The 42,268-nt window shown below is 69.7% G+C and carries 26 protein-coding genes, 1 tRNA gene and 1 pseudogene; 11 read left to right on the top strand and 17 right to left on the bottom strand.

Features of this window, described 5'->3' with window-relative positions; genetic code table 11:
- Window positions 1–163: 163 nt before the first annotated feature.
- The 6 genes and pseudogenes from ACFC09_RS26030 to ACFC09_RS26005 all read right to left on the bottom strand — a co-directional run.
- The gene (locus tag ACFC09_RS26030) at window positions 164–982 is read right to left on the bottom strand and encodes an HpcH/HpaI aldolase/citrate lyase family protein (protein WP_376532535.1); all 819 of its coding nucleotides are present in this window, start codon (window positions 980–982) and stop codon (window positions 164–166) included.
- Window positions 979–2,172: a CaiB/BaiF CoA transferase family protein gene (locus tag ACFC09_RS26025; protein ID WP_376532534.1), complete on the bottom strand. Its 1,194-nt coding sequence runs from the start codon at window positions 2,170–2,172 to the stop codon at window positions 979–981. The genes ACFC09_RS26030 and ACFC09_RS26025 overlap by 4 nt, the downstream gene beginning before the upstream one ends.
- Before the next feature lie 61 nt (window positions 2,173–2,233).
- Window positions 2,234–3,919: an ADP-ribosylglycohydrolase family protein gene (locus tag ACFC09_RS26020; RefSeq protein ID WP_376532532.1), complete on the bottom strand. Its 1,686-nt coding sequence runs from the start codon at window positions 3,917–3,919 to the stop codon at window positions 2,234–2,236.
- A complete protein-coding gene (locus ACFC09_RS26015) occupies window positions 3,907–5,085 on the bottom strand; it encodes an ADP-ribosylglycohydrolase family protein (RefSeq protein WP_376532530.1) in 1,179 nt (392 codons plus the stop codon). Before ACFC09_RS26015 ends, ACFC09_RS26020 begins: the two co-directional genes overlap by 13 nt.
- 13 nt (window positions 5,086–5,098) lie before the next feature.
- Window positions 5,099–6,244: an ADP-ribosylglycohydrolase family protein gene (locus tag ACFC09_RS26010; RefSeq protein WP_376532547.1), complete on the bottom strand. Its 1,146-nt coding sequence runs from the start codon at window positions 6,242–6,244 to the stop codon at window positions 5,099–5,101.
- A gap of 656 nt (window positions 6,245–6,900) precedes the next feature.
- Window positions 6,901–7,887, bottom strand: a pseudogene (locus ACFC09_RS26005) (ADP-ribosylglycohydrolase family protein); the annotation flags it as partial.
- 239 nt (window positions 7,888–8,126) lie between these two features.
- Here ACFC09_RS26005 and ACFC09_RS26000 point away from each other — a divergent pair.
- From ACFC09_RS26000 to ACFC09_RS25990, 3 genes are all read left to right on the top strand, one after another.
- Complete coding sequence (locus tag ACFC09_RS26000) at window positions 8,127–8,858, top strand: VIT1/CCC1 transporter family protein (protein ID WP_376532528.1); 732 nt, start codon at window positions 8,127–8,129, stop codon at window positions 8,856–8,858.
- 378 nt (window positions 8,859–9,236) lie between these two features.
- Window positions 9,237–13,856: a glutamate synthase large subunit gene (gltB, locus tag ACFC09_RS25995; protein ID WP_376532526.1), complete on the top strand. Its 4,620-nt coding sequence runs from the start codon at window positions 9,237–9,239 to the stop codon at window positions 13,854–13,856.
- The gene (locus ACFC09_RS25990) at window positions 13,849–15,309 is read left to right on the top strand and encodes a glutamate synthase subunit beta (protein WP_376532524.1); all 1,461 of its coding nucleotides are present in this window, start codon (window positions 13,849–13,851) and stop codon (window positions 15,307–15,309) included. Before gltB ends, ACFC09_RS25990 begins: the two co-directional genes overlap by 8 nt.
- Window positions 15,310–15,406: 97 nt before the next feature.
- Here ACFC09_RS25990 and ACFC09_RS25985 read toward each other — a convergent pair whose 3' ends face one another.
- On the bottom strand, window positions 15,407–16,288 hold the full coding sequence (locus tag ACFC09_RS25985) for a hypothetical protein (RefSeq protein ID WP_376532522.1): 882 nt from the start codon (window positions 16,286–16,288) through the stop codon (window positions 15,407–15,409).
- A 153-nt stretch (window positions 16,289–16,441) separates the two neighbouring features.
- Here ACFC09_RS25985 and ACFC09_RS25980 point away from each other — a divergent pair, with 153 nt between their 5' ends.
- From ACFC09_RS25980 to ACFC09_RS25965, 4 genes are all read left to right on the top strand, one after another.
- The gene (locus tag ACFC09_RS25980; protein WP_376532520.1) at window positions 16,442–16,831 is read left to right on the top strand and encodes a chorismate mutase; all 390 of its coding nucleotides are present in this window, start codon (window positions 16,442–16,444) and stop codon (window positions 16,829–16,831) included.
- Between the two features lie 250 nt (window positions 16,832–17,081).
- Window positions 17,082–19,586 carry an aminopeptidase N gene (gene pepN, locus ACFC09_RS25975; protein WP_376532518.1) on the top strand — a complete coding sequence of 835 codons (2,505 nt, stop codon included), beginning with the start codon at window positions 17,082–17,084 and terminating at the stop codon, window positions 19,584–19,586.
- A 736-nt stretch (window positions 19,587–20,322) separates the two neighbouring features.
- A complete protein-coding gene (locus ACFC09_RS25970; protein WP_376532516.1) occupies window positions 20,323–21,681 on the top strand; it encodes a pyridoxal phosphate-dependent decarboxylase family protein in 1,359 nt (452 codons plus the stop codon).
- Window positions 21,678–23,090 (top strand): lysine N(6)-hydroxylase/L-ornithine N(5)-oxygenase family protein, encoded by a 1,413-nt coding sequence (locus ACFC09_RS25965; protein ID WP_376532514.1) that lies wholly within the window; start codon window positions 21,678–21,680, stop codon window positions 23,088–23,090. Before ACFC09_RS25970 ends, ACFC09_RS25965 begins: the two co-directional genes overlap by 4 nt.
- 31 nt (window positions 23,091–23,121) lie before the next feature.
- Here the strand turns inward: ACFC09_RS25965 and ACFC09_RS25960 are convergent, their stop codons facing one another.
- Window positions 23,122–24,957 (bottom strand): bifunctional metallophosphatase/5'-nucleotidase, encoded by a 1,836-nt coding sequence (locus ACFC09_RS25960; protein WP_376532512.1) that lies wholly within the window; start codon window positions 24,955–24,957, stop codon window positions 23,122–23,124.
- A gap of 149 nt (window positions 24,958–25,106) precedes the next feature.
- On the opposite strand from ACFC09_RS25960, the gene ACFC09_RS25955 reads away from it, so the two are divergent.
- Window positions 25,107–25,787, top strand: coding sequence for an SIMPL domain-containing protein (locus ACFC09_RS25955; protein WP_376532510.1), 681 nt, complete (start codon window positions 25,107–25,109; stop codon window positions 25,785–25,787).
- A gap of 241 nt (window positions 25,788–26,028) precedes the next feature.
- A complete protein-coding gene (gene pyk, locus ACFC09_RS25950) occupies window positions 26,029–27,465 on the top strand; it encodes a pyruvate kinase (RefSeq protein WP_376532508.1) in 1,437 nt (478 codons plus the stop codon).
- A 15-nt stretch (window positions 27,466–27,480) separates the two neighbouring features.
- Here pyk and ACFC09_RS25945 read toward each other — a convergent pair whose 3' ends face one another.
- Both ACFC09_RS25945 and ACFC09_RS25940 read right to left on the bottom strand, forming a co-directional pair.
- Window positions 27,481–28,260 (bottom strand): helix-turn-helix domain-containing protein, encoded by a 780-nt coding sequence (locus ACFC09_RS25945; RefSeq protein ID WP_376532506.1) that lies wholly within the window; start codon window positions 28,258–28,260, stop codon window positions 27,481–27,483.
- Window positions 28,261–28,363: 103 nt separating this feature from the next.
- Window positions 28,364–28,436, bottom strand: a tRNA-Leu gene (locus ACFC09_RS25940).
- Between the two features lie 101 nt (window positions 28,437–28,537).
- On the opposite strand from ACFC09_RS25940, the gene ACFC09_RS25935 reads away from it, so the two are divergent.
- Window positions 28,538–29,200: an ANTAR domain-containing response regulator gene (locus tag ACFC09_RS25935; protein WP_376532504.1), complete on the top strand. Its 663-nt coding sequence runs from the start codon at window positions 28,538–28,540 to the stop codon at window positions 29,198–29,200.
- Window positions 29,201–29,276: 76 nt separating this feature from the next.
- Here ACFC09_RS25935 and ACFC09_RS25930 read toward each other — a convergent pair whose 3' ends face one another.
- The 7 genes from ACFC09_RS25930 to ACFC09_RS25900 form a co-directional block, all read right to left on the bottom strand.
- Window positions 29,277–29,993 carry an ABC transporter ATP-binding protein gene (locus ACFC09_RS25930; protein WP_376532502.1) on the bottom strand — a complete coding sequence of 239 codons (717 nt, stop codon included), beginning with the start codon at window positions 29,991–29,993 and terminating at the stop codon, window positions 29,277–29,279.
- A complete protein-coding gene (locus tag ACFC09_RS25925; protein ID WP_376532545.1) occupies window positions 29,990–30,838 on the bottom strand; it encodes an ABC transporter ATP-binding protein in 849 nt (282 codons plus the stop codon). The genes ACFC09_RS25930 and ACFC09_RS25925 overlap by 4 nt, the downstream gene beginning before the upstream one ends.
- An 8-nt stretch (window positions 30,839–30,846) precedes the next feature.
- Window positions 30,847–32,619 (bottom strand): branched-chain amino acid ABC transporter permease, encoded by a 1,773-nt coding sequence (locus ACFC09_RS25920; RefSeq protein WP_376532543.1) that lies wholly within the window; start codon window positions 32,617–32,619, stop codon window positions 30,847–30,849.
- Between the two features lie 5 nt (window positions 32,620–32,624).
- Window positions 32,625–33,554: a branched-chain amino acid ABC transporter permease gene (locus ACFC09_RS25915; protein ID WP_376532500.1), complete on the bottom strand. Its 930-nt coding sequence runs from the start codon at window positions 33,552–33,554 to the stop codon at window positions 32,625–32,627.
- Between the two features lie 105 nt (window positions 33,555–33,659).
- Window positions 33,660–34,892: a branched-chain amino acid ABC transporter substrate-binding protein gene (locus tag ACFC09_RS25910; protein ID WP_376532498.1), complete on the bottom strand. Its 1,233-nt coding sequence runs from the start codon at window positions 34,890–34,892 to the stop codon at window positions 33,660–33,662.
- Between the two features lie 1,039 nt (window positions 34,893–35,931).
- Window positions 35,932–36,423 carry a PaaI family thioesterase gene (locus ACFC09_RS25905; RefSeq protein WP_376532496.1) on the bottom strand — a complete coding sequence of 164 codons (492 nt, stop codon included), beginning with the start codon at window positions 36,421–36,423 and terminating at the stop codon, window positions 35,932–35,934.
- A gap of 55 nt (window positions 36,424–36,478) precedes the next feature.
- The gene (locus tag ACFC09_RS25900; RefSeq protein WP_376532494.1) at window positions 36,479–38,758 is read right to left on the bottom strand and encodes an FdhF/YdeP family oxidoreductase; all 2,280 of its coding nucleotides are present in this window, start codon (window positions 38,756–38,758) and stop codon (window positions 36,479–36,481) included.
- A 435-nt stretch (window positions 38,759–39,193) separates the two neighbouring features.
- Between ACFC09_RS25900 and polA the strand changes: the two genes are divergently transcribed.
- Window positions 39,194–41,920 carry a DNA polymerase I gene (gene polA / locus ACFC09_RS25895; RefSeq protein ID WP_376532492.1) on the top strand — a complete coding sequence of 909 codons (2,727 nt, stop codon included), beginning with the start codon at window positions 39,194–39,196 and terminating at the stop codon, window positions 41,918–41,920.
- Window positions 41,921–42,268: the final 348 nt, after the last annotated feature.

Raw genomic sequence — 42,268 nt, 5'->3', positions numbered from 1 at the left:
CTGCCGTGCGGGGGGCGCCCTCGTCGTCGTACCGCGGGCCATGAGGCGGGGCCGGGCGGCGTTGCTGTCCGGCCCGCCGCCCGACCCACCTGACGCGCCCGACCCACCTGACGCGCCCGACTCGCTCGACGCGCCCGGCGCGGCCGATCCGGCCGTCTCGGGTTCACGGCGTGCGGGTCACCAGGGACAGCGTCCGCCGGGCCGCCGCCACCACCGCCGCGTCGATGAACCGGCCGTCCGGCAGCGCCTGGGCGCCGCGCTCCGCCGTCGCCGCCTTCACGATCGTCTCGGCCTGCTCCAGTTCCGCCTCCGTCGGCAGATAGGCCCGCTCGATGATCGGCAGCTGACGGGGGTGGATGGCGGCCCGGCCGAGGAAGCCGAGGGCACGGCCGTGCGCGCAGGAGGCCGCCAGGCCGTCCAGGTCCCGGATGTCGGGGTGGACCGACTGGGGCGGCGGGGCGAGACCGGCCGCCCGTGCGGCGACCACGACCCGGGACCGGCACCAGTCGAGCCCCGCGTCGGCCTGGACGCCCAGGTCGGCCCGTAGATCCGCCTCGCCCAGGGAGATGCCCCGCAGGGCCGGGTGGGCGGTGGCGATGGCGTAGGCACGCTCGATGCCCAGGGCCGTTTCGAGCAGGGCGTACAGCCGGTCGTGCCCGGCGTCGTGGGCGGCGCGGACCACCTCGGCGGCGGACGTCACCTTCGGCAGCCGCACCCCGGACACGCCCGGCAGCCCGGCCATCGCCCGCAGGTCGGCCGCCGCCCACGGCCCCTCCGCGCCGTTCACCCGGACGTCGACCCGCACCGGCTGCGGCTCGGACAGCAGGTCGGCGGTGGCCACGCGGGCGTACTCCTTGCGGTCCGGGGCGACCGCGTCCTCCAGGTCGATCACCACCACGTCCGCGCCGCAGGCCAGCGCCTTCGCCACCACACGTGGGCGGTCACCGGGGACGTACAGCCAGGTGAGCGGGGTCGGGATCACAGGGCGCCCTCCGCGCGCAGGGCGTCGAGATCCGCCGGGGTCAGACCCAGCTCGGTCAGGACGGCCACGGTGTCCGCGCCGTGCGGGCGGCCCGCCCAGCGGATCGAGCCGGGCGTGGCGGAGAGCCGGAACAGGACGTTCTGCATGCGCAGCGGGCCCAGCTCCGGGTCGTCGACGGTGGTGATGGTGTCCAGGGCCGCGTACTGCGGGTCGGTCATCACGTCCCGCACGTCCTGCACCGGTGCCACCGCGGCCTCCGCCTTCTCGAAGGCCGCCACCACCTCGTCGCGGGTGCGGGCGGCGATCCAGCGGCCGACCACCTCGTCCAGCACGTCGGCGTGCGCCGCCCGTCCGGCGCCGGTCGCGAACCACGGCTGCGTGCTCAGATCCGGGCGGCCGACCAGGTCCAGCACGCGTTCGGCGACCGACTGGGCCGAGGTGGACACCGCCACCCAGGACCCGTCCGCCGTGCGGTAGGTGTTGCGCGGGGCGTTGTTCTGCGAGCGGTTCCCGGTACGCGGCTGGACGTGGCCCAGTTGGTCGTACCAGATCGGCTGTGGGCCGAGGACGGTCAGGATCGGCTCGATGATGGCCATGTCGACGACCTGGCCCTCGCCGGTCCGCTCCCGGGCGGCCAGCGCCGTCATCACCGCGTACGCCGTGGCCAGGGCGGCGATGGAGTCGGCGAGCCCGAAGGGCGGGAGTGTCGGGGGCGCGTCCGGCTCGCCGGTGATCGCGGCGAAGCCGCTCATCGCCTCCGCGAGGGTGCCGAAGCCGGGGCGGCGGGCGTACGGCCCGAACTGGCCGAAGGCGGTGACCCGGGTGAGCACCAGCCGCGGGTTGGCGGCGGACAGCTCCGGCCAGCCCAGGTCCCACTTCTCCAGCGTGCCGGGCCGGAAGTTCTCGACGACCACGTCGGCGGTGGCGGCGAGCCGCAGCAGGGTGGCGCGGCCGCCGGGCTTGGACAGGTCCAGGGTGAGGGTGCGTTTGTTGCGGCCGAGCAGCTTCCACCACAGGCCGACGCCGTCCTTCGCGGGTCCGTGCCCCCGGGACGGGTCGGGCTTCCTCGGGTGCTCGATCTTGATGACCTCGGCGCCGAAGTCACCGAGCAGGGTGGCGGCGAGGGGACCGGCGAAGAGGGTGGCGAGGTCGAGGACGCGCAGGCCGTGCAGGGGCTGGCCGGGGTTCATGCGGTGCACTGCGGGTCGCGCGCGGCGGGGCCGGCGGGTGGGCCTGCGGGTGGGGCGGGGGTCATGGGCGGGTCGCCTCCAGGTGGGTGAGGTGGGCGAGGGTGTCGAAGCCGATGCCGTCGAAGCCGGTGACGGAGGTGGCGAGCCGGTTCTTGAGGGGAGCCGTCCAGCGGTCGGGCAGGGCGGCGGGCGTTCCGGCGAGGAGGCCGGCGATGCTGCCGGCGGTGGCGCCGGCCGAGTCGGTGTCCCAGCCGCCGGAGACGGCACGGCAGATGGAGCCGCTGAAGTCGCCGTCGGCGTGAGTGAGGGCGGCGGCGATCAGGGCGGTGTTGGGGATGGCGTGGACCCAGTGGTAGGTGGCGGAGTGCCGGGCGTGGAGCGCGTCCACGACCTGGTCGAAGTCCGGGTGCGCGGCGGCCGTCCCGACGGCGTGGTCGAGGGCGTCGGCCAGCCGGGAGCGGGGCGGCACCACTGAGCGGCCGACGCGCAGACAGGCGTGCACGTCGAGGGATCCGGTGGCCGCGGCGGCGATGGTGGCCGCGGTGAACATGGCCGCGTAGACGCCGTTGGCGGTGTGGCTGAGGACGGCGTCGCGGTGGGCCTGTTCCGCGGCGGCGGCCGGGTCGCCCGGGTTGGTCCAGCCGTGCACGTCGGCGCGGATCAGGGCACCGATCCACTCGCGGAAGGGGTTGCGGTGGCGGGCCGTGTGCGGGGGTTCGAGGCCGGCGAGGAGGTTGCGGTAGGCGATGCGTTCGGCGGTGAAGGTGCGGCCGGCGGGCAGTTCGTCGAGCCAGAGCCGGGCCAGGTCGGCGGTGCCGAACGCCTTGCCGTGCCGGCCGAGCAACAGCAGGCTGAGCAGGGGGTGGTTGAGGTCGTCGTCCTCGGGCATGCCGTCGATGTTCTCGGCGAGGGAGGTGGCGGCCGAGCGCCGGTTGAAGGGATGGGCCGCCATGAGGTCCGCCGGGACCCCGCGGGCCGTGAAGCAGGCGGCGAGCGGCCAGTTGCCGGTGGACCGCGCCAGTTGCCGGATGCCGTCGAGGGGAAGCTTCTCCACCGGCTTCCCCAGCAGACAGCCGACGGCCCGGCCCAGCCAGGCGGCTTCGAGGGCGAGCGGGGCGAGGGCCGCCGCGCCGCCGCCTGCCGGCCTGTCACCTACCGGCCCGTCATCTGTCGGCCCGTCATTTATCGGGCGGTCACTTGTCGGGCCGTCATTTGTCGGGCCGTCACTTGTCGGTCCACCTGCGGGGCTGTCACCTGCCGGCCTGCTGCCTGTCCGTGTCGCGTCTGCTGGTGCCGCGCCTGTCGGTGCCGCGGCTTCCGGAACCGCCCCTGCCGGCGGGTCACCTGCCGTCGTGCCGCGTACCGGCCCGGGAGCCGACGGTCTCCGGTCCGGCCGCCGCCGCGCCGTGGAGTCGCGGTCGGTCGGCACGGGGCCCGGCCGGAGTGGGCCGATGGGCCAGTCGGGGCACAGGGCCTTGATCCGGGGCAGTGCGGTCGGTTCCCGTTCGGCGGCCGGGCCCGGCAGCTCCGCCAGTTCGTCCAGCAGGTCCTCCGCCAGCAACCGCAGATACCGCGAGGCCCGCTGCGCGGACGCGCCCGCACGGACCGGCGCGGCACCGCCGCCCGCCGCTTTCCAGCGGGCCTCGATCGCCGACGGCTCGCGTCCGTCCTGCCGTGCCTGGCGGAGTTCGTGGCGGAGTTCGTGGCCCACCAGGTCCTCCGGCTGGACCCAGGTCAGCCGGAGCATTCCGCGCCCCCGAGTGCGCTGAACGCCCGCTCATGGGCCCGGCGGCGCCGGACGTCCCGTTCGAAGACCTCCCGGGACACCTCGGTGAGCGTCCGGGCCGGCGCCCACAGGTCCAGCCGGCTCGCCTCCGCCACCGCCTTCGACCACTCCCGCGGGACCGGCGAGCCCAGGGCGCCGGCCAGCGCGCCCGCCATCGTCGCGATGGAGTCGCAGTCGCGGCCGTAGTTGACCGACCCCAGGACCGCCTGCCGGTAGTCGCCGCCGGCCACCAGCAGCATGCCGAGCGCGACGGGAAGCTCCTCGATCGCGTGCAGCCGGGAGGGGCGCCGGGCCCCGAGGGACGGCGCGCGGTAGTCGGGGCCCACCGTGTCGTAGGGGGCCACCGCCGCCCGCAGCGGGACCAGCGCCGACTCGATGTCGTGGTGCCGGGCGGCCACCGCGCACACCTCCTCGATCGCCGTCCGGGTGCCGTCCTTCGCCAGGGACAGGCACGCCGCCACCACCGCGTCGGGGGTCGCGCCGGGTGCGGTCGCCGCCGCCACCGCCGCCGCGAAGACGCCGGCCGCCTCACGGCCGTACGACGACTGGTGCGCGCCCGCGACGTCCAGTGCCTCGGCGTACGCACCCGCCGGGTTGGCTGCGTTGACCAGGCCGACGGGGGCCATGTACATCGCCGCCCCGCAGTTGACGATGTTGCCCGCGCCCGCTTCCCGCGGGTCCACATGGCCGTAGGCGAGCCGGGCCACCAGCCACTTCTCCGCCAGGAAGATCCGGTGCAGGGGCAGCGCCTCCGCCTCCAGTTCGGGAATCCAGCGGGGGGTCGTCATCAGGTCCGGGACGAGGTGGTCGGCGATGGCGTAGGCGTCGAGGTGGTCCCGGACGCGCGCGTACACCCGGATCAGCGCGTGGGTCATCAATGTGTCGTCGGTGACGTGCCCGTCGCCCTTGTGGTACGGCGCGACGGGGCGGGCGGTACGCCAGGCGCCGCCGTGCCAGGGGCCGACGATGCCGTGGACGCGACCGCCGTGGCGTTCGACGATCTGGTCGGGGGAGTAGCCCTCGACGGGGCCGCCGAGGGCGTCGCCGACGGCGGCGCCGACGAGCGCCCCGGTGATCCGCTCCGCCAGATCCGGACCGCCGCTCGCGTATTCCTCGGGTGGTGTCATGTCCGAATCATCCTCACGGTTCGGCCGGTGGTGCGGTTTCCAGGAGTTCGGCGAGTTCGACCAGGTCGGTGCCGGTGAGGCGGGGGAGCGCGCAGCCGGAGAGGGTGCGGCAGGCGTCCCGCCACGCGGGCGGGACGGACGCGCCGCCGCCCAGCGCTCCGGTCAGCGCGCCCGCCAGCGCGGGCGCCGAGTCGGCGACCCGGGACAGGCAGGCCGCGGCGGGCACGGCCTCGGCGATGCGGCCCCGCGCGGCGCAGGCCAGGGCGAGCGCGACCGGGACCGTCTCGGCGGCGGCGATGCCGTAGCTGTAGACGTGGTCGACGATCTGGTGCTCAAGGAGCGGGATCAGCGCGAAGGCGGATCCGGTGTCGCGGGCGAGGGCCAGCGCCTGGCGGGCGTTGCGGCCGATCTCCGTGGCCGCGGGCAGTTCGTCGAGGGCCGCCGTCGTGCAGGTGTCCACGTCCGCGCCGGTGAGCGCCAGCGCGAGGGCCGCCGCCATCGCGCGGGCGCCGTGCACCCCGTCGCCGTCCTGGGTGTAGCGGGCGTCGAACTCGGCCAGTTCCGCGGCGCGCCGCGGGTTGCCGCGGTGGGCGACGGCGAGCACGCAGGCGCGTACGCAGGCCGCGTCGTCGAAGTAGTGCGGGTTGTCGTGGCCGCTGGCGGGCGGGCGCAGCCCGGCTGCGAGGTTGCCGAGGCCGGCCCGGACCGAGATCCGGGCGCGCAGCGGCAGCACCGCGGACTCCACCTCCGGGGCGCGTTCGGCCGCCGCGGCGACCTCGGAGGCGACGGCGCTCCAGGTCAGGTCGATCGCGACGCGGGTGCGGCGGTCCCGGCTCAGGTCCCCGAGCACGCTGTCGTCGCCGGCCCGCAGCACCGCCTCGGCCGCGAACGCCGCCCATTCGGCGTCGTCGGAGGGGCCGAGGCGCAGCGGTTCCGGGGGCTGGTTGAGCGCGATCGGCACGGGCAGGGTGGTCGTCGCGTTCTGCTCGGCGAAGGTGTCCAGCTCGCGGGTGAGCCGCCGGGTCCACTCGGGCATCCGGGCGGCCCGGTGCCGTGCCGCGGGCCATCCGGCGGCATCGCCCGCGGCGAGCCCCAGCAGCAGCCCCTCGACGCGGCGGCTCACGGCAGCACCTCGCCGCTCTGCTCGACGGGTGCGCAGGCGGCTGGTACGCAGGCGGCGGGGTTCGCGGGCGCGGTGGCCGCCGGTTGCGCGGCGGGGTGGGCGTCACCTCGCACCGCGGCCGGTGGGACCGGCCCTTCCACGGCCTGCGGCACGAGGTCGCGTAGCGCGCCCGGTGGGAGATGGGGTACGAGGCCGGGCGGGGCGCCGTCCGCGGGGGAGTGCGGCACGGGGTGGTGTGGGACGCCGGTCGGTGGGGCTGGGGGTACGGGGTGGTGTGGGACGCCGGTCGGTAGGGCGGGGGGTACGGAGGGGCGGAGGGTGCTGGTCGGCGGAGGGGTCGATACCGGGTGGTGGAGCGCGCCCGGCGGGTGGTGGGGTGCGCCCGGTGGGAGGTGGGGTACGGGTTCTGGCCCGGCGGCGTTCGACAGGGCGTGCGGTGCGGGTTCGCGCGGCGGGCCCGCTGGTGGGAGGGGCACGGGTTCGCGCGGCGTGCCCGCTGGTGGGCGGGGCACGGGTTCGAGCACGCCGTCACCCGGTGGGACGTGCGGCAGGGGTGGTTGCGGCTCCCCTCCGGCGGGCCTGTCCGCGATCGGGGCGGGCCTGTCCTGGACCAGGGCGGGCCTGTCCTGGACCGGGGTGGTTCTGTCCCGTGCCGCGGCGGGGCTGTGCGGGGCCGTGGTGGGCCGGTTCCGGACCAGGAGGTCCGCCACGTCGAGTACGTGGTGGCCCGCCATGGAGGGCAGGCAGCTGCCGCGGGCCGGGCCGATCGCCGCCGCCCAGTCGGGCGGTACGGCGCGCACGCCCTCGGTCGCACCGGCCAGCGCGCCCGCGACGGCGGCCGTGGTGTCGGCGTCGCGGCCCATGTTGACCGCGGTCAGGACGGCCCGCCGGAAGTCGCCGTCGGCGGACGCGTACGCGCCGAAGGCGAGTGCCACCGCCTCGGGGGCCAGGTCGGTCCAGGGGTAGCCGCCGATGACGACCGCGCAGCGGACCGCGCGTTCGCCCCGGTGGGCGACGGCGACGGCCCGCCGCAGTGAGCGGGCCGTCCAGGAGTCGTCGGGGACGACGGCCAGGGCGGCGGCGACCACCGCGCTGACCGGGGCGCCCGCCATCGCCGCCGCCACCCCGGCGGCCACCGCCTGGCCGCCGTGGATGCCCTCGCCGTCGTGGCTGACCGAGCCGTCGATCGCCACCAGCCGGGCCGCCTCGGCGGGGCGGCCCGCCGCGAACACCCCGAAGGGGGCCGCCCGCATCGCGAGGCCGTCGCTCCAGGCGTGCCGGTGCTGGGCGGAGATGGGCGCGGCCAGTCCTCTGCGGAGGTTCTCCAGCGTGCCCCGCTCGCTGAAACCGGCGCCTCTGAAGGGCCCCTCGTGCCGGTTCGCGATCCACTCGTGCCAGGCGGCCTCCGCGTCGGCCGGGGTGAGCGCCGAGCCGTGCCGGGCGAGCAGCAGCCCGGAGAAGATCGCGTACTCGGTGTCGTCCGTGCCGCACGGCCGCTCGACCACGTATCCGGTGATCCGGCCCCAGCGGGCGCGGATCTGCGAGGGCTTCAGGTTCTCCGCCGGGGCACCGAGCGCGTCTCCCACCGCCAGGCCGAGCAGCGCGCCGCGCGCCCGGTCGCGGAGTTCGGTGGCGTCCCCGGGGGACGGGACCGAGGGGATGCGGGCGATCGGTGCCATGGGCGGCTCTCTCCGTCGGGGGACCTTTGCGGATGTCTGCCACCGGAGCGGTCGACGCGAGCACCGCGGGCCGCAGCATCACCCGGTCGACATGTGCGCAAGCCTGTGCACGGATGAGCAAAGAGGGTAAAACCGCAGGTTAGCCCAGCCTTTCCTTGCTGGCGAAGGAGAAATCAATGACGTAGTTTCGGTGTTGTCGAAAAATAGAACCCGTCCAATCAAGCTCCTGGGGGACCGTTATGGCCATCATCGACACCGAAGCGGCGCTGCACGAGGCGCACCGGGACAACCACACACACCGGGATGTCAACGGCGGCTGGCTGCGCCCCGCGGTCTTCGGCGCGATGGACGGCCTGGTCTCCAACCTCGCCCTGATCACCGGCGTGACCGGCGGCGCGGTCAGCCACCAGACCATCGTGATCACCGGGCTGGCCGGTCTCGCCGCCGGCGCCTTCTCCATGGCGGCCGGCGAGTACACCTCCGTCGCCTCGCAGCGCGAGCTGGTCGAGGCCGAGCTGGACGTCGAGCGCCGCGAACTGCGCCGGCACCCCGAGGACGAGGAGGAGGAACTGGCCGCACTCTACGAGACGCGGGGCGTCGAACCCGAACTGGCCCGCGAGGTCGCCCGGCAGCTGTCCCGGGACCCCGAGCAGGCCCTGGAGATACACGCCCGCGAGGAACTCGGCGTCGACCCGGGCGACCTGCCGTCACCGCTGGTAGCGGCCGTCTCCTCGTTCGGATCCTTCGCGCTCGGCGCGCTGCTGCCGGTCCTGCCCTTCCTGCTGGGCGCGACCGCGCTGTGGCCGGCCCTGGTGCTGGCCCTCGTCGGACTGTTCGGCTGCGGTGCCGTGGTGGCCAAGGTGACCGCGCGGACCTGGTGGTTCAGCGGTCTGCGGCAGCTCGCCCTGGGCGGCGCGGCGGCCGGTGTGACGTACGCCCTGGGCAGTCTGTTCGGAACCGCCGTAAGCTAGATCGGCTGGTACCTATGCAATGATTCGTATAAGTAGCTGTTACCGACTGGTTTCGGATGCTTGACCGCTGGGCATGAGCCGTAAGCGCTGCGAGCAACGACGCCTGCCGTGCACCCCGCGGGATGGGCGATGCCGTTCCTCCCGCCTCCCCCCTTTTCGGGCCGATGGACATGGATCTGTCCGCTTCGGTCCTCATATGCTTCCGCCGCCGCGCGCGGCGTCCAGGTCGCGCACCCCGGCGACGTCTGCATGCTGGAATGGAGTATCCGGTTTTCGAGAACCGATCCATCATGTAACCTGCACGAAATTTTCTCTCACGCAGAGGGCCAGCGTCGTCCCTCGGCACCGCACATGCCACTGACGACGACGGGAGAGCCGATGCGCACACCGCGCCAGCCGTCCCAGCCTTCCACGAATGACCGAAACTGGTCGTTCATGGATGCGCGCCCTGCTGCACAGGGAATGTACGACCCCCGCACCGAGCACGACGCCTGCGGCGTCGGCTTCGTGGCCACCCTCACCGGCGAGGCGAGCCATGTGCTGGTCGAGCAGGCGCTCACCGTTCTGCGCAACCTGGAACACCGCGGTGCCACCGGCTCCGAACCCGACTCGGGCGACGGCGCGGGACTGCTCTCCCAGGTGCCCGACGCGTTCTTCCGCCAGGTGGCCGGATTCGAACTGCCCCCGGCCGGTGCATACGCCGTCGGCATCGCGTTCCTGCCCCCGGACGACACCGCCGAGGCCGTCTCACGGATCGAGACGATCGCCCAGGACGAGGGCCTCACCGTCCTCGGCTGGCGCGACGTCCCCGTCGCCCCGGAACTGCTGGGCGCCACCGCCCGCTCCACCATGCCCGCCTTCCAGCAGATCTTCGTCACCGACGACACCTCCCGGACCAAGCCCGCGGGACACGCCAGCGAGGGCATCGCGCTGGACCGCAAGGCGTTCGTGCTGCGCAAGCGCGCCGAACGCGAAGCGGGCGTCTACTTCCCGTCACTGTCCGCGCGGACCATCGTCTACAAGGGCATGCTGACCACCGGCCAGCTCGAACCGTTCTTCCCGGACCTGTCCGACCGCCGCTTCGCCAGCGCGATCGCCCTGGTCCACTCCCGGTTCTCCACCAACACCTTCCCGTCCTGGCCGCTCGCCCACCCCTACCGGTTCGTCGCCCACAACGGCGAGATCAACACCGTCCAGGGCAACCGCAACTGGATGCGCGCCCGCGAGTCCCGGCTGGCCTCCGACCTCTTCGGCGACCAGCGACTGGACCGCATCTTCCCGGTGTGCACCCCGGACGCCTCCGACTCGGCCTCCTTCGACGAGGTACTGGAACTCCTCCACCTCGGCGGCCGCTCGCTGCCCCACGCCGTGCTGATGATGATCCCCGAGGCGTGGGAGAACCACGACTCCATGGACCCCTCCCGGCGCGCCTTCTACCAGTTCCACGCCACGATGATGGAGCCCTGGGACGGCCCGGCCTGCGTCACCTTCACCGACGGCACCCAGGTCGGCGCCGTCCTCGACCGCAACGGCCTGCGCCCCGGCCGCTACTGGGTCACCGACGACGGCCTCGTCGTCCTCGGCTCCGAGGTCGGCGTCCTCGACATCGACCCCGCGAAGGTCGTCCGCAAGGGCCGCCTCCAGCCCGGCCGCATGTTCCTCGTCGACACCGCCGAGCACCGCATCATCGAGGACGACGAGATCAAGGCGACCCTCGCCGCCGAACAGCCCTACGCCGAATGGCTGGAAGCCGGCGAGATCGAACTCGGCGACCTGCCCGAGCGCGAGCACATCGTGCACACCCACGCCTCCGTCACCCGCCGCCAGCAGACCTTCGGCTACACCGAGGAAGAGCTGCGCGTCCTGCTCGCACCGATGGCCAAGACCGGCGCCGAACCGATCGGCTCCATGGGCACCGACTCGCCCATCGCCGCCCTGTCCGAACGCCCGCGCCTCCTGTTCGACTACTTCACCCAGCTGTTCGCGCAGGTCACCAACCCGCCGCTGGACGCGATCCGCGAGGAACTCGTCACCTCGCTGCGCTCCGCCCTCGGCCCGCAGGGCAACCTGCTCGACCCGACGGCCGCCTCCTGCCGCAGCGTCGTACTGCCCTTCCCGGTGATCGACAACGACGAGCTGGCCAAGCTCATCCACATCAACGCCGACGGCGACCTGCCCGGCTTCAAGGCCGCGACCCTCTCCGGCCTGTACCGGGTCGGCGGCGGCGGCGACGCGCTGGCCGCCCGCATCGCCGAGATCTGCGCCGAGGCCGACGCCGCCATCGACAACGGCGCCCGGCTGATCGTCCTGTCCGACCGCCACTCGGACGCCGAGCACGCGCCGATCCCCTCGCTGCTGCTCACCGCGGCCGTCCACCACCACCTCATCCGCACCAAGCAGCGCACCCACGTCGGCCTGCTGGTCGAGGCCGGTGACGTCCGCGAGGTCCACCACGTGGCCCTGCTCATCGGCTACGGCGCCGCCGGCATCAACCCCTACCTGGCGATGGAGTCCGTCGAGGACCTGGTCCGGGCCGGCACCTTCCTGCCCGGCATGGACGCCGACACCGCCATCCGCAACCTGATCCACGCCCTCGGCAAGGGCGTCCTGAAGGTCATGTCCAAGATGGGCATCTCCACCGTCGCCTCCTACCGCGGCGCCCAGGTCTTCGAAGCCGTCGGCCTCGACGACGCCTTCGTCGACAAGTACTTCAACGGCACCACCAGCAAGATCGGCGGCGTCGGCATCGACGTCATCGCCGAAGAGGTCGCCGCCCGGCACGCCAAGGGCTACCCGGCCTCCGGCATCGCCCCCGCGCACCGCGCCCTGGAGATCGGCGGCGAGTACCAGTGGCGCCGCGAGGGCGAACCGCACCTGTTCGACCCCGAGACGGTCTTCCGCCTCCAGCACTCCACCCGCACCGGCCGCTACGACGTCTTCAAGCAGTACACCGGCCGCGTCAACGAGCAGTCCGAGCGCCTGATGACGCTGCGCGGCCTGTTCGGCTTCGCCTCCGGCCGGCAACCGATCCCCATCGACGAGGTCGAACCGGCCGCCGAGATCGTCAAACGGTTCTCCACCGGCGCCATGTCCTACGGCTCCATCTCCAGCGAGGCCCACGAGACCCTCGCCATCGCCATGAACCAGCTCGGCGGCAAGTCCAACACCGGCGAGGGCGGCGAGGACCCCGAGCGCCTGTACGACCCGGCCCGCCGCTCCGCGATCAAGCAGGTCGCCTCCGGCCGCTTCGGCGTGACCTCCGAATACCTGGTCAACGCCGACGACATCCAGATCAAGATGGCCCAGGGCGCCAAGCCCGGCGAAGGCGGCCAACTGCCCGGCCACAAGGTCTACCCATGGGTCGCCAGGACCCGGCACTCCACCCCCGGCGTCGGCCTGATCTCCCCGCCGCCGCACCACGACATCTACTCCATCGAGGACCTCGCCCAGCTCATCCACGACCTGAAGAACGCCAACCCCTCGGCCCGCATCCACGTGAAGCTGGTCTCCGAGGTCGGCGTCGGCACGGTCGCCGCGGGCGTCTCCAAGGCCCACGCGGACGTCGTCCTGATCTCCGGACACGACGGCGGCACCGGCGCGTCCCCGCTGACCTCCCTCAAGCACGCCGGCGGCCCCTGGGAACTCGGCCTCGCCGAAACCCAGCAGACCCTCCTGCTCAACGGCCTGCGGGACCGGATCGTCGTCCAGACCGACGGCCAGCTCAAGACCGGCCGCGACGTCGTCATCGCCGCGCTCCTCGGCGCCGAGGAGTTCGGTTTCGCGACCGCACCGCTCGTCGTCTCCGGCTGCGTCATGATGCGCGTCTGCCACCTCGACACCTGCCCGGTCGGCATCGCCACGCAGAACCCGACCCTGCGCGACCGCTTCGCCGGCAAGGCCGAGTACGTGGTGAACTTCTTCGAGTTCATCGCCCAGGAGGTCCGCGAGATCCTCGCCGAACTCGGCTTCCGCTCCATCCAGGAAGCCGTCGGCCACGCCGAGGCACTCGACGTCACCCGCGCCATAAACCACTGGAAGGCACAGGGCCTCGACCTGGAACCCCTGTTCCACGTCCCCGACCTGCCCGCCGGCGCCGTCCGCCACCGGACCGTCGAACAGGACCACGGCCTCGCCAAGGCCCTCGACAACGAGCTGATCAGGCTCGCCGCCGACGCCCTCGCCGCCACCAGCGCCACCGACGCCCAGCCGGTCCGCGCCCAGGTGCCCATCCGCAACATCAACCGCACGGTCGGCACCATGCTCGGCCACGAGGTGACCAAGCAGTTCGGCGGCGCCGGCCTGCCCGACGACACCATCGACATCACCTTCACCGGCTCCGCCGGCCAGTCCTTCGGCGCCTTCCTGCCCCGCGGCATCACCCTCCGCCTGGAGGGCGACGCCAACGACTACGTCGCCAAGGGCCTCTCCGGCGGCCGGGTGATCGTCCGCCCCGACCGCGCCGCCGACCACCTCGCCGAGTACTCGACGATCGCCGGCAACACCATCGCCTACGGCGCCACCGGCGGCGAACTGTTCCTGCGCGGCCGCACCGGCGAACGGTTCTGCGTCCGCAACTCCGGCGCGCTGGTCGTCTCCGAAGGCGCCGGCGACCACGGCTGCGAATACATGACCGGCGGGCACGCGGTGGTCCTCGGCCCGACCGGCCGCAACTTCGCGGCCGGCATGTCCGGCGGCATCGCCTACGTCGTCGACCTCGACCGCGACAACGTCAACGCCGGCAACGTCGACGCCGTCCAGCCGCTCGACGACACCGACAAGCAGTGGCTGCACGACGTCGTCCGCCGCCACCAGGAGGAGACCGGCTCCACCGTCGCCGCGAAACTCCTGGCCGACTGGGACACGGCCGCCGACCGCTTCAGCAAGATCATCCCCAGCACCTACCAGGCAGTGCTCGCCGCCAAGGACGCCGCCGAGCGAGCCGGTCTCTCCGAGACCGAGACCCACGAGAAGATGATGGAGGCGGCGATCAATGGCTGACCCGAAGGGCTTCCTCAACCACAGTCGAGAGATCGCCGAAACCCGACCCGTCAGCGAACGCGTCAAGGACTGGCAAGAGGTCTACGTCCCCGGCTCCCTGCTCCCGATCATCAGCAAGCAGGCCAGCCGCTGCATGGACTGCGGCATCCCGTTCTGCCACAACGGCTGCCCGCTCGGAAACCTCATCCCCGAGTGGAACGACTACGCCTACCGCGAGGACTGGACCGCCGCCGCCGAACGCCTGCACGCCACGAACAACTTCCCGGAGTTCACCGGACGGCTGTGCCCCGCCCCCTGCGAGTCGGCCTGCGTACTCGGCATCAACCAGCAGCCCGTCACCATCAAGAACGTCGAGGTCTCCATCATCGACAAAGCCTGGGACAGCGGCGACGTCCGCCCCCAGGCCCCCGAACGGCTCTCCGGCAAGACCGTCGCGGTCATCGGCTCCGGACCCTCCGGCCTGGCCGCCGCCCAGCAGCTCACCCGGGCCGGCCACACCGTCGCCGTCTACGAACGCGCCGACCGCGTCGGCGGCCTGCTGCGCTACGGCATCCCCGAGTTCAAGATGGAGAAGCGGCACATCAACCGCCGTATCGAGCAGATGCGCGCGGAAGGCACCCGGTTCCGCACCGGCGTCGAGGTCGGCCGCGACCTGACGGCGACGAACCTGCGCAAGCGCTACGACGCCGTCGTCATCGCCGCCGGCGCCACCACCGCCCGCGACCTGCCCGTCCCCGGCCGCGAACTCGGCGGCATCCACCAGGCGATGGAGTACCTCCCCCTGGCCAACAAGGTCCAGGAAGGCGACTACGTCACCCCGCCGATCACCGCCGAGGGCAAGCACGTCGTGGTGATCGGCGGCGGCGACACCGGCGCCGACTGCGTGGGCACCGCCCACCGCCAGGGCGCCGCCTCCGTCACCCAGCTGGAGATCATGCCCCGCCCCGGCGACGAACGGAACCCGACCAGCCAGCCCTGGCCGACCTTCCCCATCCTCTACAAGGTCACCTCCGCCCACGAGGAAGGCGGCGAACGCATCTACTCCGCCTCCACCACCCACTTCGAAGGCGACGAGGACGGCAACGTGCAGTGGCTGCACATCGCCGAGGTCGAGTTCACCGACGGCAGACTCACCCAGAAGCCCGGCACCGAACGCCGCATCCCCGCCCAACTCGTCACCCTCGCCATGGGATTCACCGGCACCGACCGCGAGAACGGCCTGGTCGAGCAGTTCGGCCTGGACCTCGACGCACGCGGCAACATCGCCCGCGACGCCGACTTCCAGACCAACGTGCCCGGCGTCTTCGTCGCCGGCGACGCCGGCCGCGGCCAGTCCCTCATCGTCTGGGCCATCGCCGAAGGCCGCTCCGCAGCCAAGGGCGTCGACCACTACCTGACCGGCACCAGCGACCTCCCCTCCCCGATCCACCCGACGGACCGAGCACTCGTCTGACGGATCACCACCACACGTCCCGTACAAAGGCGTACGGAACACCGACGGCGCCTGCCCATCGTCCCCGACCGGACCCGGGCAGGCGCCGCCGCGTCTCTCACGTGTCGCACTCCAACACCGTGCGGCACAGACCGCAACGCGCCCGGACCCGGCCCCGCACCGGCACCCTGATGCGCTGCCGGCACGTCGGGCACGGGAACGACACCCGCAGCCGGCCACCGCCGTCCGCAGCGAAGGCGTAACCGACACCCGGCTGCGGCCCGTGCACCTGACGGCGATCCCGGGCATAACGGCGACGGCCCGCCCAGCCCGCCGCGGTCAGCGGCGGCTGCTGCTCGTCCTGCCGCGCCTGGGCCAGACCCCTGGTGTACGCCGTGTACGCCTGCGGACTGGTGAACCACACCGACGGATCCTCACCGAACACCAAGGAACGCTTGGCCAGCACATAACCGAACTCCTCCGGCGTCAGATAACCGAGCTTCTGCGACGACACCGTGTCCTCCCGGTAGGCGTCCAGCAACAGCCACCCCGCACCCAGATACGTCGTCGCCGTGTCCGTCAGGATCTCGTTCTCCGGCGTACTCGGGAACGACAGGTCCAGACGGTGCAGATAGACATGCATCACCTCGTGCGCCAGCGCCGCACCGATGTCCCGGCGATGCGAACGGAACCGGTCGTTCAATTCCACGAAGTACTCCGGACCCGCCTCCAGTTCGACGTTCGCCGCATGACTCATCTCCCGGAAACTCACCACCAGACGCGCATCCGGCAACCGGAAGTGCCGCACGATCTCACCCGCCACCCGCTGCGCACCCAGATGCAGATCATCGACATCGGAGAACGCCACGTCCGCCGGCGCCACACTGGTCGCGAACGTCTGGATCGTGTCGTACGAAAGACGCCGGTACAGCGCCGTGATCGCGGCCCGCACCGTCTCCAGATGCGGATAGCCATGCTCGACCGGTCCGTCGTTCGCCACGCCCGCACCCCCAAAGACGCCCTGGACATCGCATCCACTCTATGCGGGTGTGAGCGGTTTTCGCCCACCCGGTGCCCAGCCCGGACGACCCGGCCACCGCCCCCGCCGACCACCCGTGATCGAACCCCCGTGCGCCCCCTAGGCTGGACACCCATGACCTCCAGCAACACCGGAAACGGTGACGTCGAACCCGCCGTCCGCGCAGAACTCGACCGACTGCGCGACAGCATCGACAACATCGACGCGGCCATCGTCCACATGCTCGCCGAGCGCTTCAAATGCACCCAGCAGGTCGGCCACCTCAAGGCCGTCCACCAACTGCCGCCCGCCGACCCCGCCCGCGAGGCACGCCAGATCGCCCGGCTCCGTGGCCTCGCCGAGGACGCCAAGCTGGACCCGGCCTTCGCCGAGACATTCCTGACCTTCATCATCGCCGAAGTGATCAGACACCACGAACGCATCGCCGAAGACACCGCGAACGACCACACGGCCCACGACCACACCACCGACCACACCACCGACCACACCACCGACCACGCCTGACCCACCCCCGCTCACCACCCGTCAGCACCCCGCAACCCCGCGTCAAACCCCCACGTCACCGCCCCGGCGCACCCCACCCCGCCACGACAGCGGGCGCCGGACCACACACCACCCGCCACCCCGGCACCCGGCTGCCGGGGCGGCCACACCCTCCCCGGACCCCCACCGACCAGAAACGTACACAACACATATACGGCACATACCGCCCCACCGCTGTCCGCCATCGGCGGTATCAGGCAGCATGGCCTGCATGTCCGTACTGACGCGCGACGAAGCGCAGAGCCGAGCCCAGCTCCTCGACGTCCACCGCTACACCATCGAGCTCGACCTGACCACCGGCGACGAGACCTTCGACTCCCACACCACGATCAGGTTCTCCGTACGCGCCGACACCCCGAACACCGACACGTTCGTCGAGATCAAACCCGCCGAACTGCGCACCGCCACCCTGGACGGACACCCCCTCGACCCCGACACCCTCCACCAACACCGACTCCCCCTGAAAAACCTCACCCCCGGCGAACACGAACTCCACCTCGACGCCCGCATGCGCTACTCCCGCACCGGCGAGGGCATGCACCGCTTCACCGACCCCAGCGACGGCCAGACCTACGTCTACACCCAAATGTTCATGGACGACGTCCAACGCGTCTTCGCCGCCTTCGACCAACCCGACCTCAAAGCCGTCTTCGACCTGACCGTCACCGCCCCCGAAAACTGGACCGTCCTCGCCAACGGCATCACCGAACACCTCGGCAACGGCCGCTGGAAAGCCGCCCCCACCCCCCTCATCTCCACCTACCTCGTCGCCGTCGCCGCCGGCCCCTGGCACTCCGTACGCACCGAACACCGCGGCCTGCCCTTCGCCCTCCACTGCCGCCGCTCCCTCGCCCCCCACCTCGACACCGACGCCGACGAAATCCTCGACATCACCCGCGCCTGCTTCGACCGCTACCACGAAAAATTCGCCGAACCCTACCCCTTCGACTCCTACGACCAGGCATTCGTCCCCGAATTCAACGCCGGAGCCATGGAAAACCCCGGCCTGGTCACCTTCCGCGACGAATTCGTCTTCCGCTCCGCCGTCACCGACACCGAACGCCAGACCCGCGCCGTCGTCATCGCCCACGAAATGGCCCACATGTGGTTCGGCGACCTCGTCACCCTCACCTGGTGGGACGACATCTGGCTCAACGAGTCCTTCGCCGAGTACATGGGCTACCAGACCACCGCCGAAGCCACCCGCTTCACCGACACCTGGGTCGACTTCGGCGTCGCCCGCAAAGCCTGGGGCTACGACGCCGACCAACGCCCCTCCACCCACCCCGTCGCCCCCGAAGCCGTAGACGACACCGCCTCCGCACTCCTCAACTTCGACGGCATCTCCTACGCCAAAGGCGCCTCCGCACTCCGCCAACTCGTCACCTGGCTCGGCGAGAAAGACTTCCTCGCCGGCATCAACACCCACTTCACCCGCCACAAATTCGCCAACGCCACCCTCGCCGACTTCATCGACTCCCTCGCCTCCGCCACCGAACGCGACGTACCCGCCTGGGCCGACGCCTGGCTACGCACCACCGGAGTAGACACACTCACCCCCACCCTCGACCACGCCGACCCGGGAACACACACCCTGCGCATCGACCGCACCGGCAGCCGCCCGCACCGCATCACCATCAGCCTCTACGACCAGGACCCCACCGACGAAGGACGCCACCTCACCCTGCGCGACCGCCACGACCTCGACATCCCACAGACCCAACCCCACCCCCTCGGCAAACGCCCCGCGCTGCTCCTCCTCAACGACGGCGACCTCACCTACGCCAAGATCCGCTTCGACACCGACTCCTTCGAAACCCTCCGCACCAGCCTCTCCGGCCTGCCCAACCCCCTCACCCGCGCCGTCGTCTGGAACGCCCTGCGGGACGCCGTCCGCGACGGCCAACTCCCACCCACCGCCTACCTCGACGCCGCCCGCACCCACCTCCCGCACGAAACCGACCTCGCCATAGTCCAGGGCGTCCTCGCGTTCGCCTCCACCCAGATCACCGACCGCTACCTCACCCCCGAACAACGTCCGGCCGCCCTGAGCACCCTGTCCGCCCTCTGCCGCGACCTCATCCGCCGCACCGAGGACGGCGACAGCCCCGGCCTGCGACTCGTCGCCGTACGCCACTTCATCGACGCCGCCGCCCACCCCGACACCATCGCCGCCTGGCTCGCCGACGGCACCGTACCCGGCGGACCCGAACTCGACCCCGAACTGCGCTGGCGCATCCTCGCCCGACTCGCCGTCCTCGGCGCCACCGACGAGGCAGCCATCGCCGCCGAACTGGACCGCGACCCGAGCGCCAGCGGCCAAGAAGGCGCCGCCCACTGCCGCGCCGCCCTGCCCCACCCCGACGCCAAACGCGCCGCCTGGGCCGCGATGTTCGAAGGCGACGAGACCACCGACCTGTCGAACTACCTCTTCACCGCCACCGCCAAGGGCTTCTGGCAGCCCGAACAGGCCGACCTGCTACGGGAGTACGTCCCCCGCTACTACCCCGACGCCGTCGCCCTCGCCGCCCGCCGCGGCCCCGCCATCGCCGCCGCCACCGGCCGCTGGGCCTTCCCGGCACACGCCGTCGACGCCGAGAACCTCGCCCTCGGTGAGACCTGCCTGCGCGACGCCGAACCGGTCGCCGCCCTGCGCCGCAGGCTCACCGACGAACTCGACGACCTGGCCCGCGCCCTGCGCGTACGCGAGGCATAACCGCCCAGCCCACCGGGGCCGGGAACCCCCACCCGGCCCCCACACCAAACCCCCTCACCACCCCTTGCGCCTCGGCGGATTCCCGAGCCCGGTTCCCCGGGCCTCGACTCATCCCCGCGCCCGCTTCCCCGGACTCCGAAGGTTTCCCCCGGCCTGGGCCCGCCGCGACCACGGGCTCTCACGCGTTTCCCGGGCCTCGGCCAATTCCCGGGCCAGGCCCGCCGCGACCACGGGCTCTCGCCACCTCCCAGGCCCCAGCCTCCTCAGCCGCAGGCCCTCGCGGTTTCCCCAGCTTCCACCGTTCCCCGCGCTCGGCCGCCGCACCCCGGCCTGGCCGCCAAGGCCCCGAACCCGGCCGCTCCCCGGGCTCCGACAGCTCCCCAAGCCCCCGGCCACCCCCACCCCAAGTCCTGGCCTTCCCCAGACCTTGGCCGCACCCCGACCCCGGCCACCCCACCCCCGGATCCTCGGCCGCCCCCTGGCCTCCGGCCATCCCCGAACCCCGGCCACCCCGGCCACCCCGGCCCGAGCACCCACCACACCCGCCGACAACGCGTCAACCCACCACCCCACACCACACCCCACCACCCCGGTACCCAACACGTTTTCCCCGTACGCAAGTACCCACTTTCGGGTCCGATCATCGTCCATCCCGGGCGCGTCGACCCCATCACGTACAAGCTGGAACCGCCCCCACCGATCTTCCCCCTTCCCCCCACCCCGGAGGAGCGCGCGCATGACCACGCCCCCCTTCGCCTCGTCACCCGACGCCCCCCACGCCCTACGCCCCCTGCTGAACACCGTGCTCGACGCCCTCCGCGACGGCGGACACGCACGCGGCGGACCACTCCCCGCCGGCGGACCCGCCGCCGTCACCGCCCGAATCACCGCCGCCGTCGGCGACCTACTCCCCGACAAAGGCGACCCCGACGCCCTGCGCACCCTCGTACACGCCCTCGCCGAAAACTCCACCGACCCCGCCCACCCACTGTGCGCAGCCCACCTGCACTGCCCACCCCTCACCGTCGCCACCGCCGCCGACCTCGCCGCAAGCGCCCTCAACCCCTCCCTGGACTCCTGGGACCAAGCCCCCGCCGCCTCCGCCCTGGAAACCATCGTCAGCCGCGAACTCGCCCACGAAATCGGCCTCGCCGACGCCCTCATCACCACCGGCGGCACCGAATCCAACCAACTCGCCGTACTCCTCGCCCGCGAAACCCAAGGCAACGACGTACGACTCATCTGCGGCACCAACGCCCACCACTCACTGCCCCGCGCCGCCTGGCTCCTCGGCCTGCCCGACCCCCTCATCCTCCCCACCCCCACCGGCACCCTCGACCCCACCACCCTCCACAACGCCCTCACCCACCACCCCCACCCCCTCCTGGTCGCCGCCACCGCAGGCACCACCGACGCCGGCCTCATCGACCCGCTCCCCGACATCGCCGAACTCTGCGCCACCCACGGCGCCCGCCTGCACATCGACGCCGCCTACGGCGGCCCCCTCATCCTCAGCGAACGCCACCGCGAAAAACTCACCGGCCTCGAAACCGCCCACACCGTCACCCTCGACCTGCACAAACTCGGCTGGCAACCAGCCGCCGCCGGCCTCCTCGCCCTCGCCCACCCCCACGACCTCACCGCACTCCACCACCACACCGACTACCTCAACGCCGACGACGACACCGAAGCCGGCCTCCCCGACCTCCTCGGCCGCTCCCTGCGCACCACCCGACGACCCGACATCCTCAAAATCGCCGTCACCCTCAAAACCCTCGGCCGCACCGAACTCGCCACCATGATCGACCAGGTCTGCGCCCACGCCCACACACTCGCCGCCCTCGTCCAAAACCACCCCCGCTTCGAACTCCACGCCCCACCCACCATCAGCACCGTCCTCTTCCGCCCCACCCACGCCACCGACACCACCGTCGCCCACATACGACGCCACCTCCTGCACCACGGCCGCGCCATCCTCGGCCGAGCCCACCTCGACGGCCGCCTCTGGCTCAAAGCCACCCTCCTCAACCCCCACACCCAACCCCACGAACTCACCCACCTCCTCACCCTCGTGGAAGGAACCCCCCCCGCATGAACAGCCCCCCGCACGACACGACCGACACCCCACGCGACCTCGTCGGCATCGGCATCGGCCCCTTCAACCTCTCCCTCGCCGCCCTCGCCCACCCACTACCCGAACTCGACACCGTCTTCTACGAACAACGCCCCCACTTCGACTGGCACCCCGGACTCCTCATCGACGGCGCCACCATCCAAGTCCCCTTCCTCGCCGACCTCGTCACCCTCGCCGACCCCACCAGCCACTGGAGCTTCCTCAACTACCTCAGAAACCGGGACCGACTCTTCCCCTTCTACTTCGCCGAACGCTTCCACTCCCACCGCACCGAATACGACGCCTACTGCCGCTGGGTCGCCGACAACCTCCCCGGACTCCACTTCTCCCACCACGTCGACACCATCCGCTGGAACCCCACCCGCGACACCTTCGAAGTCGACTACACCCGGCTCGACACCGACGGCCAAGCCGAATCCCTCGGCCGCACCCACACCAAGAACATCGTCCTCGCCGTCGGCACCGCCCCCCACGTACCCGACCCACTCAAACCCCTCGCCGACACACCCGGCATCCCCGTCCTGCACGCCGCCGACTACCTCCACCACCGCGACGCCCTCCTCACCAAAGGACACGTCACCGTCGTCGGCTCCGGACAATCAGGCGCCGAAATCTTCCTCGACCTGCTCCGCCACCGCCCCACCGGCCACGAAAGACTCCACTGGCTCGGCCGCACCGAAGCCTTCGCCCCCATGGAATACAGCAAACTCGGCCTCGAACACTTCACCCCCGACTACACCCGCTACTTCCACCACCTACCCGAACCCGTCCGCGACCGACTCGTCGCCACCCAATGGCAACTCCACAAAGGCATCGACACCGACACCATCGCCGCCATCCACGACGAGCTCTACCGCCGCACCCTCCACGGCGACTGGCCCGACGCCGTCCTCACCCCCGGAGTCCGCGTCCGCACCGCCGGCCGCGTCGCCACCACCCAAATCGAACTCCACCTGGAACACACCCAACAAAACACCCGCTCCCGACTCACCACCGACGCCGTCGTCCTCGCCACCGGCTACCGCGAACGCCCACTCGACCACATCCTCGCCGGACTCGACCCCTACATCCGCCGCGACAGCGCCGGCCGCCCCCGCATCGACGAGGCATACCGCCTCGTACTCGACCCCTCCGTCACCGGCACGGCATACGTCCAGAACGCAGAACGCCACACCCACGGCGTCGGCGCACCCGACCTCGGCCTCGCCGCCTGGCGCAGCGCCACCATCCTCAACTCACTGACCCGCAAAGACACCTACCAACTGCCCACCCGGACGGCCTTCACCACCTTCGGCCTCGAACCACCCCGACCCGTGCCGACCGCCCGGCAGGCAAAAATCCTCACCCCACTCATCGACGACCGGACCTGACCGACCCACCCAGCCGCCAGGACCCGAACGACTAGAACACCGGCACACCCGCCCGGGTCAGCCTCCAGTCCACCGAAGCGAAGTCATTCGGGTCCAGCACACCCTTCGCCGTCACCCACTCCGCGATCCGCGTCCGGATCTCCGTCGACTCCGACCACACCTCCTGAGCCGACGCGACGAACGGGAACGCCCCACCACCATTCGCCCGATAATTGTTCACCGCGAGAACGAAACGCTGCGCGTCATCCAGCGCGGCACCACCGAACGACAGGTTCTTGATCCGCGAACCGGCCGGCTGAGCGATGTCGATGTCATACCGCAACCCCGACACATAGTCGTAGTTGTAGTCCGGCCGACCCCCCGCATTGGTCAACTTGTCCACATCGACCACCACATCCGCAGCCGTCTGCACGTAGTACTCCGCCGAAAACTCCAGATACGCCCGCACCTGAGCACCCGTCAGCACCTTCGCCACCAGCGTGTTGTCATACACATACAGACCCGACAGATCCCGGATCGTCACCTCACCGGCCGGGATCTCAGACGTACGGGAGAACGGCGACGCCTGCGCCAGCACCGGCAGCGAAGCGAACTCCGTACCCACCAGCGCCGCCCTGACCACATCCTCCTGCACCTTCGTGATCAGATCGATGATCGGCGCATCCTTGTACCGCGCATCAACCGTGGTCAGCGTCTGCGTCGCCCTACCGACCACCTGATTGACATACTCCACGACCTTCGCATGCTCATCCCTCAGCAACCTGGTGATCCTCGGATCATCGGCAACCGCATTCGCATTCCGCAGCGAAGCCGACACCGACTCCACCGACCACCGACCCTTCGCGAACACCAACTCGACATCGAACAGAGTCAGCCGCTCCGCATAACACAACGGCTCCGACAACACCACCGTCCGCCCCGACTCCTCATTGACGACCTTCAACTCCGCGATCTCCCGATGCGCATGCCCCACCAGAATCGCATCGACACCCGGCACCCGCTTGGCCACATTGACCGCCGCGTTCTCCACATACGGCAACTGATCACCGTACGACGACGACCCATCCGTACCCGAATGCGCCGAAACCACCACCACATCCGCACCCATCGACCGCAACTTCGGCACCCACACCGCGGCCTGCTCCTCCAGACCCGGGAACTTCAGCTTCCCCTCCACCAACGCCTTGTCCCACACCGCAATCCCCGGATTCGTCAGCCCCAGAACAGCCACCGTCACCGGCGGAGCCCCCTTCACCGCGAACTTCTTCATGAAATACGGCGGAAAAGCCGGCCGCAGCGTCTTCGCATCCACGGCATTCGCACCCAGCAACGGAAAACGCAACTGACCCTCGAACTTGCGCAACGTCTCGATGCCGTAGTTGAACTCATGATTGCCCAACGCCGCCGCGTCATAACCGATCGCGTTCATCGCCCGCGCCATCGGATGCACCGGCCCACCCTTGGCCGTGATCGGATCGACCTTCGCGTAGTAGTACGTCAGCGGAGTGCCCTGAATCGTGTCACCCGCATCCAGCAGCAGCGTGTTCTCCCGGCCCCTCTCCCTGCGCACCTCCTCCACCAGCGTGGAGATACGAGCCAGCCCCATCGCGTTGCCCGCCGCGTCGGAGTACTCCGCATCCTTGAAGTAATCCCAGTTGAAGACATGCCCGTGCAGATCAGTGGTGCCCATGACGGTCAGCGCGTAACGCTTCGACGGCCGACCGGACCCACCCCGCGCCTCCTCACCCGACGGCCGGGCCGGCACCTGCCCCGACGCCTGCGCCGGCGCAGCCGCCGCACCGCCGATCGCCACCCCGGCCCCGGTCACTGCGGACCTCTTCAGGAACTTCCGACGGTTCAGCGGCATCTTGTGATCTCCTCCAGAAACGGTCAACGACGCGCGTAGATTGTGGCCCGGCACAGCCCACCACAACAGGTCCAGAAGGTTGCGATCTGATGACCTCATCGACGAAAACCGACATCCCACCCCACCGAAGACATGCCAGAGTGGGACGTATGACCAACCCCTCGCCCGAACAGCCCCACCTCACCGTCCGCGGCGAAGCACACCTCGAAGCCGACCCCGAGATCGCCCGCATCTCCATCACCGTCACCAGCCGCGGACGCGACCGACGTTCCACCCTCGACGACCTCACCCACCGCAACACCACCACCCTCGACCTCATCAAGAGCTACGGCGACACCGTCGAACACCTCGAAACCGGCCACCTCACCATCACCCCCGAACTCTCCCCCCACAGCCGCGGCGAACGCGTACGCACCTACCACGGCACCGTCCACATCACCGCCGAACTCTCCGACTTCCCCGCACTCGGCGAACTCACCACCCGCCTCGCCGACTTGGAACTCACCCACATCGACGGCCCCTGGTGGTCCCTGCGCCCCAACTCCCCAGTACACCGACAAGCCCGCCAACAGGCAGTACACGAAGCCGTCCAACGAGCCCGCGAATACGCCGAAGCACTCGGCACCACACTCACCGCACTCATCGACCTCGCCGACACCGGCACCGGGAACACCGAACCCCACCCCCGCTCCGGCCTCCGCACCCGCACCATCGCCTTCGCGACCGCGGCACCGGACACCCCACCCCCACCACTCGACCTCGAACCCCAGCGCCAACACGTCCACGCACAGATCGACGCCCGCTTCACCATGGCACCCCCACAGCTCTGACCCACCCCGAGCACCACACAACCCCCTGAAACAACCCCCCTGAAAGGTGACAGTCAGTAACTGTCCGCACCACCCCAACGGCCCTCGGTGACCGACCCACCGCCCACCCGGACACCCTCAAATGCTCATCAGAGCACCCACTCGCACAATTCAACACTTGTCAATAGACCTTTACCCAAAGGTTGTTGAGCAGACACGTCCGACCAATTCCCTACCCACCGGTAAGCCCTACGCTCGATGCATGCGCCGAGCAAAGATCGTCTGTACACTGGGCCCCGCCACCGACACATACGACCAGATCAAAGCCCTGGTCGAAGCCGGAATGGACGTCGCCCGCCTCAACCTCAGCCACGGCGACCACGCCGAACACGAGCAGCGATACCACCACGTACGAAAGGCCGCCGACGAAACCGGCCGCAACATCGGCCTCCTCGCCGACCTTCAAGGCCCGAAGATCCGCCTCGGCCACTTCATCGAAGGACCCGTACTCCTCGAACGCGGAGACACCTTCACCATCACCGTCGAACCCGACGCCAAAGGCGACCGCCACCAGTGCGGAACCACCCACACCGGCCTCCCCACCGACGTCACCCCCGGTGAACGCATCCTCATCGACGACGGCAAAGTCACCCTCCAGGTCACCCAAGTAGACGGCCCCCGAGTCCACACCACCGTGGTCGAAGGCGGCATGATCTCCGACCACAAAGGCATCAACCTCCCCGGCGTCGCCGTCTCCGTCCCCGCACTCTCCGACAAAGACGAAGCCGACCTCCGCTGGGCCCTCCGCACCGGCTTCGACGCCATCGCCCTCTCCTTCGTCCGCAGCGGCAAAGACATCGAAGACGTCCACCGCATCATGCACGAAGAAGGCCGCCACCTCCCCGTCATCGCCAAAATCGAAAAACCCCAAGCCGTCGACAACATCGACGACATCGTCGCCGCCTTCGACGCCATCATGGTCGCCCGCGGCGACCTCGGCGTCGAAATGCCCCTCGAACAAGTACCACTCGTCCAAAAACGCGCCATCAAACTCGCCAAACGCAACGCCAAACCAGTCATCGTCGCCACCCAAATGCTCGACTCCATGATCGAGAACTCCCGCCCCACCCGCGCCGAAGCCAGCGACGTCGCCAACGCCATCATCGACGGCACCGACGCCGTCATGCTCTCCGGCGAAACCAGCGTCGGCAAACACACCACCCAAACCGTCCGCACCATGGCCCGCATCGTCGAAGCCGCCGAAGAAGACCTCCTCGCCAAAGGCCTCCCCCCACTCACCGACCAGAACAAACCCCGCACCCAAGGCGGCGCCATCGCCCGCGCCGCCGCAGAAATGGGCGACTTCCTCGGCGCCACCCACCTCGTCGCCTTCACCCAATCCGGAGACACCGCCCGCCGACTCTCCCGCTACCGCTCCCCGATCCCCCTCCTCGCCTTCACCCCCGACCCCGCCACCCGCTCCCAGCTCAGCCTCACCTGGGGCACGGAAACCTTCCTCGTCCCCCACGTGGACTCCACCGACGCCATGGTCGACCAGGTGGACGAACTGCTCCTCGCATACGGCCGCTGCCAACCGGGCGACGTCGTAGTGATCACCGCGGGCTCCCCGCCCGGAGTCCCCGGCACCACGAACATGGTCCGCGTCCACCACATCGGCGAGGACGACAGCCCGCGATAGCAGCCGCCGGCACGCTCAGTACTTGGGCCCGACATGGACGTCCATCAACGCCACGGAGGCCCTGCGGGCGACGGAGATGTTGAACGGGTCACTGCCACGAGCGAGCGTGGTCCACTCGACCCCGACCGCGTCGAGAGTGTCGGCGAAGAGTTTCCGGATGTCGTCCGATTTGTTGGTGAAGAAGTATCGCGGGTATTCGTAGCGCTTGCGCTCACCGCTCACCATGCGGGTGGTCCAGTTGGTGATACGGCAGCCGTCCGAATGGATGAGACCGCGGATGAACGCCCAGGGGTGGGTGTCCACGACCTCCTGCTGCCAGGGTTCGAGTGTGATCGGGCGCTCGTGCTTCTTGCCGGGGCCGTGCTGGGGGAACATGCAGACCCAGTGCTCTGTGTAGGACTTCACCTCAACACAGCCTTGTGTGTGGCGCCGACTGACGCTGGGTAGCGGCATCACCCGGTGCATCGCCTGTTCAGCGGCTGAGATCAGCCCTGTCTGCGTCGCATTGCAGAAGATGGACAGGTGATGCTGCTTGCGCTTCGAGATGATGTGGCCGTCGCCGAGGTAGAGGCCCAGCAGGTAGGCGTAGGCAGCCTCGTCGAAGTCACGAGCCGTGCAGCGGGGGCAGTCGGTCGGCCTCACGTATTTTTCACCGCGTGCCCGCCGATCCTCGCTCCGCCACCAGCCGATGGTGCCACGGGGGATGTTGAGCTGCTCGGCGACTGTACGGTTCGGGATCCCCTGGCGAAGGAGAGCGACCGCCTGCGCCCGAATCGAAGGGCTGTGCTGTTCCATGAAGCCACTCTGGGGTCCTGATCGTGGCGACACGCAACAAAAAACGGATGTTCACGAGAACGTGAACATCCGCTTATAATGTGACCTTGGAATCGAAGGAAAGTGCCCCGGGTGGGATTCGAACCCACGCTGGCGGTGGTTTGAGCACCGGGCCTCTACCGCTGGGCTACCGGGGCTTCCTGCAAAACGAAGGCTGGCGGTCACCCGCCGTGCCCCTACCTTACCGCAGCTAGGTAGGCTCTTGTCAGCAGTACCCTGCCCCGAACGAGGAGCCCACGTGACCGCCCCCGAGTCGCCCCAGCCCGTAGACGTGCCCGACGACGACAAGTCGCACGTGCCTCCGCTGACGACCCGTGTCGTCATCGCCGAGGACGAGGCCCTGATCCGGCTCGATCTGAAAGAGATGCTGGAGGAGGAGGGGTACAGCGTCGTCGGTGAGGCCGGTGACGGGGAGCAGGCCGTGGAGCTGGCTCGTGAGCACCGGCCTGATCTGGTGATCCTGGATGTGAAGATGCCGAAGCTGGATGGCATCTCGGCGGCGGAGAAGATCGCCGAGGAGTCGATCGCTCCGGTGTTGATGCTGACTGCTTTCTCGCAGCGGGATCTGGTGGAGCGTGCTCGTGATGCGGGTGCGATGGCGTATCTGGTGAAGCCGTTCAGCAAGAGTGATGTGGTGCCGGCGATCGAGATGGCGGTGTCGCGGTTCACTGAGTTGCGGCAGTTGGAGCGGGAGATCGCGGATCTTACTCAGCGGTTGGAGACGCGGAAGCTGGTGGATCGGGCGAAGTCGATTCTTCAGACGGAGTACGGGTTGTCGGAGCCGGCTGCTTTTCGGTGGATTCAGAAGACGTCGATGGATCGGCGTATGTCGATGCAGCAGGTTGCTGAGGCTGTTATCGCGGACAGTGCGGAGAAGAAGTCGAAGCCGGGTCGGGGTTGATCTCGGCTGGTTGTGGCGAGGCCCGCGCCCTGGGTTTGGGGGCGCGGGCCTTGTTTTTTGTGGTGGTGTGGTGTTTTTAGTCTTCGCCGAGGTATGCCTTGCGTACTGATTCGTCGTGGAGGAGGTTTTGGCCGGTGCCGGAGAGGGCGATGGTGCCGACTTCCATGACGTGGCCCTGGTCGGCGAGGGAGAGTGCTGCTTGTGCGTTTTGTTCGACGAGCAGGATGGTGGTGCCTTGGGTTTTGAGTTCGGCGATGGTGGCCATGATTTTTTGCATCATGATCGGTGAGAGGCCCATGGAGGGTTCGTCGAGCATGAGGAGTTTGGGTTGGGACATGAGTGCGCGGCCCATGGCGAGCATTTGTTGTTCGCCGCCTGAGAGGGTGCCTGCGGGTTGTTTGCGGCGTTCGCCGAGGATGGGGAAGAGGTCGTAGGCGCGTTGGATGTCTTTTTCGATGCCTTCTTTGTCTTTGCGGAGGAAGGCGCCGAGTTGGAGGTTTTCGGTGATGGTGAGGCGGGGGAAGATGTGTCGGCCTTCGGGGGAGTGGGCGAGGCCGAGTGCGACGATTCTGTGGGCGGGGACGCCGGTGAGAGGGTGGCCGTCGAAGTGGATGGTTCCGGAGGTGGGTTTGAGGAGTCCGGAGAGGGTGCGTAGGGTGGTTGTTTTTCCGGCGCCGTTGGTGCCGATGAGGGTGACGACTTGGCCGGCTTCGACGGTGAAGGAGATGCCTTTGACGGCTTCGATTTTGCCGTAGGCGACCCTGAGGTCTTTGACCTCTAGTAGTGCGGTCACTGGGCTTCTCCCTTGGTGGTGCCGGTGGTGCTGTCCGCGGCGGTGTTGTTGTCCGCTGTGTCGGCTTGTCCGGGGTCGCCTTCGAAGGGTTCGCCGAGGTAGGCGGCGATGACGCGTTCGTCTGCCTGGACGATGTCGGAGGTGCCTTCGATGAGTTTTTCGCCTTGTACGAGGACGGCTACGCGGTCGCAGAGGTTGAAGATGAAGCGCATGTCGTGCTCGATGACGAGGACGGCGATGCCTTGGTCGCGGATGGCGAAGACGAGTTCTTCGGTGGTGCGGGTTTCTTGGGGGTTCATGCCCGCGGTGGGTTCGTCGAGGAGGAGGAGTCCGGGTTCGGAGGCGAGTGCTCGTGCGATTTCGAGTTTGCGTTGTTCGCCGTAGGGGAGGTTGCGGGCGAGGTGGTCTTTTTTGTGGGCGAGGCCGATGAATTCGAGGAGTTCGGTGGCGCGTTCTTCGCTTGCTTTTTCGGCTTTTTTGAAGCCGGGGCCGCGTAGGAGTGCTGACCAGAGTCCTTCTTTGGTGCGTGTGTGGCGTCCTACGAGGACGTTTTCGAGGACGGTCATGTTGGCGAAGAGGCGGATGTTTTGGAAGGTGCGGGCGATGCCTGCTTGGGTGACGAGGTGTGGTTTGGGTGGGAGGGTGGTTCCTTTGTAGGTGACGGTGCCTTCGGTGGGGATGTAGAGGCCGGTGAGGCAGTTGAAGAAGGTGGTTTTGCCGGCGCCGTTGGGGCCGATGAGGCCGACGATTTCGCCGCTGTTGACGGTGAAGTCGACGGAGCGTACGGCGGTGAGGCCGCCGAAGCGCATGGTGACGTCGCGGGCTTGGAGTACTGGTGTGGTCATGGTGGTGGTCATGCCCCCGCCTTGTTGACGGCCGGTTCGTCGGCGAGTGTGGTTTGTGCTGGTACGTCGAGTTGGCCGGTCTCGTGGAATTCCAGTTGGCGGCGGCGGTTGGCGATGATGCCTTCGGGGCGGAATCGCATGAGGAGGATGAGGGCGATGCCGAAGGCGAGGAGTTCGTAGTTCTGGAGGAATTGGAGTTTTTCGGGGACGAGGTAGAGGACGCTGGCGCCGAGGAGTGGGCCGCTGACGGTGCCCATGCCGCCGAGGACGACGGCGGCGAGGAGGAAGGCGGAGTTGGGCGGGGCGGCGCCGGCGAATTGGTAGGGCTGTGGGTTGACGCTGTAGTTGACGTGGGCCATGACGGTGCCGGCGAGTCCTGCGAGGGAGGCGCCGAGGGCGAAGGCGATGAGTTTGACGCGGAATCCGTTGATGCCCATGGCGGTGGCGGCGGTTTCGTCTTCGCGGATGGCGATCCAGGAGCGGCCGATGCGGGAGTCGGCGGCGCGGGTGAAGACGATGACGACGATGGCCGTGACGACGAGCATGAGGAAGAGGTAGTTGGCGAATCGGCCGAGGGTGAATCCGCCGAGGTCGTGGGGTTGGCCGAGGTTGAATCCGAAGATGTTGAGGTCGGGGATCTGGGTGATGCCGTTGGGGCCGCGGGTGATGTCGGGTCCGGAGTCTCCGTCGAGGTTGTTGACGGCGATGCGGAAGATTTCTCCGAAGCCGAGGGTGACGATGGCGAGGTAGTCGCCGCGGAGGCGGAGGGTGGGTGCTCCGATGAGGACGCCGAAGACGAGGGAGGCGGCCATGCCGGTGAGGGCGGCGGCCCAGAAGGGGAAGTGGACGCCGGAGAATCGGGAGTATTCGGAGCCGGAGACGAGGGCGGCTGCGTAGGCGCCGACGCCGAGGAAGGCGACGTAGCCGAGGTCGAGGAGGCCGGTGAGGCCGACGACGATGTTCAGGCCGAGGGCGACGGTGGCGAAGATGAGGATGTTGACGCCGATGTTGGCGTTGTGGTCGTCGTTCTGGGTGAAGGGGAAGATGGCTGCGGCGATGAAGGCGAGGGTTGCTGCGAAGCCTTTGTGGTGGGCGGAGATGGTGGCGTAGCGGTCGAGGAGTCCGGCGTGGACGAGTCCCCAGGCGGCGAAGACGACGGCGAGGAGGTAGCCGATGAAGGTTTCGCTGGCGTCGTTGTCGATGCCGATGCCGTAGGTGAAGACGGTGAGGGCGAGTGCGGTGGCGGCGGTGATGATGGCGCGTTCGGTGATGGGGTTGGTGGTTTTGGGGTGGGGTTGGTCGGGTTTGGTGAGGTAGCCGCGGATGCCGGTTCCGGGGTTGGGGTGGGGGAGGGCGAGGGCGCCGATGACGGGGAGGGTGGAGGTGATGAGGGCGGTGTAGGCGCCGGGTTCGAGGTTGACGAGGCCGCCGAGGTCGACTGCGATGGCGATGGCGGTGAACCAGCAGACGGTGAAGGCGGAGAGGGCGGTGAGGAGGATGGGGGTGGTGTTTTTGCCGGGGTTGAGCCAGTGGAGTCCTGGGGTGTTGTAGAGGGTGAGGGAGTGGAGGAGGGTGAGGGCGCCGGCGGTGAGGGCGATGATCTGGAGTCCGGCTGGGTAGCCGTAGACGGTGAGGTCGCCGGGGAATTGGGAGGTCCAGGTCCAGCTGAGGAAGGTGCTGGCGATGGTGCCGAGGGCGCCGATGGTGATGAGGAGGTGGGTGGCGGTCCGGGGGAGGGGGATGGGGCCGCGGGTGGTGGTGTGTGTGGTGTTGTGGGTCATGGTGGTCACGCCCTGTCCGTGACGCGTTCGCCGAGTAGGCCTTGTGGTCTGAACAGGAGGACGAGGATGAGGAGGACGAAGGCCCATACGGCGGCCCAGCCTTGTCCGCCTAGTTGTTGCATGCCGGGGATGTTGGCGATGTAGGCGGTGGCCATGGCTTCGGCGAGGCCGAGGACGAGGCCGCCGAGCATGGCGCCGTAGATGTTGCCGATGCCGCCGAGGACGGCGGCGGTGAAGGCTTTGAGGCCGGCGATGAAGCCCATGTCGTAGGCGACGGAGCCGTATTTGAGGCCGTAGGAGACGCCGGCGACGGCTGCGAAGAGGCCGCCGATGGCGAAGGCGACGACGATGATGCGGTTGGTGTCGATGCCCATGAGTTGGGCGGTGTCGGGGTCTTGGGCGGTGGCTTGCATGGCGCGGCCGGTGCGGGAGAGGCGGACGAAGAAGGCGAGGATGGCCATGCAGAGGGGGGCGGCGATGATGAGGAAGATGTCGCCGCTTTGGATGGTCATGGAGCCGATGTGGTAGGGCCCGAAGGGGAGTTGGGGGAAGACTCGGGCGGTTTTGGCGTCGGGGTAGAGGTTGAAGACGAGTTGTTGGAGGGCGAGTGAGAGGCCGATGGCGGTGATGAGGGGGGCGAGGCGTGGTGCGCCGCGTAGGGGTCGGTAGGCGAAGCGTTCGGCGCCGACGGCGATGAGGACGGCGATGAGTGCGCCGCCGATGAGCATTGCGGGTAGGGCAATCCACATGGATATGCCGTCCGGGAGGGCGAGGTAGACCGTGAGTGCGCCGAAGCCTCCGGTCATGAAGATCTCGCCGTGGGCGAAGTTGATGAGCTGGACGATGCCGTACACCATCGTGTAGCCGATGGCGATCAGGCCGTACATCGAGCCGAGGAACAGCCCGTTGGCCAGCTGCTGCGGCAGGGTGTTCACCGCATGGCCTCCATGTGGTGGGAGTGTTTGTGGGTAGACAGGGGGGCCGCGCGGTGACGGTGGTCTGTGCCGCGCGGCCCGGGGTGGTGCGGTGTGGTGTTCAGGTCAGTTCTTGGGTTCGAAGGTGCCGCTCTTGACGGACTTCCACTCGCCGTTGGTGACCTGGTAGACGGTCAGTTGCTTGTTGGTGGTGTCGCCGTATTCGTCGAAGGAGATTTTTCCGGAGAGGCCGTCGAAGCTGGATTTCTGGACGGCGTCGACGATCTGGGCGCGGGCGTCGGAGGGGATCTTGCCGTCCTTCACGACCTGGCCGACGGCTTTGATGATGGCGGTGGCGGCGTCGTAGGAGTAGGTGCCGTAGGTGCCGTAGTCGCCGGGGTACTTCTTGGCTTTGTAGGTGTCGACGAAGGTTTTGGCGGCGGGGAGGGTGTCGACGGGGACGCCGATGGAGGTGACGAGGTCGCCTTCGGCGGCTTGGCCTGCGGTTTTGATGTAGGTGGGGGTGAACATTCCGTCGCCGCCGAAGAGCGGGATGTTGGCGCCGGCGTCCTTGAGTTGCTTGGTGAGGATCTGGGACTCGTCGTACTGGCCGCCGTAGTAGAGGATGTCGGCGCCGGAGTTCTTGATCTTGGTGACGAGGGTGGAGAAGTCGCGGTCGCCGACGTTGACGTGGTCGGTGCCGATGACCTTGCCGCCCTGCTTGGCGAACTGTTCCTTGAAGATCTTGGAGAGGCCGGCGCCGTAGGTCTGCTTGTCGTCGACGACGAAGGCCTTCTTCTTCTTGAGGCCGTTGTAGGCGTAGTCCGCGGCGAATCCGCCCTGGAGTTCGTCGGTGGTGGCGGTGCGGAAGTAGGTCTTGTAGGGGCGGACCTTCTTGGTCTGCCAGTTCTTGCCCTGGGTGAGTTCGGGGGCGGTGTTGGCCGGGGAGATCTCGACCAGGTTGGCGGTGGCGAAGACCTGCTGCATCTGGGTCGCGACACCGGAGTTGAGGGGGCCGACGACGCCGAGGACGGTGTCGTCCGCGACGAGTTGGGTGGCGTTCTGCTGGCCGGTGGCGGGCAGTGCCTTGTCGTCGAGGGCCTTGACCTTGAAGGTGACGCCGGGGACGGTCTTGTTCTTGTTGGCGTCGTCGGCGGCGATCTGGGCGCCGTACTGGAGGCCGAGGCCGGTGGCGGAGTTCTGGCCGGTCAGCGGGGCGTCGACGCCGATCACAACGGTGGTGCCGCCGCTGTTGGAGTCCGAGCCGTTGTCGCCGCTGTCGCGCGAGCCGCAGGCGGTGAGTGTGAGTGCTCCCGCCGCCAGCGCGGCGGTGATGGCGATGAGCGAACGTTGACGCACGATCAGTCCTTTCCCTGTCACGACCGCATCCCCCTGGAAACGGTCGGTGTCGCGCGCTGGGCCAATAAGCGATCTGACGGCGCGGTGACTGGGCGTGACTCTAGGCCGGGTGTGTGGAATGGGGAGAGGGTATGGCCAATGCTGTGACGCTCTTGTTATGACACGAGGTAATGCAGAGCGGTACTCGGTGGGGGGAACGCATGAATTCAGGCTGATTCGCCCCGTCCGTATAGCGAGAACCTGCAGGACCAGCCCGTGATCGGTTCAGGTGTCTCGGGCTTTTTGGTGATTACATGGTGTGCTTGTTCTGGGTGGCTGGAAGGGTTTCTGTGGGGTGTTGTGCGTATCGTGACTCCTGGGGGAAATTGAGTGCCCGCATTGCGCCCGTATTACGCAGAGTTACTTCCGGGAAAGCTGATCGGGCGTTTTCGGAATGTTTCCGTATTCCGTCACATGCATGACTGTCAGGATCTTGCGGGGAGAGTCGGTTTTTGTCCGGAAAGGGGGGTGGGGGTGGTGCTGCCGGTGAAAGTCCGGCAGATGGCTTGACGGCTCCGGCGGAGGCCGGTACGGGCGGGGTACCGGTGCGTCGGTGGTGGGCGGGTCGCGTCTCGCGCCGTGGGGGTGGGGCGCTCGCTGCCGCCGCGGTTCCGTGCCCGTGTTCTCGGCGCCCGCTTTCGGCTGCCGTGGGGTGGAAGTTCACGCTCCGTCAACTCGCTGGCAAGGGCAGCGGGTTAAGGCGAGCGGTTGTCGCGTTCGGCCAGTTCATGGGCGGCAGTGGTCGGTTGACATGCGGTGGGCCGCTTGGGGTGGGGCGCCTGCTGTGGGCCGTCGGCCTGGTGGTCGGCGTGCGGCAGCGTCGTTCCGGCCGTCCGGGTGCGGTCGGCTCGGCCGGGGTGCGGTCGGCCGGGGTGCGGGCGCACCGCCCGGGGATCTCCTCGCCGCCCCGGAGGTCGAAGCCGGGGCGGACGCGGCGGGGGAGGAAGGGGGCGGTGGACGGTAGGGCGGGTGGGCGGCCGGGGTGGGGCGTGGACGGGTGTCAGTGCTGGGCGGGGCGGGCCCGGGCCGCGTCGTCCGCGTCGACGTCGCGCAGCAGGCAGGTCAGCCGGGCGCTGCAGACCCGCCGTCCGGCCTCGTCGCTGATCGCGATGTCGTACGTCGCGGTGCTCCGCCCCCGGTGCACGGGTGTCGCCACTCCGGTGACCAGCCCTGAGCGAACTCCCCGGTGGTGTGTGCAGTTCAGGTCGACGCCCACGGCGATCTTCGAGCTGCCGCCGTGCAGCATCGAGCCGACGGAGCCGAGGGTCTCCGCGAGCACGGCGGACGCGCCTCCGTGCAGCAGCCCGTAGGGCTGGGTGTTTCCCTCCACCGGCATGGTCCCGACGACGCGTTCCGCCGACGCCTCGGTGATCCGCACGCCCATCCGCGACCCGAGGTGGCCGGCGGAGAACAGGGCGTGCAGGTCGATGCCGAGCGTGGCGTACTCGTCGATGATCTCCTGCGGGAACTTCGGATCCGGCTGCTCGCCCATCGGAACAGGCTCCGTTCGTCGTGGTCAGCTCACTGGGACTCGGCTGAGCAAACGCTCAGTCGGTCGCCGATTGTTCCAGACGCACCACGACGGACTTGCTGGCCGGGGTGTTGCTGGTGTCCGCGGTGGCGTCGAGCGGCACCAGGACATTGGTCTCGGGGTAGTAGGCCGCCGCGCAGCCGCGCGCCGTCGGGTAGTGCACCACCCGGAATCCGGGGGCCCGCCGCTCGACGCCGTCCTGCCACTCGCTCACCAGGTCGACGTACGATCCGTCGGCCAGGCGCAGTTCCCGTGCGTCCTCGGGGTTGACCAGCACCACCCGGCGTCCGTTCCTGATGCCGCGGTAGCGGTCGTCGAGGCCGTAGATGGTGGTGTTGTACTGGTCGTGCGAGCGGAGCGTCTGCAACAGCAGCCGGCCCTGCGGGAGCTTCGGGTACTCGACGGGCGCGGCCGTGAAGTTCGCCTTCCCGGTGGCAGTCGGGAAGCGGCGCTCGTCGCGTGGGGCGTGCGGCAGTGCGAAGCCGCCGGGCCGGGCCACGCGCGCGTTGAAGTCCTCGAAACCGGGGACGACCCGCTCGATGCGGTCCCGGATCGTCGCGTAGTCCTTCTCGAACTCCTCCCACGGGGCCGCGCTGTCCGGGCCGAGCACCCGGCGTGCCAGCCGGCACACGATCGCCGGTTCGGACAGCAGGTGCGGCCCGGCCGGTTCCAGCCGGCCCCGGGAGGCGTGCACCATGCCCATGGAGTCCTCGACGGTCACGAACTGCTCGCCGGAGCCCTGCGTGTCCCGCTCGGTGCGGCCCAGGGTGGGCAGGATCAGCGCCCGCGCGCCGGTGACCACGTGCGAGCGGTTGAGTTTCGTCGACACGTGCACGGTCAGCCGCGCGCGCCGCACGGCGGCCTCGGTCACCCGGGTGTCGGGAGTGGCGGAGACGAAGTTGCCGCCCATGGCGAAGAAGACCTTCGCGTCGCCGTCGCGCAGGGCGCGGATGGCGCGTACGACGTCGTAGCCGTGTCGGCGGGGCGGGGCGAACCCGAATTCCTTCTCCAGGGCGTCCAGGAAGGCCGGGGCGGGCCGCTCGAAGATGCCCATCGTGCGGTCGCCCTGCACGTTCGAGTGTCCGCGTACCGGGCAGACGCCCGCGCCCGGCCGCCCGATGCTGCCGCGCAGCAGCAGGAGGTTGACCACCTCGCGGATGGTCGGCACGGAGTGCTTGTGCTGGGTGAGGCCCATGGCCCAGCAGACGATGGTGCGTTCGGAGGCGAGCACCATCGCCAGGGCCTGGTCGATCTCCGCGCGCGTGAGGCCCGTGGCCGTCAGTGTCTCGTCCCAGTCGGCGGCGCGGGCGGCCGCGGCGAACTCCTCGAAGCCATGGGTGTGCTCGCGGACGAACGTCTCGTCGACGGCACCCTCGGCTTCCAGGATCAGTTTGTTGAGGAGCCGGAACAGGGCCTGGTCGCCGCCGATGCGGATCTGTAGGAACAGGTCGGTCAGCGCGGCGCCCTTGAGCATGCCCTGGGCGGTCTGGGGGTTCTTGAACCGTTCCAGGCCGGCTTCGGGCAGCGGGTTGACGCTGATGATCTTCGCGCCGTTGGCCTTGGCCTTTTCCAGGGCGGAGAGCATGCGCGGGTGGTTGGTGCCCGGGTTCTGTCCGGCGACGATGATCAGGTCGGCTTTGTAGAGGTCTTCCAGCAGGACGCTGCCCTTGCCGATGCCGATGGTCTCGGTCAGGGCGGACCCGGACGACTCGTGGCACATGTTCGAGCAGTCGGGCAGGTTGTTCGTGCCCAGTTCGCGGGCGAAGAGCTGGTAGAGGAAGGCGGCCTCGTTGCTGGTGCGGCCCGAGGTGTAGAAGACGGCCTCGTCGGGGGAGGACAGGGCGCTGATCTCGTCGGCGATGATGTCGAAGGCGCGTTCCCAGGAGACCGGCTCGTAGTGCTCGCCGTCCTCCGGCAGGTACATGGGGTGGGTGAGTCGCCCCTGCTGTCCCAGCCAGTAGCCGCTGCGGTCGGCCAGGTCGGTCACCGGGTGCGCGGCGAAGAACTCCGGGGTGACCCGGCGCAGGGTGGCCTCCTCGGCGACCGCTTTCGCGCCGTTCTCGCAGAACTCCGCCGTGTGCCGGTGGTCCGGTTCCGGCCAGGCGCAGCCCGGGCAGTCGAAGCCGTCCTTCTGGTTGACCCGGAGCAGGGTCAGTGCGGTGCGCTTCACGCCCATCTGCTGCTGGGCGATGCGCAGTGTGTGGCGGATGGCCGGGAGTCCCGCGGCCGCGTGCTTGGGTCCGTCGACCTGCGGCGCGTCCTGAACCGGATCGGTCTGCGGCGGCTTCGTCGCCATCGCGCGCTCCCTTCGCCCTGCATCCGTGTGCTGTGCACTCGATCCTCGCATGCGGGGGTGACAGTCCTTGCGGCCGGGCGATCGGGCGGTGGGAGGCCGGGTGGCCGGGAGCCGGGTGGCCGCGTGGCCGGCCGGCCGTGTGGCACGGCGGGCGGTCGGGCGGTGGGCGGCTGGGTGGTCGCGTGGTCGCGTGAGCGTGTGGTCGGGTGAGCGTGTGGTCGGGTGGCCGGTCTTCGGGGTGGTCCGTGGGCAGCGGCTGCGGTCGGCGCGCACGCAGCGGGGGCCTGGCCTGCCACCGGCGCTCCCACCGGCGCTCCCGCTGTTGCTTCCGGTCGGCCGGCGCGGTCGTTTCCCGCCGGGCGGCACCGCTGCCCGGCCGGTGCCGGGGCCCGGGGCCGGGCCCGGCTGTCAGTGCGGCGTGGCAGGATCGGGTTCGTGGCAGAGACAGCATCGAAGAAGACCGACAAGACCTCCGGCGGCGGCCGTCCCCGGCTCATGCTCATGGACGGGCACTCGCTGGCCTATCGCGCGTTCTTCGCGCTGCCCGCGGAGAACTTCACGACCGCGGCGGGCCAGCCGACGAACGCGATCTACGGTTTTGCGTCGATGCTGGCCAACACGCTCCGCGACGAGGCGCCCACGCACTTCGCGGTGGCCTTCGACGTCTCCCGCAAGACCTGGCGTTCCCAGGAGTTCACGGAGTACAAGGCGAACCGTTCCAAGACCCCCGACGAGTTCAAGGGCCAGGTCGAGCTGATCGGTGAACTGCTCGACGCGATGCACGCCCCGCGCTTCGCCGTCGAGGGGTACGAGGCGGATGACATCATCGCCACGCTCGCCACCCAGGCCGAGGCCGCGGGCTTCGAGGTGCTGATCGTCACCGGTGACCGTGACTCCTTCCAGTTGGTCACCGAGCACACGACGGTGCTGTACCCGACCAAGGGCGTGTCGGAGCTGACCCGTTTCACCCCGGAGAAGGTCGTCGAGAAGTACGGGTTGACGCCTGCCCAGTACCCCGACTTCGCGGCGCTGCGCGGCGACCCGTCCGACAACCTTCCGGGCATCCCGGGTGTCGGTGAGAAGACGGCCGCCAAGTGGATCAACCAGTTCGGTTCCTTCGCGGAGCTGGTGGAGCGCGCCGACGAGGTCAAGGGCAAGGCCGGGCAGAACTTCCGCGACCACCTGGAGGCGGTCAAGCTCAACCGCCGGCTCACCGAACTGGAGCGTCAGGTGGAGTTGCCGGGGACCGTGGCCGGCCTGGAGCGCGCGCCGTACGACCGCAAGGGCGTCTCGTTGATCCTGGACACCCTGGAGATCCGCAACCCGTCCCTGCGTGAGCGGTTGTTCGCCGTCGACCCGGGTGCCGAGGAGGCCGAGGCGACGGTGGTCGCGGCCGACGGCGTTCAGCTGGACGGCACCGTGCTCGGCACCGGTGAGCTGGCTCCCTGGCTCGCCGAGCACGGCGGCCGCCCCCTGGGTGTGTCCACGGTCGACAGCTGGGCCCTCGGTGCCGGCTCGGTCGCCGAGGTGGCGCTCGCCGCGGCCGACGGGACCGCCGCCTGGTTCGACCCGGCCGAGCTGGACGAGGCCGACGAGAAGGCGTTCGCGGCGTGGCTGGCGGACGCCGGCCGGACCAAGGTCCTGCACAACGCGAAGGGCGCCATGCGGGTCTTCGCGGAGCACGGCTGGAGCATCGGCGGCGTCAGCATGGACACGGCACTCGCCGCGTACCTGGTCAAGCCGGGCCGCCGCTCCTTCGACCTGGACGCGCTGTCCCTGGAGTACCTGGGCCGTGAGCTGGCCCCCGCTGCCGCGGCCGACGGGCAGCTCGCCTTCGGCGCGGACGACGGCGCCGAGGCCGAGGCGCTCATGATCCAGGCCCGGGTGGTCCTCGACCTCGGCGAGGTCTTCGAGGGCCGGCTGCGCGAGGTCGGCGCGGCGGACCTGCTGCGGGACGTCGAGCTGCCGACCTCGGCGCTGCTGGCCCGCATGGAGCGGCACGGCATCGCGGCCGACCGCGCGCACCTGGAGGCCATGGAGCAGACCTTCGCGGGCGCCGTGCAGCAGGCGGTGAAGGAGGCCCACGCGGCCGCCGGGCACGAGTTCAACCTGGGCTCGCCCAAGCAGCTCCAGGAAGTCCTCTTCGGTGAGCTGGCGCTGCCCAGGACCAAGAAGACCAAGACCGGCTACACCACGGACGCCGACGCCCTGGCCTGGCTCGCCACCCAGACCGAGAACGAACTCCCGGTGATCATGCTCCGCCACCGTGAGCAGGCGAAGCTGCGCGTCACCGTCGAGGGTCTGATCAAGACGGTCGCGGGCGACGGGCGGATCCACACGACCTTCAACCAGACCGTCGCGGCCACCGGCCGGCTCTCCTCGACCGAGCCGAACCTGCAGAACATCCCGGTCCGTACGGACGAGGGCCGGGCGATCCGCCGTGGTTTCGTCGTCGGAGAGGGTTTCGAATCCCTGCTGACCGCCGACTACAGCCAGATCGAGCTGCGGGTGATGGCCCATCTGTCCGAGGACGCGGGCCTGATCGAGGCGTTCACCTCGGGTGAGGACCTGCACAGCACGGTCGCCTCGCAGGTGTTCTCGGTCGACCGGACCGGGGTGGACGCGGAGATGCGCCGCAAGATCAAGGCGATGTCGTACGGCCTGGCGTACGGGCTGTCCGCCTTCGGCCTGTCCCAGCAGCTGAACATCGACGCGGCCGAGGCCCGTGCCCTGATGGACACGTACTTCGAGCGTTTCGGCGGTGTGCGGGACTATCTGCGCCGCGTGGTCGACGAGGCGCGCGCGACGGGCTACACGGAGACCCTGTTCGGCCGCCGCCGCTACCTGCCGGATCTCAACAGCGACAACCGGCAGCGCCGTGAGATGGCGGAGCGCATGGCCCTGAACGCGCCGATCCAGGGCACGGCGGCCGACATCGTCAAGATCGCCATGCTCAATGTCGACCGGGCGCTGCGTGCGGCGGGCCTCGCGTCCCGCATGCTGCTCCAGGTCCACGACGAAATCGTCCTGGAGATCGCCCCCGGGGAGCGCGAGGCCACGGAGGAGATCGTCCGCCGGGAGATGGCCGCCGCCGTCCACCTGAGGGCCCCGCTGGACGTCTCGATCGGCGTGGGCCCCGACTGGGAATCAGCGGCCCACTGAGCACCCCGCCGCCGGAGGGGGCGGCCCCGCCCCCTCCGCCGGTACCCATCCCGACGCCCCCACTCCGAACAACGGCCTGCCACACGCCACCGCATCGCAGAGTCGGCCCCGCCTCTGTCTCACCGCAACGGTGCTCGGCCCCCATGGCGTATCCGGGCGGCGCCGAGCCCGCCCCCACCTGCACAGACGGCCCCGCCTCTGTCTCACCGCAACGGCGTTCAGCCCCCACGGCGCATCCGGGCGGCGCCGAACCCGCTTCACCTGCACAGTCGGCCCCGCCCCTGTCCCGCCGCAACGGTGCTCGGCCCCCATGGCGCATCCCGGCGGCGCCGAGCCCGCCCCACCCTC

It is taken from the genome of Streptomyces sp. NPDC056161 (assembly GCF_042268025.1).
Taxonomy (GTDB): Bacteria; Actinomycetota; Actinomycetes; order Streptomycetales; family Streptomycetaceae; genus Streptomyces.
The sequence above is the reverse complement of the archived record's forward strand: the minus strand, read 5'-3'. Positions and strand labels throughout refer to the sequence as shown.

Coding starts and splice junctions, on each gene's coding strand:
- ACFC09_RS25920 (WP_376532543.1), bottom strand. CDS start 32,619: ATGACCCACAACACCACACACACCACCACCCGCGGCCCCATCCCCCTC.
- ACFC09_RS25965 (WP_376532514.1), top strand. CDS start 21,678: ATGAACAGCCCCCCGCACGACACGACCGACACCCCACGCGACCTCGTC.
- gltB (WP_376532526.1), top strand. CDS start 9,237: ATGCGCACACCGCGCCAGCCGTCCCAGCCTTCCACGAATGACCGAAAC.
- ACFC09_RS25925 (WP_376532545.1), bottom strand. CDS start 30,838: ATGACCACACCAGTACTCCAAGCCCGCGACGTCACCATGCGCTTCGGC.
- ACFC09_RS25955 (WP_376532510.1), top strand. CDS start 25,107: ATGACCAACCCCTCGCCCGAACAGCCCCACCTCACCGTCCGCGGCGAA.
- ACFC09_RS25990 (WP_376532524.1), top strand. CDS start 13,849: ATGGCTGACCCGAAGGGCTTCCTCAACCACAGTCGAGAGATCGCCGAA.
- ACFC09_RS26020 (WP_376532532.1), bottom strand. CDS start 3,919: ATGCTCCGGCTGACCTGGGTCCAGCCGGAGGACCTGGTGGGCCACGAA.
- ACFC09_RS26000 (WP_376532528.1), top strand. CDS start 8,127: ATGGCCATCATCGACACCGAAGCGGCGCTGCACGAGGCGCACCGGGAC.
- ACFC09_RS25980 (WP_376532520.1), top strand. CDS start 16,442: ATGACCTCCAGCAACACCGGAAACGGTGACGTCGAACCCGCCGTCCGC.
- ACFC09_RS26025 (WP_376532534.1), bottom strand. CDS start 2,172: ATGAACCCCGGCCAGCCCCTGCACGGCCTGCGCGTCCTCGACCTCGCC.
- ACFC09_RS25905 (WP_376532496.1), bottom strand. CDS start 36,423: ATGGGCGAGCAGCCGGATCCGAAGTTCCCGCAGGAGATCATCGACGAG.
- ACFC09_RS26015 (WP_376532530.1), bottom strand. CDS start 5,085: ATGACACCACCCGAGGAATACGCGAGCGGCGGTCCGGATCTGGCGGAG.
- pyk (WP_376532508.1), top strand. CDS start 26,029: ATGCGCCGAGCAAAGATCGTCTGTACACTGGGCCCCGCCACCGACACA.
- ACFC09_RS25945 (WP_376532506.1), bottom strand. CDS start 28,260: ATGGAACAGCACAGCCCTTCGATTCGGGCGCAGGCGGTCGCTCTCCTT.
- ACFC09_RS25900 (WP_376532494.1), bottom strand. CDS start 38,758: ATGGCGACGAAGCCGCCGCAGACCGATCCGGTTCAGGACGCGCCGCAG.
- ACFC09_RS25960 (WP_376532512.1), bottom strand. CDS start 24,957: ATGCCGCTGAACCGTCGGAAGTTCCTGAAGAGGTCCGCAGTGACCGGG.
- ACFC09_RS25970 (WP_376532516.1), top strand. CDS start 20,323: ATGACCACGCCCCCCTTCGCCTCGTCACCCGACGCCCCCCACGCCCTA.
- pepN (WP_376532518.1), top strand. CDS start 17,082: ATGTCCGTACTGACGCGCGACGAAGCGCAGAGCCGAGCCCAGCTCCTC.